This window comes from Citricoccus parietis (genome assembly GCF_042433045.1).
GTDB classification, from domain to species: domain Bacteria; phylum Actinomycetota; class Actinomycetes; order Actinomycetales; family Micrococcaceae; genus Citricoccus; species Citricoccus parietis.
Genome location: NZ_JBHLWH010000001.1, coordinates 1 through 57671, shown reverse-complemented (window position 1 = coordinate 57671; position 57671 = coordinate 1). Strand labels below are relative to the sequence as shown.

48 protein-coding genes and 1 tRNA gene (1 of these 49 running past the window's edge) are annotated in these 57671 nt (G+C 68.4%); 28 read left to right on the top strand and 21 right to left on the bottom strand.

Annotated elements, in window-relative coordinates:
* A protein-coding gene (locus ACFFIO_RS00245; RefSeq protein WP_378039728.1) for a glutamate synthase subunit beta crosses the window boundary here: on the top strand, nucleotides 1–512 show its 3' portion. Its footprint begins 979 nt before the window's first position; the window shows 512 of its 1491 coding nt (coding positions 980–1491); its start codon lies off the left edge, out of view; the stop codon is at nucleotides 510–512.
* Between the two features lie 53 nt (nucleotides 513–565).
* Nucleotides 566–2059: a pyruvate kinase gene (gene pyk, locus ACFFIO_RS00240; protein WP_378039727.1), complete on the top strand. Its 1494-nt coding sequence runs from the start codon at nucleotides 566–568 to the stop codon at nucleotides 2057–2059.
* A gap of 53 nt (nucleotides 2060–2112) precedes the next feature.
* On the opposite strand, the gene ACFFIO_RS00235 is transcribed toward pyk, so the two are convergent.
* A complete protein-coding gene (locus ACFFIO_RS00235; RefSeq protein ID WP_378039726.1) occupies nucleotides 2113–2730 on the bottom strand; it encodes an ANTAR domain-containing response regulator in 618 nt (205 codons plus the stop codon).
* 137 nt (nucleotides 2731–2867) lie between these two features.
* Between ACFFIO_RS00235 and ACFFIO_RS00230 the strand changes: the two genes are divergently transcribed.
* Nucleotides 2868–2952 (top strand) — tRNA-Leu (locus tag ACFFIO_RS00230).
* 36 nt (nucleotides 2953–2988) lie between these two features.
* On the opposite strand, the gene ACFFIO_RS00225 is transcribed toward ACFFIO_RS00230, so the two are convergent.
* Nucleotides 2989–3255, bottom strand: coding sequence for a hypothetical protein (locus tag ACFFIO_RS00225; protein ID WP_378039725.1), 267 nt, complete (start codon nucleotides 3253–3255; stop codon nucleotides 2989–2991).
* A gap of 112 nt (nucleotides 3256–3367) precedes the next feature.
* Nucleotides 3368–3796, bottom strand: a complete 429-nt coding sequence (locus tag ACFFIO_RS00220) for a tyrosine-type recombinase/integrase (protein ID WP_378039724.1) — start codon at nucleotides 3794–3796, stop codon at nucleotides 3368–3370.
* 288 nt (nucleotides 3797–4084) lie between these two features.
* Here ACFFIO_RS00220 and ACFFIO_RS00215 point away from each other — a divergent pair, with 288 nt between their 5' ends.
* Entirely contained in the window at nucleotides 4085–4267 is a 183-nt protein-coding gene (locus ACFFIO_RS00215; RefSeq protein ID WP_378039723.1) for a hypothetical protein, read from the top strand.
* A gap of 124 nt (nucleotides 4268–4391) precedes the next feature.
* On the opposite strand, the gene ACFFIO_RS00210 is transcribed toward ACFFIO_RS00215, so the two are convergent.
* Nucleotides 4392–4949 (bottom strand): DUF4190 domain-containing protein, encoded by a 558-nt coding sequence (locus ACFFIO_RS00210; protein ID WP_378039722.1) that lies wholly within the window; start codon nucleotides 4947–4949, stop codon nucleotides 4392–4394.
* 326 nt (nucleotides 4950–5275) lie between these two features.
* On the opposite strand from ACFFIO_RS00210, the gene ACFFIO_RS00205 reads away from it, so the two are divergent.
* Together ACFFIO_RS00205 and ACFFIO_RS00200 are read left to right on the top strand one after the other, a co-directional pair.
* Entirely contained in the window at nucleotides 5276–5449 is a 174-nt protein-coding gene (locus ACFFIO_RS00205; RefSeq protein ID WP_378039721.1) for a hypothetical protein, read from the top strand.
* A 310-nt stretch (nucleotides 5450–5759) separates the two neighbouring features.
* Nucleotides 5760–5900 (top strand): hypothetical protein, encoded by a 141-nt coding sequence (locus ACFFIO_RS00200; RefSeq protein ID WP_378039720.1) that lies wholly within the window; start codon nucleotides 5760–5762, stop codon nucleotides 5898–5900.
* Nucleotides 5901–6194: 294 nt separating this feature from the next.
* Here ACFFIO_RS00200 and ACFFIO_RS00195 read toward each other — a convergent pair whose 3' ends face one another.
* The gene (locus tag ACFFIO_RS00195) at nucleotides 6195–6779 is read right to left on the bottom strand and encodes a hotdog fold thioesterase (protein ID WP_378039719.1); all 585 of its coding nucleotides are present in this window, start codon (nucleotides 6777–6779) and stop codon (nucleotides 6195–6197) included.
* Here ACFFIO_RS00195 and polA point away from each other — a divergent pair.
* The 3 genes from polA (at nucleotide 6772) to rpsA (ending at nucleotide 12702) form a co-directional block, all read left to right on the top strand.
* Nucleotides 6772–9735, top strand: coding sequence for a DNA polymerase I (gene polA, locus ACFFIO_RS00190; RefSeq protein WP_446681835.1), 2964 nt, complete (start codon nucleotides 6772–6774; stop codon nucleotides 9733–9735). The two genes, ACFFIO_RS00195 and polA, sit on opposite strands and share 8 nt — an antisense overlap.
* Nucleotides 9719–11083, top strand: a complete 1365-nt coding sequence (locus ACFFIO_RS00185) for a GNAT family N-acetyltransferase (RefSeq protein WP_378039718.1) — start codon at nucleotides 9719–9721, stop codon at nucleotides 11081–11083. Before polA ends, ACFFIO_RS00185 begins: the two co-directional genes overlap by 17 nt.
* A gap of 161 nt (nucleotides 11084–11244) precedes the next feature.
* Nucleotides 11245–12702 carry a 30S ribosomal protein S1 gene (gene rpsA, locus ACFFIO_RS00180; RefSeq protein WP_188806625.1) on the top strand — a complete coding sequence of 486 codons (1458 nt, stop codon included), beginning with the start codon at nucleotides 11245–11247 and terminating at the stop codon, nucleotides 12700–12702.
* Nucleotides 12703–12812: 110 nt separating this feature from the next.
* Here rpsA and ACFFIO_RS00175 read toward each other — a convergent pair whose 3' ends face one another.
* Both ACFFIO_RS00175 and ACFFIO_RS00170 read right to left on the bottom strand, forming a co-directional pair.
* The gene (locus ACFFIO_RS00175) at nucleotides 12813–14087 is read right to left on the bottom strand and encodes a class I SAM-dependent methyltransferase (protein WP_378039717.1); all 1275 of its coding nucleotides are present in this window, start codon (nucleotides 14085–14087) and stop codon (nucleotides 12813–12815) included.
* The gene (locus ACFFIO_RS00170) at nucleotides 14084–14797 is read right to left on the bottom strand and encodes an IMPACT family protein (protein WP_378039716.1); all 714 of its coding nucleotides are present in this window, start codon (nucleotides 14795–14797) and stop codon (nucleotides 14084–14086) included. The genes ACFFIO_RS00175 and ACFFIO_RS00170 overlap by 4 nt, the downstream gene beginning before the upstream one ends.
* A 114-nt stretch (nucleotides 14798–14911) precedes the next feature.
* On the opposite strand from ACFFIO_RS00170, the gene coaE (ACFFIO_RS00165) reads away from it, so the two are divergent.
* Both coaE (ACFFIO_RS00165) and coaE (ACFFIO_RS00160) read left to right on the top strand, forming a co-directional pair.
* Nucleotides 14912–17290, top strand: coding sequence for a dephospho-CoA kinase (gene coaE, locus ACFFIO_RS00165; RefSeq protein ID WP_378039715.1), 2379 nt, complete (start codon nucleotides 14912–14914; stop codon nucleotides 17288–17290).
* Nucleotides 17291–17295: 5 nt separating this feature from the next.
* Nucleotides 17296–17976 carry a dephospho-CoA kinase gene (gene coaE / locus ACFFIO_RS00160; protein ID WP_378039714.1) on the top strand — a complete coding sequence of 227 codons (681 nt, stop codon included), beginning with the start codon at nucleotides 17296–17298 and terminating at the stop codon, nucleotides 17974–17976.
* Here coaE (ACFFIO_RS00160) and ACFFIO_RS00155 read toward each other — a convergent pair.
* From ACFFIO_RS00155 to ACFFIO_RS00140, 4 genes are all read right to left on the bottom strand, one after another.
* Nucleotides 17918–19030 carry an ABC transporter ATP-binding protein gene (locus ACFFIO_RS00155; RefSeq protein WP_378039713.1) on the bottom strand — a complete coding sequence of 371 codons (1113 nt, stop codon included), beginning with the start codon at nucleotides 19028–19030 and terminating at the stop codon, nucleotides 17918–17920. The genes coaE (ACFFIO_RS00160) and ACFFIO_RS00155 overlap by 59 nt on opposite strands.
* Nucleotides 19031–19145: 115 nt before the next feature.
* Nucleotides 19146–20468 (bottom strand): ABC transporter substrate-binding protein, encoded by a 1323-nt coding sequence (locus tag ACFFIO_RS00150; RefSeq protein ID WP_378039712.1) that lies wholly within the window; start codon nucleotides 20466–20468, stop codon nucleotides 19146–19148.
* An 89-nt stretch (nucleotides 20469–20557) separates the two neighbouring features.
* Nucleotides 20558–21412 carry a carbohydrate ABC transporter permease gene (locus tag ACFFIO_RS00145; protein ID WP_378039711.1) on the bottom strand — a complete coding sequence of 285 codons (855 nt, stop codon included), beginning with the start codon at nucleotides 21410–21412 and terminating at the stop codon, nucleotides 20558–20560.
* 10 nt (nucleotides 21413–21422) lie between these two features.
* The gene (locus ACFFIO_RS00140; protein ID WP_378039710.1) at nucleotides 21423–22403 is read right to left on the bottom strand and encodes a carbohydrate ABC transporter permease; all 981 of its coding nucleotides are present in this window, start codon (nucleotides 22401–22403) and stop codon (nucleotides 21423–21425) included.
* A 123-nt stretch (nucleotides 22404–22526) separates the two neighbouring features.
* Between ACFFIO_RS00140 and uvrB the strand changes: the two genes are divergently transcribed.
* Nucleotides 22527–24698, top strand: coding sequence for an excinuclease ABC subunit UvrB (uvrB, locus tag ACFFIO_RS00135; RefSeq protein WP_378039709.1), 2172 nt, complete (start codon nucleotides 22527–22529; stop codon nucleotides 24696–24698).
* A 267-nt stretch (nucleotides 24699–24965) separates the two neighbouring features.
* Complete coding sequence (locus tag ACFFIO_RS00130; RefSeq protein WP_378039708.1) at nucleotides 24966–26222, top strand: TerC family protein; 1257 nt, start codon at nucleotides 24966–24968, stop codon at nucleotides 26220–26222.
* Between the two features lie 133 nt (nucleotides 26223–26355).
* On the opposite strand, the gene ACFFIO_RS00125 is transcribed toward ACFFIO_RS00130, so the two are convergent.
* From ACFFIO_RS00125 to ACFFIO_RS00115, 3 genes are all read right to left on the bottom strand, one after another.
* On the bottom strand, nucleotides 26356–27825 hold the full coding sequence (locus ACFFIO_RS00125; RefSeq protein ID WP_378039707.1) for an alpha/beta fold hydrolase: 1470 nt from the start codon (nucleotides 27823–27825) through the stop codon (nucleotides 26356–26358).
* Nucleotides 27826–27887: 62 nt separating this feature from the next.
* A complete protein-coding gene (locus ACFFIO_RS00120; RefSeq protein WP_378039706.1) occupies nucleotides 27888–28436 on the bottom strand; it encodes a GNAT family N-acetyltransferase in 549 nt (182 codons plus the stop codon).
* 83 nt (nucleotides 28437–28519) lie between these two features.
* Nucleotides 28520–31174: a DEAD/DEAH box helicase gene (locus ACFFIO_RS00115; protein WP_378039705.1), complete on the bottom strand. Its 2655-nt coding sequence runs from the start codon at nucleotides 31172–31174 to the stop codon at nucleotides 28520–28522.
* A gap of 44 nt (nucleotides 31175–31218) precedes the next feature.
* Here ACFFIO_RS00115 and ACFFIO_RS00110 point away from each other — a divergent pair, with 44 nt between their 5' ends.
* Nucleotides 31219–32064 carry a methyltransferase domain-containing protein gene (locus ACFFIO_RS00110; RefSeq protein ID WP_378039704.1) on the top strand — a complete coding sequence of 282 codons (846 nt, stop codon included), beginning with the start codon at nucleotides 31219–31221 and terminating at the stop codon, nucleotides 32062–32064.
* A gap of 43 nt (nucleotides 32065–32107) precedes the next feature.
* Here the strand turns inward: ACFFIO_RS00110 and ACFFIO_RS00105 are convergent, their stop codons facing one another.
* Nucleotides 32108–32788: an MBL fold metallo-hydrolase gene (locus tag ACFFIO_RS00105; RefSeq protein WP_378039703.1), complete on the bottom strand. Its 681-nt coding sequence runs from the start codon at nucleotides 32786–32788 to the stop codon at nucleotides 32108–32110.
* A gap of 216 nt (nucleotides 32789–33004) precedes the next feature.
* Between ACFFIO_RS00105 and ACFFIO_RS00100 the strand changes: the two genes are divergently transcribed.
* From ACFFIO_RS00100 to secG, 13 genes are all read left to right on the top strand, one after another.
* The gene (locus ACFFIO_RS00100; protein WP_378039702.1) at nucleotides 33005–33460 is read left to right on the top strand and encodes a GntR family transcriptional regulator; all 456 of its coding nucleotides are present in this window, start codon (nucleotides 33005–33007) and stop codon (nucleotides 33458–33460) included.
* Between the two features lie 68 nt (nucleotides 33461–33528).
* Nucleotides 33529–36537: an excinuclease ABC subunit UvrA gene (uvrA, locus tag ACFFIO_RS00095; RefSeq protein ID WP_378039701.1), complete on the top strand. Its 3009-nt coding sequence runs from the start codon at nucleotides 33529–33531 to the stop codon at nucleotides 36535–36537.
* Nucleotides 36534–37217 carry an HAD hydrolase-like protein gene (locus ACFFIO_RS00090; RefSeq protein ID WP_378039700.1) on the top strand — a complete coding sequence of 228 codons (684 nt, stop codon included), beginning with the start codon at nucleotides 36534–36536 and terminating at the stop codon, nucleotides 37215–37217. The genes uvrA and ACFFIO_RS00090 overlap by 4 nt, the downstream gene beginning before the upstream one ends.
* 78 nt (nucleotides 37218–37295) lie before the next feature.
* Nucleotides 37296–38009: a lysophospholipid acyltransferase family protein gene (locus tag ACFFIO_RS00085; protein ID WP_378039699.1), complete on the top strand. Its 714-nt coding sequence runs from the start codon at nucleotides 37296–37298 to the stop codon at nucleotides 38007–38009.
* 6 nt (nucleotides 38010–38015) lie between these two features.
* Entirely contained in the window at nucleotides 38016–40127 is a 2112-nt protein-coding gene (gene uvrC, locus ACFFIO_RS00080; RefSeq protein WP_378039698.1) for an excinuclease ABC subunit UvrC, read from the top strand.
* Nucleotides 40128–40179: 52 nt separating this feature from the next.
* Complete coding sequence (rapZ, locus tag ACFFIO_RS00075; RefSeq protein ID WP_378039697.1) at nucleotides 40180–41073, top strand: RNase adapter RapZ; 894 nt, start codon at nucleotides 40180–40182, stop codon at nucleotides 41071–41073.
* A gap of 23 nt (nucleotides 41074–41096) precedes the next feature.
* Complete coding sequence (locus ACFFIO_RS00070; protein WP_378039696.1) at nucleotides 41097–42137, top strand: gluconeogenesis factor YvcK family protein; 1041 nt, start codon at nucleotides 41097–41099, stop codon at nucleotides 42135–42137.
* A 77-nt stretch (nucleotides 42138–42214) separates the two neighbouring features.
* Nucleotides 42215–43201 (top strand): DNA-binding protein WhiA, encoded by a 987-nt coding sequence (whiA, locus tag ACFFIO_RS00065; protein WP_378039695.1) that lies wholly within the window; start codon nucleotides 42215–42217, stop codon nucleotides 43199–43201.
* A 224-nt stretch (nucleotides 43202–43425) separates the two neighbouring features.
* Nucleotides 43426–44049 carry a superoxide dismutase gene (locus ACFFIO_RS00060; RefSeq protein ID WP_188806641.1) on the top strand — a complete coding sequence of 208 codons (624 nt, stop codon included), beginning with the start codon at nucleotides 43426–43428 and terminating at the stop codon, nucleotides 44047–44049.
* Between the two features lie 107 nt (nucleotides 44050–44156).
* Nucleotides 44157–45170, top strand: a complete 1014-nt coding sequence (gap, locus tag ACFFIO_RS00055) for a type I glyceraldehyde-3-phosphate dehydrogenase (protein WP_378039694.1) — start codon at nucleotides 44157–44159, stop codon at nucleotides 45168–45170.
* A gap of 53 nt (nucleotides 45171–45223) precedes the next feature.
* The gene (locus ACFFIO_RS00050) at nucleotides 45224–46558 is read left to right on the top strand and encodes a phosphoglycerate kinase (protein ID WP_378039693.1); all 1335 of its coding nucleotides are present in this window, start codon (nucleotides 45224–45226) and stop codon (nucleotides 46556–46558) included.
* Nucleotides 46559–46560: 2 nt separating this feature from the next.
* The gene (gene tpiA / locus ACFFIO_RS00045; RefSeq protein WP_378039692.1) at nucleotides 46561–47376 is read left to right on the top strand and encodes a triose-phosphate isomerase; all 816 of its coding nucleotides are present in this window, start codon (nucleotides 46561–46563) and stop codon (nucleotides 47374–47376) included.
* A gap of 82 nt (nucleotides 47377–47458) precedes the next feature.
* Nucleotides 47459–47710, top strand: coding sequence for a preprotein translocase subunit SecG (gene secG, locus ACFFIO_RS00040; protein WP_115931235.1), 252 nt, complete (start codon nucleotides 47459–47461; stop codon nucleotides 47708–47710).
* Nucleotides 47711–47791: 81 nt separating this feature from the next.
* Here the strand turns inward: secG and pgl are convergent, their stop codons facing one another.
* The 6 genes from pgl to tkt form a co-directional block, all read right to left on the bottom strand.
* Entirely contained in the window at nucleotides 47792–48640 is an 849-nt protein-coding gene (gene pgl / locus ACFFIO_RS00035) for a 6-phosphogluconolactonase (protein WP_378039691.1), read from the bottom strand.
* Nucleotides 48630–49571, bottom strand: a complete 942-nt coding sequence (locus tag ACFFIO_RS00030) for a glucose-6-phosphate dehydrogenase assembly protein OpcA (protein ID WP_378039690.1) — start codon at nucleotides 49569–49571, stop codon at nucleotides 48630–48632. The genes pgl and ACFFIO_RS00030 overlap by 11 nt, the downstream gene beginning before the upstream one ends.
* Nucleotides 49571–51175 carry a glucose-6-phosphate dehydrogenase gene (gene zwf / locus ACFFIO_RS00025; protein ID WP_378039689.1) on the bottom strand — a complete coding sequence of 535 codons (1605 nt, stop codon included), beginning with the start codon at nucleotides 51173–51175 and terminating at the stop codon, nucleotides 49571–49573. Before zwf ends, ACFFIO_RS00030 begins: the two co-directional genes overlap by 1 nt.
* Nucleotides 51165–52850, bottom strand: coding sequence for a phosphoglucose isomerase-related protein (locus ACFFIO_RS00020; RefSeq protein WP_378039688.1), 1686 nt, complete (start codon nucleotides 52848–52850; stop codon nucleotides 51165–51167). The genes zwf and ACFFIO_RS00020 overlap by 11 nt, the downstream gene beginning before the upstream one ends.
* Nucleotides 52851–52923: 73 nt before the next feature.
* Complete coding sequence (tal, locus tag ACFFIO_RS00015) at nucleotides 52924–54045, bottom strand: transaldolase (RefSeq protein ID WP_378039687.1); 1122 nt, start codon at nucleotides 54043–54045, stop codon at nucleotides 52924–52926.
* Between the two features lie 60 nt (nucleotides 54046–54105).
* A complete protein-coding gene (gene tkt / locus ACFFIO_RS00010; protein ID WP_378039776.1) occupies nucleotides 54106–56241 on the bottom strand; it encodes a transketolase in 2136 nt (711 codons plus the stop codon).
* 253 nt (nucleotides 56242–56494) lie between these two features.
* On the opposite strand from tkt, the gene ACFFIO_RS00005 reads away from it, so the two are divergent.
* Nucleotides 56495–57484: a heme o synthase gene (locus tag ACFFIO_RS00005; protein WP_378039686.1), complete on the top strand. Its 990-nt coding sequence runs from the start codon at nucleotides 56495–56497 to the stop codon at nucleotides 57482–57484.
* The last annotated feature ends 187 nt before the right edge of the window (nucleotides 57485–57671 follow it).

Below are 57671 nucleotides of genomic sequence, written 5' to 3'. Positions count from 1 at the left end.
CGGACGACCAGCCGTGGCCGACCGTGCCGCGGGTCTACGAGGTGACCTCCGCGGACGCCGAGGGCGGCACGCGCGAGTACCTGGCCTCCACGGTCGAGTTCCTGGGCGAGGTGGGCGCCGACGGCGTGGAGCGGGTCCGGGCCGTGCGCGTGGCCGAGACTGAGTACCTGCCGGACGGCCGCCGCGTACCCAAGCCCGGCACCGAACGGGAGATCCCCGCGGACCTGGTGCTGCTGGCACTGGGGTTCACCGGGGTGGAGGATGCCGGACTGACCTCCGGAGAGGGTCACGCCGGCGTCGTGCTCGAACGGGGACTGGTCAAGCGGGACCACCGCTACGAGACCGACACTCCGGGGGTCTTCGTGGCCGGCGATGCCGGGCGCGGTGCCTCGCTCGTGGTGTGGGCCATCGCCGAGGGACGGGCCTGCGCGAAGGCCGTGGACGAGTCGCTCGAGACCTGGACCCGGCTGCCGTCCCCGGTGGAGCCGACGGATCGAGCCATGTCGGTCTGAGAGTTGCCACGGTTGTTCACCTCAACGTCAGTTCGGCTCGTTAGGCTGGGAACATGAGACACGCGAAGATCGTCGCCACGTTCGGCCCGGCCAATGAGGGATACCAGAACACCAAGGACCTGATCGCCGCGGGGGTCGATGTCGCGCGCATGAACATGAGTCACGGCAGCTGGGACGTCCACGAGCAGACCTACGCGGACATCCGGAAGGCGGCCCGGGACCTGGACCGTCCGGTGGCGATCTTCGCGGACCTGCAGGGTCCCAAGATCCGGCTCGGACGGTTCGCCGACGGACCGCACGAGCTGAGGGTGGGCGACCGGTTCACCATCACCACGCAGGAGGTCGAGGGCACCGCGGAACGCTGCGGCACCACCTTCAAGGGGTTGCCCGACGACGTCAAGGCCGGGGACGCCCTGCTGATCGACGACGGCAAGGTCGCCCTGCGTGCCGTAGAGGTGACCGGGACCGACGTCGTGACCGAGGTGGTGGTCCCGGGAACGGTGTCCAACAACAAGGGCATCAACCTGCCCGGTGTGGCCGTGAATGTCCCCGCCCTGTCCGAGAAGGACGAGGACGACCTGCGCTGGGCCCTGGACCTGGGCGTGGACATGATCGCCCTGTCCTTCGTCCGCTCCGCCGAGGACGTCCAGCGGGTGCACGAGATCATGGATGAGAAGGGCCGACGGGTCCCGGTGATCGCCAAGATCGAGAAGCCCCAGGCCGTGGAGGCGCTGCACGGGATCGTGGACGCGTTCGACGCCATCATGGTGGCCCGCGGTGACCTCGGCGTGGAGCTGCCTCTCGAGGATGTCCCGCTGGTGCAGAAGAGGGCGATCGAGCTGGCCCGCCGCTGGGCCAAGCCCGTCATCGTGGCCACCCAGGTGCTGGAGTCCATGATCGACAGCCCCCGGCCCACCCGCGCCGAGGCCTCCGACTGCGCCAACGCCGTGCTGGACGGGGCCGATGCCGTCATGCTCTCGGGGGAGACCTCGGTGGGCAAGTATCCGGTGGTCACCGTCGAGACGATGGCACGGATCATCGAGTCCACCGAGATCCACGGACTCGACCGCATCCGTCCGCTGGGCTCCAGGCCGAAGACCCGCGGCGGGGCCATCACCCGGGCCGCCGTGGAGATCGCCGACCAGTTGGACGTCCGCTACCTGGCCGCCTTCACCCAATCGGGCGACTCCGCCCGGAGGCTCTCCCGGCTGCGTCCCCAGCAGATGATCTACGCGTTCACGCACGTGGAGCACACGCACAACATCCTGTGCCTGTCCTGGGGCGTGCTGCCGAAGATGGTGCCCTTCGCCGACTCCACGGATGAGATGACGGCGCAGGTGGACCGTTCACTGCTGAAGGAGGGCATCGCCGGGGTCAACGACCTGGTGGTCATCGCCGCCGGTTCCCCTCCCGGGAAGACCGGGTCCACCAACATCGTCAAGGTGCACCGCATCGGCGACCTGGACGATTCCGGGGGACTCGTGGAGGGCTACCCACGGCCGAACGCCGAGCGGGTCGGGATGTGGCCGGCGCGTTCGCCCCTGTGACGGTGGGCGTGAGCCTGCATATGACCTGCGTGTGACCGAGCGTGAGCGCGAGGTCAGCCCATCTGGTCGATGACCGTCTGGGCGACCTCGCGCATGCTCAGCCGCCGGTCCATGGAGCTCTTCTGGATCCACCGGAAGGCCTCCGGCTCGGACAGGTTGAGGGTGGTCGTCAACAGTGACTTGGCGCGGTCCACGAGCTTGCGGGTGGCGAACTGCTCGGCGAGGTCGGAGACCTCCTCCTCAAGCGCCCTGAGCTCGTCGAAGCGGGCCACCGCCAACTCGATCGCGGGCACGAGGTCGTTCTCGTTGAACGGCTTGACCACGTAGGCCATGGCCCCGGCCTCTCGGGCCCGCTCCACCAGCTCCCGCTGACTGAAGGCCGTCAGGAGCACCACGGGGGCGATCTTGGCCTGGGCGATGTGCTCGGCGGCGGTGATGCCGTCCATCACGGGCATCTTGACGTCCATCAGGACCACGTCCGGCTCCAGCTCGGTGGCCAGTTCCAGGGCCTTCTGGCCGTTGTCCGCCTCGCCGACCACGTCATAGCCCTGCCCGGTGAGGATCTCCACGATGTCCACCCGGATGAGGGTCTCGTCCTCGGCAACGACGACGCGCAGTCTCGCGGGCTCCGCCTCGGGGCGGCTGGTCGATTCGCTCTGTTCGGTCGGCATGAAGACTCCTTGCGCTCGGTCAACGAACAGCGTATCGGTTCCACGTCGGGCCACGACGCACAGCGTGTTCGTGACGTGTATCCTTGTAGGGTTGTCAGGCCGGTTCCGGCCGGCACCAACCTTGTAGCAGTACGCAAGCCCGAATGGCGGAATTGGCAGACGCGCCGCACTCAAAATGCGGTATCGAAAGATGTGTGGGTTCAAGTCCCACTTCGGGCACCAGCAGCCCCGATCCCTTATTTGTTAAGGGATCGAGGCTTATTCGTTCCCGGGTTCGGGCATCTCCAACATCTCGGCTTCGGCCGGTCCGGGGACACTCTTCTGTAGGACCGTCTCCACGCGATCGACGGCGTCGGCCATCAGCTCCAGCATCACGTGACTGTAGGTGTCCATCGAGAGCTTGATCGCGGAGTGCCCGAGGATCTCCATCACGACCCGTGCGGGCGCCCCGAACTGCACGCGCTCAGCGAGCTGGACTTTCCGGTGGTCCTTGAGTGCCCGGACCAGGGTGGCGGGCAGCTTCACGGTGCGGTGGTCGGACTGCTCTGTCTTGATGTCCTTGAACCGGGCTGGAACGCCAACGCGGGGCCGTGCCCACTGGCGTTCGATCTGGATGCTGCCGGTCTTGAGATTGACCTTATCCCAGCACAGGCCGAGGGCCTCGCTCTGGGGGAGGCCGCGGACGAGGACCCAGCGTGCCCTGTTCCGTATCCCTGCGGCCTCCTGGAGGATCCTGGCGGCCTCGGCGCCCGCGAGTGGCTCTACGCGCGCTGGACGTCCTGGGGGCGTCTACGCCGCTGCAGGGGTTGATGCCGAGCAGTCCGTGCTGCACGGCGTCCTTCAGTACCAGGGAGAGCACCCGGTGGGCTTTGAGGCCCATGGAGGGTGCCCGGCCGGCCTCCCGTATCTCGGCATGCAGCAGCTCGATGTGCTCCGCGGTGAGCTTGTCCAGGCGGTAGTGGCCCAGGACCGGGACGATCCAGTTCCGGTTGATGGACTCGTAGTCTCCGATGGTGGAGTCGTCCACGTGGGCCTTGGCTCGCCCGTCCAACCAATGCTGCATCAATTGCTCGAGCGTAGGCGGCCGCCCCTCCGGAAGGGTTCCGGCTTCAGCCTTCTGTCGGAGGTCTTGGGCCTTGCGGCGGGCTTCGCCGGCGGTGGCACCGTAGACGTTGCGGCACCGGGCTACCCGTTGGCCTTGAGTGTTGACGGTGACCTTGACGACGAACCGGCCGTCGGCTGCTTCTTGGGGACGGTGCCCTCGCCGTTGCCGCGGCGTGTTCGGTCTTTGCCAATGCTGTTGTGCTCGTGTGGGTGTCGGTGTTCACCCTGAGGTGTCTGCGGGACGTAAGGGATGGTGCTGGAGAAGCTCCAGCTGCTGGAGGATGGTTCGCTCGTGGTGACTGAGGCCGGCGAAGCGATCCGCGAGGACCATGGGGATGACCCAGAGCTCGGCGACACAGTCCCTGGCCCAGGGCAAGGCTTCCGCCAGATGCTCGAGGCTGATGAGCCGCCGCGCGGCCTCCTGGCGGACTGAGATCTCGACGGCCGGCGGTTGGCACCCCAGATGCTCGCTTCACCGGATCCGGTGAAGGCGGTGTAGCTGGGGTCCGCGGCGCTGTGGTGTGCGCTCGCGGGCCCCGCCGTGGTGGTGCGGTTGATCAGTCCATCGTGGACCCGGAGCAGGTGACGATACTGGTACCGGTCTGGGTGGTGACGGATTCGCCGTTGACGATGATCTCGCAGGTGAGTTCCTGGTCCTCGGCCATGGGGTCGCCGGTGATGGTGAGGCTGGCAGCGTCGAAGCCGGTCACGGTGGCGGACTCGGTCCACTCTCCTTCGAAGTCAGCAGTGGACTGGCCCTCGATGGTGCCGTAGGAAGCTGAGGCGGCGCCGGTGGAGACGGTGGCCTTGTACTCGATGGTGTGCTCAGTGTTCATCTGCTGGTCGACTTCGTTGATGAAGGCACCTGCGATCACGGTGGCGATGATGCTGACGATGACAGCGACGGCACCGAGGATGAGGCCAGCGATGGCCATGCCCTTGGCGCGGTTCTTCAGGACGAGCCCGATGATGCCGAGGACGACGGCCGCGACGCCGATGATGATCCCGACCACGGGGATCAGGGACAGCAGGATGGCGATGATGCCGACGACGAGGGCGGCGATGCCGACGCCGTTGGTGCGCTTCGTCGGTGGCATGGTCTGTGCGGGAGGCATGGGCGCGGTGGGTTGTTCGTAACTCAAGTGGGTTCCCTCTTCTGTTGGTGCGAGCTCTGACGATGACGGGTCAGTTCTGCTCTTGGTTTCCTTCGCCGAGTTCGTCGAAGTACTTATCGGCGCGGTCGGCCGCGATTTTCATGTCTGGGTGCGCGGCGTGGTCGAAGTCCCTGCCGGCCGGCACGCCGCCGGCCCGGCCGGTCTTCTGTTCTTCGATAGCAACTGGGTAGTCCCCTTGCTCCTAGCCAGAAGTCGACTCTGTTGCCTTACGGATTAAACCCATCACGGCTGCCTTCAGCCGTACGACGGCGCTCTTGGTCTTCCTGATGCAGGTCAAGACTCCACTGCCGGCCGGCCAGGCCTACATCTTGGGCTTCTCCACAGGGCAGGCGTATCGGGACGGGATCGCATTGCGGGACTACGAGCGGGCGAGCAAGATTCGCATCCGGCACGGGATGCCGCAGACCCTGCGGGACCGCCCCTCGGGGCGGCATCGGTGACCGAAGTTGTCGAAGTGCAGGACACCTGGATCTCAGGGAGGGGATCGCCCGGGCATTTACGTGTACCACCTGGTGGACTTCCTGACCGGTGAGCGGATCCTGCCGATACAACCGGTGTCCGTTCGCGGCTGGGCGCGCCGCCCGGAACCGACGGCATTCTCGGTCGACGTCCAAGTCTGGCTCCAGCCTCGGCGAATCGAGGACTGCACGGACGAGGGCAACCCGAACGCTGGCCAGCAGCAAAGCATCCCTTCCTGACGGGACGCAATCGTGGAGGCATGGGCAGGCAGACGACGACGGCAACCTCACGATGGAGGCCATCGACGAAATCAACACGGCCATCAAGTACCGGCCAAAGCACTCGTTCGAGACCGCCACCGATGATGCCGGCGGCCCGGTCACGCCAGCCAAATGTGTCACCGAACACAGAGCCGCCTCCGCCGCATCATGAGGGGCTCTTCGTGTGGGGGACATCTAGCTTTGGCAGATGCGGATCAATAGCCGTAGAACTGCTGGCGTGTCCTTGCTTTGTGTATGAGGCCTTTGATCTGATTCATGAGGTCCGAAGCCGGCGTCACCTCCCGGTGAGTTACTTCCTCCGTAGCTGCTCGCCTCCCGATGGTGATCGTGACGCGATCTTGCCGACCGTCACCCTCGAGTATCTGATCGTTGATGAGTCGCAGAGGTAAGACCCAGCCATGGAAGTCACCCGTGTACTCGATCCTTACCGTGTCCCCGCGGCCACTCAGCGCCGGCTCGGATCCAGGATCATGTTCGTGATCTTGGCCGTGGACAATCGTTTCCCCTGCTCATCGGTCATGACGATCTCATGCGTGGTCAGCGTCCCGCCCAGGTGGATCGGCGTGCAGGTCCCCGTGACCAGGCCGCCCGTGGCACCGCGATGATGGGTGGCGCTGATCTCGATCCCCACCACCGGTTTCTGGCCCTGCGTGTGCAGCACGGCGCCGATCGATCCCAGGGTCTCGGCGAGGACCAGGTGGGCGCCGCCGTGCAGCAGCCCCGCGTTCTGCTCGTTGCCCGCCACCGGCATGGTGGCCACCATCCGAGCCACGGTCATCTCCTGGAACACGATGCCCATCTTCGCCGCCAGCGGGCTGATGCCCAGCACGCCCAGCTTGTCGTGGAGCTCCTCCGGGATCCCGGAGTCGAGCATCATCTGCCGTCGTTCCTCGGGACTGAGATCCGGGGTGGTGCCCGGCACGAAGGCATAGGGCGCCGGCCCCGTGGTCGGTGTTGAGGCAGATGGTGTGGCGGGCGCAGTGCCCGGCGATGTGGCGGGGGCTGCTGTCTGGGCATCGTTCATGACCATTAGGCTGGCACCCGTGACTGATTCGAGCAATCCCGTACCCGATTCCGCCGTCCCCGCCGCGCCACCGGCCGCCGACCAGCGCCTGCTGGTCATCGATGGCCACTCCATGGCCTTCCGGGCCTTCTACGCGTTGCCGGTGGACAACTTCGCCACGGACACCGGTCAGCACACCAATGCCGTCTACGGCTTCACCACCATGCTGCTGACCATGATCCGCCAGCAGAAGCCCACGCACGTGGCGGTGGCGTTCGACCTGGACACCCCCACGTTCCGCTCGGAGGAGTACACGGAATACAAAGCCGGCCGCTCGAAGACGCCCGAGGAGTTCCACGGGCAGATCAACCTGATCATCAAGGTCATGGAGGCCATGAACATCCCCACCGTCTCGGTGGACGGGTTCGAGGCGGATGACATCGTGGCCACCTTCGCCGCGCAGGCCGAGGCCGCCGGCTGGGACACCCGCGTGGTCTCGGGGGACCGGGACGCCTTCCAGCTCATCACGGAGCAGACGACGGTGCTCTATCCGAAGAAGGGCGTCTCGGACATCCCGCCCATGGACGCCGCCGCCATCATCGAGAAGTACGGCGTGGCCCCGGAGCGCTACCCGGACCTGGCCGCCCTCGTCGGCGAGACCGCGGACAACCTGCCTGGCGTCCCCGGCGTCGGCCCCAAGACCGCCGCCAAGTGGATCAACCTCTACGGCACCGTCGAGGACGTGCTCGAGCACGCCGACGAGATCAAGGGCAAAGCCGGCCAGTCCCTCCGGGACCACGCGGACGACGTCCGGCGCAACCGTCGCCTGAACCACCTGCTGCGGGACATGGAGCTGCCCGTGGCCCTCGAAGCCACCGAGCTCACCCACCCGGACCACGAGCAGGTCGAGGAGCTCTTCGACGCGCTCCAGTTCAACACCGTGCGCCAGCGCCTCTTCGACACCCTGGCTGAGCGCCTCGGGGGCGAGCCGGAGAGCGCCCCGGTCGAGGCCACCCCGGAGTTCACGGTCCTCACCCCGGATGCCGCCGGCGCGGCCGCGCTGGAGTCCTTCCTCTCCGAGCACGCCGCCAACCTGATGGGTGTGCACGTCGTCCTGGACGGCCCGGCCATCCTGCCCAAGCGCAAGATCCCGGCCCCCGGCGACTACGGCGTGGCGATCGGCGCCGCCCTGGTGGCAGAGGTCAGCGGCGGTGCCGGCACTGCGGGCACGAACACCGGGCAGGCCGCGAAGGCTGCCGTCTATGTTGACCTCTGGCTCCCCTCTGGGAGCACCTCCCCTGAGGACACCACGCCCGACGCCGGCCCCGGCCGGGTGCTTGCGGCCTACCTCGCGGAGGCGGGCCACCCGAAGGCGATCTACGACCTCAAGGCCGTCGCCAAGTCGCTCTCCGCGGCCGGGCACCGGACCGCACTCGGGACGGATCTGGTGCTGGCCGGCGTCGTGGACGATGTCCTGCTCTCCGCCTATCTGATCCAGCCGGACCGCCGCAGCTACGGCCTGGACGCCCTGGTGCAGACCTATCTGCAGTCCACCCTGGAGATGGAGGACGACCCGACCCAGGCCGGGGACCAGCTGGAACTGGATCTGGACAGCGCGGTCGAGGCGGGGGCCTCCTCGGAGGGGGCCGCCCTCCAGGCCCGGGCCGCCGCCTCAGTTCGGGCGGGATGGATGGTGCGCCGGCTCTCCGAGGTCTTCTCGCCGGCCCTGATCGAGCGTGGCGCCCAGCAGCTGCTGCTGGACCTGGAGATCCCGCTGGCCGAGGTCATGGTGGACATGGAGCTGGCCGGCATCGCCGTGGACCGCCCGGTCCTGGACGGGCTGTTCGCCGACTTCACCGAGCGCATGGAGGCGGCCCAGGAGTCGGCGTGGGCCTCGGTCTCCGAGGTGACCGGCGGGGAGAAGGTCAACCTCGGCTCCCCGAAGCAGCTGCAGGCCCTGCTGTTCGAGAAGCTGGACATGCCGAAGACCCGCAAGACCAAGACGGGCTACTCCACGGACGTCGACTCCCTCAACGACCTGCTGAACCAGACCCAGCATCCCTTCCTCGAGAACCTGATGCTCCACCGGGACGCCACGAAGCTGCGGCAGACGGTGGAGGGGCTGCGGGACACCGTGGCGGAGGACGGGCGCATCCACACCACCTACTCGCAGACGGCCGCCGCCACCGGACGGCTGTCCAGCCTGCACCCGAACCTGCAGAACATCCCGGTGCGCACCGAGGCAGGCCGGAAGATCCGCGACGTATTCGTGGTGGGGGAGGGCTACGGCACCCTGCTGACCGCGGACTACTCCCAGATCGAAATGCGGATCATGGCGCACCTCTCCGAGGACGAGGCCCTGATCCAGGCCTTCCGGGACGGTGAGGACCTGCACCGGTTCGTCGGAGCGCAGGTGTTCGGCGTGGACCCGGCAGACGTCTCCGGTGAGATGCGGGCCAAGGTCAAGGCCATGAGCTACGGACTCGCCTACGGGTTGAGCTCCTTCGGGCTGTCCAAGCAGCTGCAGATCCCCGTGGATGAGGCACGGGGACTGATGAAGGGCTACTTCGATCGCTTCGGTGCCGTGCGCGACTACCTGAAGGACGTGGTGTCCCAGGCCCGCCAGGACGGGTTCACGGCCACGATCAAGGGCCGGCGCCGTTACCTTCCGGACCTCAACAGTGACAACCGCCAGTTGCGGGACATGGCCGAGCGGGCCGCCCTCAACGCCCCGATCCAGGGTTCCGCCGCGGACATCATCAAGCAGGCCATGCTGGACGTGCAACTGGCCATCAACGAGCAGGGCCTGCGTTCCCGGATGCTGCTTCAGGTGCATGACGAGCTCATCCTCGAGGTCCCGGACGACGAGCTGGAGGCGGCCACCGCCCTGCTGGAGGACAAGATGGGCCATGCGGCGCAGCTCACGGTACCCCTGGACGTGAATGTGGGCGTGGGGCGAAGCTGGCATGATGCAGCCCACTGATCGGCCTGACGGGCACACGGACGGGTTCACGGACGAACGTACCGCCGAGATCCTGCCCGGCCTGGACCTGCTCCGTTTCCGGTCCTCCGGCCGGCCAGCCGCAGAGGACCCCCGCGGTGCCCGCATGATCGCCGCGGTCGAGCGGGGCTTCTACGAGGCGGTCCCCACCGGGGCGGCGCTGGACCAGGTCCTGGACCTGGACGCACAGGACCAGCGCACCTATGTGGGCGTCTATGAGGCCGGGGCGGCACCGGAGACCACGGAGCCGGTCGGCACCTTCGCCTCCTTCAGCAAGAACCTCCAGACCGGGCCCGGCCGGGAGATCGAGGGCTTCCTCATCTCGGACGTGACCGTGCGCTCCACCCATCGCCGCCGGGGCATCCTGAGGGCCATGATGCGCGCCGAACTGGACCGAGCCGCCGCTGCCGGGATCCCCGTGGCCGCGCTGAGCGCCTCGGAGGCCACGATCTACCGGCGGTTCGGGTTCGGGGTGGCCACCACCCGACGCACGGTGGAGGTGGACACCGGCGGTGAGGTCGCCCTCGCCGGGCCGGTTTCCGGGTCCATGAGGATGGTCGAGCCGAAGGACCTGCGGGACCTGGGGCCGGCCCTCTACGACCGTGCACACCGCCAGAGCCCCGGCGCCGTGGGCCGCACGGCCGCCTACTCGGTGATCGAGACGGACACCTGGATGTCCAAGAACGATGGCAAGGGCACCGGGGTGCTCGCGGCCGTGCATCACGACGACGGCGGCACCCCCCGCGGGTACGTCACCTACACGTTCACCGGCTGGGACCAGAAGGTCCCGACCGTCAAGGTCGGGGTGCTTGTGGCGAGCACCGCCGCCAGTTACCGGGCGATCTGGGACTACCTCATCCACCTGGACCTCATCCGGAAGGTCGAGTGGGGCTTCGCCTCGGACGACCGGCTGCTCGAGAACCTGCTGGTGGACCCGCGCCGGGTCAAGACCACCGGGCATGCGGACCAGCTGTGGCTGCGCATCCTCGACGTTCCGGCCTGTCTGACGGGCCGGCCGTACCACCGGGACGGCGAGTTGGTCCTGGAGGTCACGGACCCCCTCGGCTATGCCGCCGGGATCTGGCGGCTGACCGTGGAGGGCGGCACGGCCGGCGTCGTGCGGGTGGGGGACGCCAAGACGGAACTCGAGACGGTGACGGCGGACCTCTCCCTGGACATCGCCGAACTCTCCAGCGTGTACCTCGGCGGGGTGTCGGCGGAGATGCTGCGGCAAGCCGGGAGGATCACGGAGCTCCGGCGGGGTGCCGCGGCGGAACTGACCGCCCTGCTGGCCCAAGACCGGCCGGTGTTCTGCATGACGGGTTTCTGACGGACTGCCTTTGACCCAGACTTGCCAATGTCGTTAGACTGAACGAGCACTTTCTGTGCGCTACCAATATTCATATCAACCCACTATCCGGGTTGTCGCGTTCCCCTCGTGTGTCCGCGTCGCCCGGCCGAGTGAACAATCCACATCGGAGCCCCTACTACATGACCATTACCTCCACCGCCCCGCAGGTTGCCATCAATGACATTGGCACTGCTGAGGACTTCCTCGCCGCCGTTGACGCCACCATCAAGTACTTCAACGACGGCGATCTGGTCGAAGGCACCGTCGTCAAGGTCGACCGCGACGAAGTGCTGCTCGACATCGGCTACAAGACCGAAGGCGTCATCCCGTCCCGGGAACTTTCCATCAAGCATGACGTGGACCCGGACGAAGTTGTTGCCGTCGGCGACAGCGTGGAGGCCCTTGTCCTCACCAAGGAGGACAAGGAAGGCCGCCTGATCCTCTCCAAGAAGCGTGCTCAGTACGAGCGTGCCTGGGGCTCCATCGAGAAGATCAAGGAAGAGGACGGCGTCGTCACCGGCACCGTCATCGAGGTCGTCAAGGGCGGCCTCATCGTGGACATCGGCCTGCGCGGCTTCCTGCCCGCCTCCCTGGTCGAGATGCGCCGCGTCCGCGATCTGGCCCCGTACATCGGCCAGGAGCTGGAAGCCAAGATCATCGAGCTGGACAAGAACCGCAACAACGTGGTCCTGTCCCGCCGTGCGTGGCTCGAGCAGACCCAGTCCGAGGTCCGCTCCAACTTCCTGCACAAGCTGGAGAAGGGCCAGGTCCGCACCGGCACCGTCTCCTCGATCGTCAACTTCGGTGCCTTCGTGGACCTGGGTGGCGTCGACGGCCTGGTGCACGTCTCCGAGCTGTCCTGGAAGCACATCGACCACCCGTCCGAGGTTGTCGAGGTCGGCCAGGAAGTCACCGTCGAGGTGCTCGAGGTGGACATGGACCGCGAGCGTGTCTCCCTGTCCCTGAAGGCCACCCAGGAAGATCCCTGGCAGCTCTTCGCCCGCACCCACGCCCTCGGGCAGGTCGTGCCGGGCAAGGTCACCAAGCTGGTTCCGTTCGGTGCGTTCGTGCGCGTCGAAGACGGCATCGAGGGCCTGGTGCACATCTCCGAGCTGGCCTCCCGCCACATCGACACCGCCGAGCAGGTCGTGTCCGTCAACGACGAGCTGTTCGTCAAGGTCATCGACATCGACCTCGAGCGTCGCCGCATCTCGTTGTCCCTCAAGCAGGCCAACGAGGGCGTCGATCCGGAGGGCACCGAGTTCGACCCGGCGCTCTACGGCATGGCTGCCGAGTACGACGACGAGGGCAACTACAAGTACCCCGAGGGCTTCGATCCCGAGACCAACGAATGGCTCGAGGGCTTCGAGACCCAGCGCGCCGCTTGGGAGCAGCAGTACGCTGACGCCCAGGCCCGCTGGGAGGCTCACAAGGAGCAGGTGTCCCGCCACCTCAACGAGGATGCCGAGGTCGCGGCCGACGTCGAGTCCGGCGCCGCCTCCTACTCCTCTGACGACAACAACCAGGTTGCCGATCAGGGCACCCTGGCCTCCGACGAGGCTCTTGCCGCCCTGCGCGAGAAGCTCACCGGCAACTGATCTGCTGATCAGTCACGGGTCGGCCATGGGCTGACCCGCCGACCTGACAGGCCCCGCACCCTCCGGTGCGGGGCCTGTCTGCGTCTTGGGGGCGGAGCCGGGGTGCGGATTCAGCGGCGGGTGCTGACGGTCACCGTGAACGTCCGATTGCGGGCGAGCTGCCGGGTGGGGCCGACGAGGCGCTCGAGCTCAGCCCGGTACATCAGGTGCGAGTTCCACACGCACCACAGCTCCCCGCCGGGACGCAGAACCCGTGCCGAGGCGGCCATCAGGCGCACCGCGACCCGCGTGTCCACCGTGTTGCCCGCGTGGAACGGCGGATTGAGGACGAGGAGGTCCTCGCTGGCACCGGGGAAGGTGGACAGGGCGTCATCCCGGCGGACCTCGATCCGGTCCTGGACCCCGTTGAGTGAGGCCGTGAGCCGGGTGGACGCACACGCGTCCGCGGACTGGTCGGTGGCGATGACGCTCACACCCTCCATCCCGTCCAAGGCCTCCATCCCGGCCGGCTGAGAGGCCAAGTACACCGCGATCGTGCCGTTGCCGCAGCCCACGTCCACGGCCCGCTTCCGTCCGGCCCACTCGAGCCCACCCCGCTGGAGCTCCGACTCCAACGACCGGAGCAGGAAGGCCGTCCCCGGATCGAGGTTCGTCCCCCCGAAGGTGGCCCCGTGGGCGGCCAAGGTGACCGGGCCCAGGCCGGGCATCTCGTGTTCGGCGGTCCGAGGGAACGGGGCGGGGCGTCCGCGCCGCGGGCCGCGTGCGGTGATGACCCGGGACTTGGACCGGCCCCGGCCGGGCACCACCGAGCCGAAATGGCGCTCGAGGACGGTGTTCTGGCGCGGGGTCATGTGCTTGTCCCGGCCGCCCGCGAGGAGTAAGACGTCCTCGTGTGCGTGTGCGGCGATCAGGTGCGCCCACTGCTCCAGGGCGTCCAGGGACCGGGGCAGTTGCAGCAGGATCATGCGCGCACCGGCCACCAGGTCGGGGTCGATGCCGTGACGGCTCAGCGGGCCGGCGTCCTCCAGCGCACCGGAGCCGCGGAACGTCGTCACATTGGCGTCGAGTGAGCGCTCCTGGCCCAGAGCGTCCTGGCCGATCCGGACGGCATGTCCCGCGGTCAGCAGGGGCAGGGTGAGTGCGCCGTGACGGTCCTCGAGGACGCCGACCGGAGGGACGCCGCTGTCATCCCGCGATGCGGCATCCCACCAGGCCTGCGCCGTGTCCAGCAGCAGCAGATCCGCGGCGTCGTGGGCCTGGAGTTCAGGGGACTCGGGATAGGGCCACCGGGAGAGGGCGGCGAAGTCGAAGCCGGTGGTCAACGAGGTCCGGTGGACCGGCGGGGTCTGGCCTCGGGGGACGGAGTTCAGGGCAGGAGAATTCACGGCAGGTCCACCCACTCGGTGCCCAGCGTGCGCACGTGTCCTGCCCCTGCGGTGACGGATGCCAACCGCTCGGTGAACGCGGCGCCGGACCGGCCGTCGTCGGGCAGGGCCACCACCAGCGTGGCGGATCCGGAGCCGTAGCGTGTCTCCTGGACGTGGAAGCCCGCGGCCCGCAGCTCGTTCTCCCACCGCCCGGCCTCGGCGTGCGGAGCGTCGACGCCGGCCAGCACCATGCGCTGCCGCGTCACCGTCTCGGTCTGGTCCAGGGTCGCGGAGACGGCGTCCGAGTAGGCGCGAACCAGGCCTCCAGCACCGAGCTTCACTCCACCGAAATAGCGGACGACGGCGACGCCCACGTCGGACAGGTCCCTCGCCGCGGTGCCCTCGGGCCGTGGCCGGGTCTCGCGCTGGGACAGGGCCTCCAGCATGGGGACGCCCGCCGTCCCGGCGGGTTCGCCGTCATCCGAGGAGCGCATGACGTCACGGTCCGGGCCGAGGATGAACGCGCTGCACACGTGCCGGGCCTCGTGGTGCTGCTTCCGGAGGGACGCGATGAACGTGCGGGCCTCATCTTCAGTGGTGACGCGCAGGGCATGGCCGATGAAGCGGGAGCGCTTGATCTCCAGTTCGTGGACGACCGGGGTGCTGATCGTGATCGACGGGAGCACCGCATAGCATGATGCCCGGGATCCGGGCTGCTCCACAGACATGCCGTCCACTCTACTGCCGAGTACCCATCCGGCCGTGATGAGGTAGTTTGTTTGCGAGCGTGAACCCGCCCCGGCACGACCGCCGGTGACGGCTCGATCGGAGGGGGACTCCACATGCTGACCCGATTGCACAACCGACTCGGTCTGCGCACCGGCCCGGCCATCTTCTTCATCTCAGCGTTGATCATCGTCGTCTTCACCCTGGCCATGGCGATCTTCCCGGGACCGGTCCAGGGCGCCTTCGGCGTGGTCTCCACCTACCTGCGCTATGACGTCGGCTGGTTCTACACCCTTGGCACCACGTTGCTGGTGGTCTTCGCGGTGGGACTGGCCCTGAGCCGGTTCGGCCGCATCAAGCTCGGGGACGACGACTCCGAACCCGAGTTCTCCGGAATGGCGTGGTTCGGCATGCTCTTCGCCGCCGGCATCGGCGCCACCCTGATGTTCTGGGGCGTGGCCGAGCCGATGAACCACTACGCCAACCCGCCGCTGTACGGCACCGAGCCCTTCTCGGACCAGGCCGCCACGCAGGCCCTCGCCATCTCCAACTTCCACTTCGGCATCCACATGTGGGCCCTGCTGGTGGTCCCCGGGCTGTGCTTCGGCTACTTCACCTACAAGCGCAAGCTGCCGCCGCGCGTGTCCTCGGCCCTGCAACCCCTGCTCGGGGACCGGATCCACGGCCCCTGGGGCAAGCTCGTGGACATCATCTCCGTGCTGTCCACCGTGTTCGGCCTGGCGGTCTCCGTGGGCCTGGGCGCCATGCAGATCAACAGCGGCATGAACTACGTCATGGGCGTCCCCATCAGCGGGTGGCTGCAGGCGGGCATTGTCGCCATCATCACGGGCATCGCCCTGGCCTCGGCCCTGGCCGGTCTGGACAAGGGCATCAAGCGGCTGTCCTACCTGAACATCGTGCTGGCGATCGTGCTGTTGGTCTATGTGCTCATGTGGGGCGCCACCATGGACACCGTGCGCGGCATCGTCGAGTCGGCGGGGGCGTACCTGTCCCACCTTCCGGCGCTGTCCTTCTTCAACGACACCTTCGGCGGCGGTGAGTGGTCGGGTGACTGGACCGTCTTCTACTACGCCTGGACCGTGACGTGGTCGCCCTTCGTCGGGCTGTTCATCGCCCGGATCTCCCGCGGCCGCTCGATCCGTGCCTTCGTCACCGCCTGCCTCGGCCTGCCGACGGCCTTCGTGGTCATCTGGTTCGGTATCTACGGCCTGAGCGCCTTCAGCATCGACCGTGCCGAGGGGACCGCGGGGTCCTTGACGGAGACGATCGTCACCGACGGGAACGTGGAGGCGGCACTCTTCCAGCTGCTGCAGTCCTACCCGCTGTACCTGGTCACCGCCGTCCTGGCCCTCATCGTCATCGTCATCTTCTTCGTGACGTCACTCGACTCCGGGGCCCTGGTCCTGGACTCCATGGCCTCCGGGCACGAGGACGAGGGCCCGAAGCGCCAGCGCGTGTTCTGGGCCGTGTCCGTGGGCCTGGTCTGCGCCGTCATCCTGGTGACCTCGGGGGAGAACGGCCTGAACGCGCTCCAGGAGGTCATCATCGTCATCGGTGCCCCGGTGATGGCGCTGTCCCTGTTCCAGGCCTGGCTGCTGCTCCAGGCCCTGCGCGAGGACGCCGGAACCGCCCGGCCACTGCGCACCCGGCAGTGGAAGCAGGTGCTGCCGATCGAGGAGTACCACCGCCGCGCCCACGAGGACGAGCACGACTTGGACGAGTACGTGATCCGGCCGGAGTACGAGGTGGGCACCGAACCCGAGTACGAGGCACTCCAGCCGAACACCTACCACCGGCAACAGGCGCTGGAGAGCCGTGGGCTGTTGACGGTCGGCCTGACCGGTGGCATCGCCTCCGGGAAGTCGCTCGTGGCCCGTGACCTCGCGGAGTGGGGCGCCGTGGTCATCGACGCCGACGAGCTGGCCCGCGCGGCCGTCGCGCCGGGGTCCGAGGCCCTGGCAGAAATCCGTGAGGGATTCGGTCCGGAGGTGATCGCCGATAACGGTGAGTTGGATCGTCAGGCCCTGGCACAGCTCGTCTTCGGCAACACCGTGGCCCGGGAGAGCCTCAATGACATCGTCCACCCGAGGGTGCGGGAGGAGATCCAGCGGATCGCCCGCGAGGCCGGCCCCGAGGCGGTGGTGGTGGTCGACCTGCCGTTGCTGGTGGAGACGGCCTCTGCGGGCGAGTTCGACGTGGTGCTCACCGTGGAGACCCCTGCGGAGGCGAGGGTCAACCGGCTCGTGCACGAGCGCGGGATGTCCATGCAGCAGGCCTGGGCGCGGGTGGATGCCCAGGCCACGGACGCCGAGCGCCGGGAGATCGCCGACCAGATCATCGTCAACGATGCGAGCCTCAACGACCTCTCCGAGGCCACGCGGCGTTTCTGGGACGAGTATGTGCAGCCGGTCCTCGATGAGCACCACGCCACCACCGCTGCGGGCAGCGCCACTCCTGAGGGCGGATCCCAGTGAGCGAGGTGAACGAGACCGAAGACGGAATGGTCAGGCCCCGGCTGCACATCGGACTGACCGGCGGCATCGCCAGCGGCAAGTCCACGGTGGCCGCGGAGCTGTCCGCCCTCGGCGCCATCGTGGTGGACGCAGACGCCCTCTCCCGCGCCGTCGTGGCGCCCGGCAGTGAAGGCCTGCGCCGCGTGCGTGAGGCCCTCGGCCCCACAGCGATCGCTGCGGACGGCTCCATGGACCGCGCCGCCGTCGCGAAGCTGGTGTTCGCCGATCCAGAGGCCAGGGCGCTGCTGAACGGGATCATCCACCCCCTGGTGCGGGCCGAGGGCCGGCGGCTCGTCATCGAGGCCGGCCCGGACGCCGTCGTGGTCCAGGACGTGCCGCTGCTGGTGGAGTCCGGGCAGGCGGGCTCCTACGACCTCGTGCTGGTCGTGGAGGCGGACCCAGAGGAGCGGGTGGTGCGGATGATCCGGGACCGGGGGATGACCGAGGATGATGCGCGGGCCCGTATCGCTGCCCAGGCCACGGACGAGCAGCGCCGCGCCGCGGCGGACGTGCTCATGGTCAACGACGCCGGCCTGGAGGACCTGCGCCGCACGACGCGCCGGGTGTGGGACGAGTATGTGGTGCCGTTCAAACCGACCGGAGATTCAGACCCGTCTCGGCGTGGAAGAGATACGCCTCGTCGATGACCGGTTCGACGGCCAGGGTCTCACCGGGTTCCACCCGGTGCCCGCGGGGCAATCGCACGCAGACGCGGCCGCCCCGCACCGTGACTCCCTCGGTTGGACGCGCGGGCAGCCCGTAGGCGAACTGGTCAGCACCGAGGTCCTCCACGAGCGCCACGGTGATCTGGAGGGCGCCAGGGTGGGACTCCAGGCTGACCGTACGCCAGGCCTCCGGGCGCAGGCCGACGGTGAGGACAGGACCTGCGTCCGAGGCACCGGCGGGCAGAGCGATCCGGTGCCCGGTGCCGCCGAGGTGGGCCGCGCCGTCACGCACCGGGACGCCGTCCACGAGGGTGATGGCAGGGGTTCCGATGAACTCGGCCACGAAGGTGTTGCGGGGCCTTGAGTACAACTGCTGCGGGGTGCCGACCTGCTGCAGGAGGCCCGCGTTCAGCACGCAGACCCGGTCACCGAGGGTCATGGCCTCGGTCTGGTCATGCGTGACGAACACGGTGGTGGTGCCCAATCGTCGCTGTAGCTCTGCGATCTGCGCCCGGGTGGACACCCGCAGCTGGGCGTCCAGGTTGGACAGGGGCTCGTCCATGCAGAACACCTGTGGTTGGCGGACGATGGCCCGGCCCATGGCCACCCGCTGGCGCTGGCCACCGGACATCGCCGCCGGCCTCCGTTCCATGAGGTCGTCGAGCTGGAGGATCCGGGAGGCCTCCTCCACAAGTTCCGTGATGCGTCCACGGGGCACCTTACGGTTCTGCAGCGCGAAGGCCATGTTCTGCCGTGCGGTCATGTTCGGGTAGAGGGCATAGGACTGGAAGACCATGGCCACATCCCGCTGGGAGGCCTTCTGTCCGGTGACGTCCCGGCCGTCCATCAGCAGCCGGCCGTCGTCAATGGGTTCGAGGCCGGCGAGCATGCGCAGGGTGGTCGACTTCCCACAGCCGGAGGGTCCCACGAGCACCAGGAATTCACCGTCGTGGATCTCCAGGTCCAGGCCGACCACCGAGGGGTGGGGGTTGCCCGGGTACTGGCGGGTGAGGTTCTCGAACGTGATGCTGGCCATCTGAAGGGGCTCCTGGAGAGGGGGGTCGGGGGGTGGACGGCCGGTCCCATCCCCGCGCAGGGGACGGGACCGGCGGCTCGGGCTGGCGCTGCCGGCGGCTGCCGGGTGCGACTGTCTACTGCTGGTCGAGCTTGGGCTTGATGTCCCGGTCGATGATCTCCTGGGTCTCCTCCTCGAGGCGCGTGAAGACCTCGGTGACGTCAGCGCCGCCGGTGGTGATCTCGTCCAGGGCGCCACCGATCCGGGCCCCGCCGCCCTGTACGAGGACGCGGGCGGCATCCTGCGGCTGGGTGTTCTCGTTGAGCTGTTCGATGGCCGTCATCGCGTTCGGGTTCTCCTCCAGGAAGGCCACCTCATCCGGGTGCTCCAGGGCGGACTTGCGCACGGGCATGTACCCGGTGGCCTGGCTGAACTTCACGGTGTTGTCGGTGTTGGTGAGGAAGTCGATGAATCGCACGGCGTTGGCCTGGCGCTCCTCGGAGATCCCGGACGGGATCGCGAGACCCGCACCACCAGTGGCGGCACCCGGCGTGGGACCCGGCAGGTAGGCCGTGGTGAAGTCCATGGCCGCTGTCTCCTTGAGGCCCCCGAGGGAGCCGGTGGACTCGAGCAGGGCCCCGGCGGAGCCGACGCCGAAGGTGTTCACGGCGTCGTTGCTGATCTCGATATAGCCCTCCTGGACCATCTCCTGGAGGAACTCGCCGGCCTCGATCGACTCGGGCTGGGTGAAGGTGGCGGTCCAGTCCTCGGAGTAGGCCCCGCCGAAGGTCCAGATCATGCCCTGGAAGTACCAGTCGAGGTAGTTCGAGCCGTCCGGGATCACGAGCACCGGATCATCCCCGGTGACCTCCTTCAGCGCCGGGGCGGCCTCGGCGAAGTCCTGCCAGGTCTCGAAGCCCTCCGCCGGCAGACCGGCCTCCTCGAAGATCTGGTCATTGACGTACATCAGGTTGGTGGAGCGGGCGTAGGGCATGGCCCAGTGCTCATCGTTGAACTCGTAGTCGTCGCGCAGGGTGTCCACCAGGTCGTCGGACTCCACGTCCTGGGACTCCCAGAGCGGACCCATCTCGGCGAAGTTGTCGTTCAGCGCGAAGTTGAACCAGTTCACGTCCGAGGCCACCACCACGTCCGGGAGGTCGCCGCCGGCCAGGGCTGCGTTGAATTTCTGGGCCACCTCCTCGTAGTTCGCTCCGGCGTCCACGAGTTCCACCGGGGTGTCCGGGTTCTCCTCGTTCCATTCCGCGATGATCTCCTCCTCGATGTCCTTGGAGGAGCCCGGGTGGTTGGACCAGAAGACGATCTTCTCGGCGGAGCCGGTGTCCGCGGCCTCCGAGGTGGTGGCGCCGCCGGTGCCGGCACAGGCGGTCAGGGCGAGGGCGGCAATGCTCAAGGTGGCCGCGCCGGACATGAGGCGTCGGGTGGAGAGACGGGTCATCATGGGGATCCTTTGTTGGTGTTGGTGTTGGTGTTGGTGATGAGTGATGTCACTGATGTAGGGGACGGGAGATAGGGGATGGATGGTCTGGATCAGCCCTTCACCGCGCCAGCGGTGAGGCCCTTGATCATCTGCTTCTGCAGGATCAGGAAGACGATGAGTATGGGGATCATCGTGAGAATGGTGCCGGCCATGACCGGGCCCCAGTTGGTGCTGCCCTCGTTGTTCTGCAACAAGGTCAGGCCAACCGGGAGCGGGGCGACGGATGCCGTGTCCGCCATCAGGAAGGGCCACAGGTACTGGTTCCACTCCGTGACGATCGTGATGAGGGTGAATGCCACCACGGTGGGCCAGGACATCGGCAACAGGATCCGGAAGAGCAACCGGAAGGGCCCCGTGCCGTCGAGGTGCGCCGACTCCACGATCTCGCGGGGCAGGGAGGCGAAGTGGTTGCGCATCAGGAAGGTCCCGAAGGCCACTCCGGCCAGGGGGATGATGATGCCGGCAAAGGTGTTGCGCCAGTTGAGTTCGGCCACCAGCGCATAGTTCGAGATCACCGTCACCTGGTTGGGCACCATCAGGGAGGCGACCACGAAGAGGAAGACGATGCGGCGGCCAGGGTAGTGGAGGAACACCAGGGCGAAGGCGGTGATGATGCCCAGCACCACCTGGACCACGGTGAGGACGGTGGTGATCAGCAGGGAGTTCAGGAAGTACCGGATGAAGGGGACGTCGTCGATGACGGTGGCGTAGTTCTCCGCCGTGAACGGATCCGGGATCCACTGCACCGGCTCCGTGTAGATGTCCGGCCGCTCTTTGAGGGAGGTCAGCAGGATGAACGCGATGGGCACCAACACGATGGCCGCAATGACCACCATGGATGCGTATCCGAACAGGGTGCCGGGCGTGACGGAGGGCTTGGAGGCGAAGAGGGTGGAGCGGGCCATGTCTGGGTCCTCAGTCCTTCTGATCCTGGAAGCGCACCTGGATCACGGTGATGACCAGCAGGATGACGAACATGATGGTGGCCACGGTGGCGCCATAGCCGGCGCGGGAGTTGACGAAGGTCTCCTGGTAGATCTGATAGACCATGGTGGTGGTTCCGTTACCCATGGGTCCGCCGCGCGTCATCACGTTGATGATGTCGAAGACCTGGACCGAACTGAGCAGCACCGTGACGGACAGGAAGAAGGTCGTGGGCCTCAGCTGGGGCAGCACGATCCGGAAGAAGTGGCGGAACGGCCCGGTCCCGTCGATCTGGGCCGCCTCGTCCAGCTCGATCCTGCGTCCCTGCAGCGCGGCCAGGTAGATGACGAAGACATATCCCACGTTCTTCCAGATGTAGGTGCTGGTGACCATGAACAGCGCCCAGTCCGGATCCTGGTAGAAGTTCGGGCTGTCCAGGCCCACGCGCGCAAGCAGGTCCTGGATCATGCCGAAGCGGGGATCGAAGACGAACTGGAATGCCACTCCGATGGCGGCACCGGAGATGACGTACGGGGCGAAGACCAGGGAACGAACCAAGCCGCGGCCGCGGAGGTTCTGGTCCAGTACCAGGGCCATGACGAGGCCGATCACCATGGAACCGGCCACGGTGGCGACCGTGAAGACCAGGGTGATGCCCAGTATCTTCCACGAGTCCGGCCGCCCCGCCCACTCCACGTAGTTGTCGAAGCCGATGTACTGGGCTGTGGGGGAGGAGATGTTCCAGTTGGTGAAGGACAGCCGGATATTGTCCAGCAGCGGTCGGTAGGTGAACACCACCAGCAGGATGAGGTTCGGCGCCAGCAGCAACACGGCCAGCCAGAGGTCTCGGCGTTGCCATCGGCCGCGTCGAGGTGCCGCAGGAGTGCGGGAGGTCGACGGGATCGCCGGCGTGGCCACGGTCAGGGGGACCGCGCCGGGCACGGGGGCACCAGGGCGAACAACAGAAGGCATGCGCTGACCGTAGGGAGCCGCCGTAAACGATTTTGCGTTCCCGGGTGACGGGGTTGGGGGCCAAAGGTGAACAACAGGACTTGGGGACCTGGGCACATCCGGTCCCCGGCGTAGGCTGGGTCCATGAGTCTGGCGCAGAAGATCAACCGGCAGGTGGCCCCGTTCGAGGTCATCTCGGAGTACCAGCCCTCGGGCGACCAGCCGAAGGCGATCGCCGAGCTCGCCGAGCGGGTGCAGGCCGGAGAGAAGGACATCGTCCTGCTCGGCGCCACCGGTACCGGCAAGTCGGCCACCACGGCCTGGCTGGTCGAGAAGGTGCAGCGTCCCACGCTCATCATGGTGCAGAACAAGACGCTCGCGGCGCAGCTGGCCAACGAATTCCGGGAGCTGCTCCCGAACAACGCGGTCGAGTACTTCGTCTCCTACTACGACTACTACCAGCCGGAGGCGTACGTTCCGCAGTCGGACACCTTCATCGAGAAGGACTCCTCGATCAACGAGGAGGTCGAACGTCTGCGTCACTCCGCCACCAATGCCCTGCTGACCCGCCGTGACGTGGTGGTGGTCGCCACCGTGTCATGCATCTACGGCCTGGGTACCCCGGAGGAGTACATCGAGCAGATGGTCACCCTGCGCCGGGGCGCGGAGATGGACCGGGACACGCTGCTGCGCCAGTTCGTGGCCATGCAGTACGTGCGCAATGACCAGGACTTCCACCGCGGGACCTTCCGGGTCCGCGGGGACACGGTCGAGATCATCCCGATGTACGAGGAACTGGCCATCCGGATCGAGTTCTTCGGGGACGAGATCGAGGCCATCCAGACGCTCCACCCCCTGACCGGGCACGTGGTCCGCGAGGAGGAGGAGATGTACATCTTCCCGGCCTCGCACTACGTGGCCGGGGACGAGCGGATGCACCGGGCCATCGGCACCATCGAGGACGAGCTGCGGGACCGCCTGCAGGAGTTCGAGTCCCAGAACAAGCTGCTCGAGGCCCAGCGGCTGCGGATGCGCACCACCTATGACCTCGAGATGATGCAGGAGATGGGGTACTGCAACGGCATCGAGAACTACTCGCGGCACATCGACGGCCGCGACGCCGGTTCCGCCCCGCACTGCCTGATCGACTACTTCCCGGACGACTTCCTTCTGGTGGTGGACGAGTCCCACGTGACCATCCCGCAGATCGGGGCCATGTACGAGGGGGACATGTCCCGCAAGCGCACCCTGGTGGAGCACGGGTTCCGGTTGCCGTCCGCCATGGACAACCGGCCCCTGAAGTGGGACGAGTTCCTGGAACGCATCGGCCAGACCGTCTACCTCTCCGCCACGCCCGGCAAGTACGAGCTGCGCCAGGCCGACGGCGTGGTGGAGCAGATCATCCGGCCCACGGGGCTGGTGGACCCGGAGCTGGTGGTCAAACCGACCCAGGGCCAGATCGACGACCTGCTCGAGGAGATCCGCGTCCGCAGCGAACGTAACGAGCGGGTGCTGGTGACCACGCTGACCAAGCGCATGGCCGAGGATCTCACCGAGTACCTGCTCGAGCACGGGGTCAAGGTGGAGTACCTGCACTCGGACGTGGACACCCTGCGTCGCGTGGAGCTGCTGCGGGACCTGCGCAAGGGCGTCTTCGACGTCCTGGTGGGCATCAACCTACTGCGTGAAGGACTGGACCTGCCCGAGGTCTCCCTCGTGTCCATCCTGGATGCGGACAAGGAGGGCTTCCTGCGCTCCTCCACGTCACTGATTCAGACCATCGGCCGCGCGGCCCGCAACGTGGACGGACAGGTCCACATGTATGCCGACCGGATCACCGACTCCATGCGGCAGGCCATCGACGAGACCAACCGGCGCCGCGAGGTGCAGGAGGCCTACAACAGGGAACACGGCATCGACCCGACGCCGCTGCGCAAGAAGATCGCGGACATCACCGACCAGCTCGCCCGGGAGGACGCCGACTCCGCGGACTTCCTCGCCGGCATGGGCGGGGTCAAGAGCGGCTTCGACTACGGGATGGGCAAGCGTGGCTACACCGCCACGATCACCGACGAGCAACGTGCCGCAGCCGCCCACGCCACCGAGGGCGACTCGGCTGGTGGCTCCGGCGGTGCGGGTACCCCGGACTTCGCGAAGCTGCCGGCCAAGGACCTGTCCGAGTTGATCGAGCAGATGAGTGCACAGATGCACCAGGCGGCCGTGGACCTGCAGTTCGAGCTGGCCGCGCGCATCCGTGACGAGGTGTCTGAGCTGAAGAAGGAGCTGCGGCAGATGCAGCGCGAGGGCCACGCCTGACGGCCGCCACTCCTGACTACAGGCGTTGGCGGGGTACACTGGTCCACGGCGTAGGGGAGTATCCCTAACACTGCGATCGTCAACACGCTGGATCTGTCCACGGGGAGAGCCGGCCGGACGCAGTGGCCTGCCGGGACCGTAACCCATAGGGAGCGGCCCCTGGCAGGCGGAGAGACTTGCGGCACCCACCTGAATGTGTGCAACGTTTCCGACTCCCTTACTGGCGGGAGCGGGTCGCGCACCGCCCTCCTCACGGAAAGTGACCGCATGGTTATCAACGGCTGGACCTGGGCTATCACGATCGCTGTCATCGTGGCCCTGCTGCTCTTCGACTATTTCTTCCACGTGCGCAAAGCACACATCCCCACCATCAAGGAGTCGGCCCTCTGGTCGTCCATCTACGTGGGGATTGCCTTGGTGTTCGGCCTGGTGTTCTTCGCCTTGGGCGACTCCCAGCATGCCGTCGAGTATTACGCGGGCTACATCACCGAGAAGGCGCTGAGCGTCGACAACCTGTTCGTCTTCCTGGTCATCATGGCGTCGTTCAAGGTGCCCCGCGAGGACCAGCAGAAGGTCCTGCTGTTCGGCATCACCTTCGCGCTGATCTCCCGGACCGTCTTCATCTTCCTCGGCGCCGCCATCATCGAACTGTGGTCGGACGTGTTCTACCTGTTCGGCCTGGCCCTGCTGCTGATCGCCGGCGGCCAGCTGAAGGGCGCGCTGTCCAAGGACGAGGAGAAGGACGAGGCAGACAATGTGATGGTCCGCCTGGCCAAGCGCGTTATACCGGCCTCGGACAAGTACGACGGCGACAAGCTGTTCACGATCGAGAACGGCAAGAAGGTCATGACCCCGATGCTGTTGGTCATGGTGGCCATCGGTGCCACGGACGTCCTCTTCGCCTTCGACTCCATCCCGGCCATCTACGGCCTGACCCAGGAGCCGTACATCGTCTTCACTGCCGTCGCGTTCTCGCTGATGGGTCTGCGCCAGCTGTACTTCCTCATCGACGGCCTGCTGGACCGGCTCGTCTACCTCACCTACGGGCTGGTCGCGATCCTCGGCTTCATCGGCGTCAAGCTCATCCTGCACGCCCTGCACGAGAACAACCTGCCGTTCATCAACGGCGGAGAAAACGTCGCGGTCCAGGAGATCCCGACCACGACGTCCCTGCTCGTGATCGTGGTCATCCTGGTGATCACGGTGCTGGCCTCGCTGTACAGCCCGAAGGGCCGGGCGCTGATCGCCCTGCAGAACGCCGAGAAGTTCGCCTACCGGTACACGAAGCTGGACGAGTCGGCCTCCACGGAGGAGCGCCACGAGGCTGCCGAGAAGATGGACCGGTGGACCAGTGCGGCGGAGCAGGTCTCGCCGAAGTGGCGTGGCGAGCTCGTCGAGCACAAGGACAAGTACTCGCGGGTGATCCGGACCGCCCACGAGACGCGGCTGGCCGATGCCATGGCCGCCGGCCGTGAGGCCCCGGTGTCCCAGCACATCGTCGACCGGGAAGGCCCGACGATCTAGGTTTGCCCGTCCTGCCACCTTTCGCGGAAAGCTGTGGTCAATATCGAAGCCCCGGTCCGGAACAATCCGGGCCGGGGCTTTCGTGCGCCCTGAGCCAGTCAAGAGGCGCATGCCGGGAACCGCTGCCTATCGCCTAGGGGCCGGTCATCTCCAGCAGCCGGCGGAGGATGCCCGGACCGTCGTCCCCGATGCCGTCATGGTGGAACGCGTCCGTCTCCCAAACCGTCAGGCCCTGGACCCGGGAAGCCGTCTCCAGGGAGAGGTCCCGGTCCACGTAGACATCGTGGGTGTAGACGGCGGCGGCCGTCGGGACGGTGTTGGCGGCCAAGGCCTTCGGGTCGTACAGGGGGCCCCAGTCGGTGCGGCGCGCCAACTCCTCGGTCACGGACTGCAGTGGCCTGAGGGCGGGGTCCAGATCCGCATACCAGTCGAAGACCATCTCCCCGGTGAGCAGCGGGTGTGCGGTCCGATCCGGATCGAAGTCCGCGAGGTCGGAGAACGACCGCAGGACGCGTTGGGCGGCCCACGCCGTGGCCGTGGCGTCCTCCGGCGGTGGAGCCAGCTGTGCCGCCGGTGGCGATCCCGGCTGCGCGTGCGAGACCTGAGCCGGCTGGGCGTAGATGGACTCGTGCATCACCAGATAGAGCGGATTCGTGGCCCGGGAGACCTGCTGGTACAGGCCGTGGAGGAAGGTGTCGGTGAGGGTGTGCGTGAGGGCTTCGGTGAAGGTCCCCGCGGCGGACGGCACCCGTTCGAACGCCTCCTGGAGCAGGTAGTGAAGCTGGTCCATCCGGGTGTTGCCCCCGAGGAACATCCCCAGCATCTGGACGCGCCCCACCGTGACGGGCGACCCGTCCGGGAGTACCACCGACAGCGCGGCTCCCGTCTCGCCGGCACGAACGGCATCGTAGACGCGGCCCAGGATCTGACGGTCCTCTGGAAAACGCCCGAAGTACTCCTCGTTGCGCGCACGCATGCGTTGGTAGGTGGCGCGGTACACCCGGTCAGCGGGGCCGTCCAGCGGCGCGAGCCCTCCGGTGATGAGGGCCCGGGACATCCCCTCGGGGTGCCAGGACAGGTAGCTCAGGGCACAGAACCCGCCGAAGCTCTGCCCGAAGACCGTCCACGGCTCCGCACCGAGCATCAGCCGGATCAGCTCGGCATCCTGCACGATGGAGGGTGCCCGGAAGTGCACCAGGTAGTCCGCCTGCTCCTCGGGAGTGCCGATCAGGGGCAGTGTGTTGCGGTTGGCGGGGGTGGACAGGCCGGTGCCGCGCTGGTCCAGCATCAGGATCCGGAACCGCTGGGATGCCTCCTTCATCCACCCGCCCAGCTGGGCCTGGCGCACGCCCTTACCACCGGGCCCGCCCTGCAGGAACAACAGCCATGGCAGGCCGTCCTGTGCGCCGGCTGCCCCATCCTCTGCCGAACTGTCCAGGGGCGCTGCGCTGTCCGGGTCGGTGCCGGAGACGTACTCGCGGGCGTACACCCGGATCCGCGCCCCCTCCGGCCGGGCATGGTCCAGCGGCAACTCGAACCAGTGGTCGGTGATGCGGGTCCCGTCCAGCAGCCGAGCCTCCGCGCCGGCGCGGTGGGTACACACACCTGAGGCGAGCACCTCGGCCGGCCGCGCAAAGGTGCGGGGATCACCCGCGACGCCGGCTGTCACCGGTGGCCGTCCGAGGTGACTGGGTGGGCGCCGGCGGCGGCCTCCTCGAGTGCGGCGCCCGTGAGCCGGAACGTCGTCCACTCGTCCTGGGAGATGGCGCCGAGAGAGCGGTAGAAACCGATCGACGGCTCGTTCCAGTCCAAGACGGTCCATTCCAAACGCGCATAGCCGCGCTCGGCCGCGATCCCGGCCAGGTGCAACAGCAGTCTCTTGCCGTGCCCGCGTCCCCGCATGGCCGGGTCCACGTAGAGGTCTTCGAGCCAGATCCCGTGGGTGCCCTCCCACGTGGAGTAGCTCAGGAACCACAGCGCCATGCCCACCACGGTGGGGTCGGACGCCGGAAGCGTGTCCTCGATGACGTGGCAGAAGACCGCCGGCTGGTCGCCGAAGAGGCTCGCCTCCAGGGCGGACTCCGTGGTCTTCACGGCGTCCGGCTCCTTCTCATAGATCGCGAGGTCCCTGATGAGCCGGAGGATATGCGGGACGTCTGCTGGGACGGCCGGACGGACAGTGCCGGGAACGGTTCCGGGGATGGTGGCGCTCACGCGTCGGGTCTCCTTCTCACAGAGGTCAGGTCACGCTGTTGAGTTCACAGGTTCAGTTCAGCGGCTCAGCTCACCGGTGCAGCTCACACGGTCCAGCCGGGCTCTGGGGCACCCACGGACACCACGTGCACCACGGGGTGCGCGGCATCGTCCGAGGCGTCCAGGTCGACGAGGGCGTTGATGCCCCAGTCCAGGTGGCCCTCCGGGTCGACGAGGACCTGCCGGACCGTCCACCAACGGGAGCCGGAGACGCCGGCCGGGGCGCCGCCGTCGGGCCCTGGTTGGGGAGTGGTGTCCACGCGGAAGTACTGGGGCCCGCGGGCGGCGGGGCCGTCGTCGATGTCCTCGTAGTCCCCGAAGTAGCCGTCCAGGGCGTCCGCCCAGTCGTCGGCGGAGAACGCATCACCGGCGTCCTTGCCGAGCTCGGCGAGGGCGCCGTCCTGCTCATCGCCGAACAGCCGCACCCGGCGGAACAGGGCGTTGCGGACCATCACGGTGAAGACCGGCTTGTTGGCGGTGAGCCGTGGGGGCTCCGGCGGGGCCAACTGCTCGTGGTCCTTCTTCAACTCCTCGATGTCCCCGGCCAGCAGGTCCTCCCACTCCTCGATGAGCGAGGAGTCGGTCTGCTTGACGATCTCGTCCAGCCAGGCCACCAGGATGTCGAGTTCCTCGTCCCGGTCGTCCTGCGGGATGGTCTGCTTGAGCGCCTTGACGGCATCGGTCAGGTAGCGCAGCAGCACCCCCTCGGAGCGGGACAGCCCGTAGAAGTTCACGTAGTCACCGAAGCCCATGGCGCGTTCGTACATGTCCCGGACCACGGACTTCGGGGTCAGCTCGAAGTCATGGAGCCAGGGGGCTGAGGCGCTGTACAGCTCGAACTGCTGCTCGAGCAGTTCGGCCAGCGGCATCGGGTACGTGACCTCATCGAGGGCGTTCATGCGGTCCGTGTAGTCCATGCCCTCGGCCTTCATGGCCGCCACGGCCTCACCGCGGGCCTTCTTGACCTGGGCCGAGAGCACCTGCCGGGGAGGCTCGAGGGTCGACTCCACGATGGAGACCATGTCCAGGGCGTAGCCCGGGTCGGCCGGATCGAGCAGGTCGAAGGCGGCCAGGGCGAAGGGGGAGAGGGGCTGGTTGAGGGCGAAGTTCGGCTGCAGCTCGACGGTGAGGTCCACGGTGCGGCCCTCGGCGTCCGGCTCGGGCAGCTTCTCCACCACGCCGGTGGCCAGCAGCTCGCGGAAGATGCCCAAGGAGCGGCGCACGTGGGCGGCCTGCTTGGCCGGGGTCTCGTGGCTGTTGCGCAGCATCCGGCGGACCGCGACGACCGGATCACCCGGGCGGTCGAGGATGTTCAGCAGCATCGAGTGGCTGATGCGCATCTGGCTGGTCATGGCCTCGGGCTCGGCCGAGATGAGCTTCTCGAAGGTGGCCTTGCCCCAGGAGACGAAGCCCTTCGGCGGCGTCTTCTTCGGGGAGGACTTCGTGGACTGCTTCATGCGCTTGCTGCGCTCGGCCTCGTCCTTGATGTTCGCGAACTTGGCGGCCGCCTTCTGCTGGGCCTTGGCGTTCTCGATGACGTGCTCGGGGGCCTGTACCACCACGAGTCCCGAGGTGTCATAGCCGGCGCGGCCGGCCCGTCCGGCGATCTGGTGGAACTCGCGGGCGTGCAGGATGCGGGTGCGCTGACCGTCGTACTTGCTGAGGGCCGTGATGAGCACGGTGCGGATCGGCACGTTGATACCGACGCCGAGGGTGTCCGTGCCGCAGATGACCTTCAGGAGCCCCTCCTGGGCCAGGCGTTCCACGAGCCGGCGGTACTTGGGCAGCATCCCGGCATGGTGGACCCCGATGCCGGCCCGGACCAGCCGGTTGAGGGTCTTGCCGAAGCCGGAGGAGAACCTGAAGCCGGCGATCCGCTCCGCGATGGCGTCCTTCTCCTCGCGGGTCGCCACGGACACGGAGGACAGGGACTGCGCCCGTTCGACGGCGTCCAGCTGGGAGAAGTGGACCACGTAGACCGGTGCCTGACGGGTCTCCACCAGCTCCGCGACCTTGTCCTGCACCTGCTCCTCGGACCACTCATAGGACAGGGGGATGGGCCGCTCCGCGTGCGCGACGGTGGTGGTGGTCCGGCCCGTCCGTGCGGTCAGGTCCTCCTCGAACCGGGTGATGTCCCCGAGCGTGGCGCTCATCAGCAGGAACTGCGCCTGCGGCAGCTCTAGCAGGGGCACCTGCCACGCCCAACCGCGCTGGGGATCCGCGTAGAAGTGGAACTCGTCCATGACCACAGGCCCCACGTCCAGGCCGGACCCCTCCCGCAGGGCCTGGTTCGCGAGGATCTCGGCCGTGCAGCAGATGATCGGGGCATTCCCGTTGACGGAGGAGTCACCGGTCACCATGCCGACGTGGTCTGCGCCGAAGATCTCCACCAGGGCGAAGAACTTCTCCGAGACCAGGGCCTTGATCGGGGCCGTGTAGTAGGTCCGCTGGCCGGTGGCCAGTGCCTGGAAGTGGGCGGCGATGGCCACCATGGACTTACCGGAGCCGGTGGGGGTGGCCAGGATGACGTTGTTGCCCTGCACGAGTTCCATGACGGCCTCGTCCTGCGCGGGATACAGGGCGATGTCCCGGGACCGGGACCACTCGAGGAAGCCCTCGTACACGGCATCGGGGGAGAGGCGTTCCGGCGCGGTCGCGGGGCCGCCGGCGGGGGAGGGAATCAAGTCGGAGAGCAACATTACGTCCAGCTTACGTCTCGCCGGGGACGCGCTAGCGTGGGAGCATGCAGGAGTTCACCTGGGATCCCCAGCAGTACACCGTCTTCGCCGACCGCCGGGCCCGGCCGTTCCGCGACCTCACGGCGCGGGTCCGGGCCACCGACCCGAAGGTCGTGGTGGATCTGGGCTGTGGCCCCGGCAATATGACGCGGACCCTGGCCGAGCGCTGGCCCGGCGCCCGCGTGATCGGTCTGGACTCCTCAGCGGACATGGTGGCCTCCGCCCAGCAGTTGGCCGCGGAGTCGGGAGCGCCCGGCAACCTGGAGTTCGCCCAGGTGGATGCCGCGCGCTGGGCGCCGGACGACGAGGTGGACGTGATCGTGTCCAACGCCATGCTGCAGTGGATCCCCGATCATCGGCAGCTGGTGCGGGGGTGGCTCGAGGCCCTGAAGCCCGGAGCCTGGTTCGCCGTGCAGGTCCCCGGCAATTTCGCCGCCCCCTCGCATGCGACCATCGCGGAGATGTCCCGCCGCCCCGAGTTCGAGGACGCCCTGGAGGGCGTGGTGGCACGGGAGTCGGTCTACACCACGGACGAGTACCTGGAGACCCTGATCGGAGCGGGTTTCGAGGCGGACATCTGGGAGACCACCTACAGTCAGCCCCTCAGTGGACCCGATCCGGTGTACGACTGGGTCCGCGGCGCGGCCCTGCGTCCCTCGCTGCAGCGGCTGGAGGCCGCCGACCGGCGTGATGGCACCAATCTCCAGGAGCGGTACATCGAGGAGTACCGGCGGATCATGCGCGAGTCCTACCCGACCTACACCACGCCCGAGGGGGTGCGGCTGACGGACTACCCGTTCCGCCGCATCTTCATCGTCGGTGTGAAGAACGACCTCTCGCCCAGCATCTGAGCTGAACTCCGGGGGGTGACGTCAGGTCACCGCCGTCTCGGGCCTACCAGCCGCGTACGCGCCAGTCCCCGAGGTGAGGGCGTTCCGTGCCGAGGGTGGTCGCGTCGCCGTGGCCGGGATGGACGATCATGTCATCCGGATACTGCTCGAACAACCGCTCCACCACGTCAGTGAACAGCGAGTCGAAGCGGTCCGGGTCCTGCTGCGTGTTCCCCACGCCCCCGGGGAACAGGCTGTCGCCCGAGAAGCAGAGCGGCGGCCCGTCCTCCGGCTCGTAGACCAGCGCCACGGAGCCCGGGGTGTGCCCACGGAGCCCGACGACGGCCATCGAGATCCCGTCGAACGTCGCCGTATCGCCGTGGTTCAGCAGGACCTTCGCGGGCACGCCCGTCTCCCGCTCGATGGCGTCGGCATCGTCCACGCCGGCCGCGGTCGGAACCCCCGTGGCCTCCACGACCTCGGCCAGGGCCCGAATATGGTCCCAGTGCTGGTGGGTCGTGATGATCACGGCCAGCTTGAGCTCACAGGGGGTGTCGTCCTTCGCTGATTGCAGCAGCTCACCGACGGCGACGGCGTCGTCCGCGGCATCGATCAGCACCTGCGTCCCGGACGTCTTCGAGGTGAGGACGTACACGTTGTTCGCCATGTCGGAGACCGACCGCTGGCGGACCGTCACCCGGGGCAGATCGTGCAGCAACCGGATGGGGGAGGTGGATGAAGGCATGAGCAATAGTCTAAGGACGTTGACCGCCACCGGGGCAAGCCCAAACCGGGAGTCAAGTCTCGATCCCCGCAGCTCCGTCCCCTCTGGACCGCCTCGGGTCTTGGCGCGGATCGCCCCGCATCTCGGCGCTCCGCGCTCCGATAGGGTGTCTGGACACACAGGCACGGGACAGGGCTCGAAACACGGCACGGACCAGGCAGGGACACGGGGGGACACATGGCGGCACGGGGCGCATCAGGCCAACCGGAGGATCCATCGGCGGGCACACCGCCGGCGAAGTCCCCCGCCACTCCGGTCCCCGCGTGGCTGGTCAACGCCCTGTCCATCAATACCGGCTCCACCGTCCCGCCCTACGAACAGGTGCGGACCGGACTGCTCGACCTCATCCACCACAACCGGCTTCCGGTCGGCAGCAAGCTGCCCACGGTGCGCGCACTCGCCTCGGCTCTGGGCGTGGCCGCGAACACCGTGGCCCGCGCGTACAAGGAACTGGAACAGGCCGCCGTCGTGACCGCCCGGCCCCGGCTGGGGACCGTGGTGGCGCAGGGCAATGACACGGCGGAGTCCCAACTCGCCGCCGCGGCGGTCGTCTATGCCGAGGTCGCGCGTACCCTCGGCTACGGCCCGCGTGAGGCGACGCGGCAACTCGAGGCCGTCTTCCCGGCCTCCTGACGGAGAATTCGCTCAGGGCCGACGATTCGAAGAGGTGTTCGAAGCCTCTCTGCCATACAGTGGATTCCGTGCCGAAATCCCTCACGACTCCCGACTCCGATACGCTTTCCGCCACGTCCGCGTCCTCCACGTCCCGCAACTCCCGTGGTCTCGCCTCCGGCCCCGCAAGTGGGGCGCACCGCCATGATCCCGATCGGATCGTGGTCAAGGGCGCCCGCGAGCACAACCTGAAGAACGTGGACCTGGACATCCCGCGCGATGCGCTGGTCGTCTTCACCGGGCTCTCCGGCTCGGGCAAGTCCTCCCTCGCCTTCGACACGATCTTCGCGGAGGGCCAGCGCCGCTACGTGGAATCGCTGTCCTCCTATGCGCGCATGTTCCTCGGCCGGGTGGACAAGCCCTCCGTGGACTTCATCGAGGGTCTGTCCCCGGCAGTCTCGATCGACCAGAAGTCCACGAACCGCAACCCGCGCTCCACGGTCGGGACCATCACCGAGGTCTACGACTACATGCGCCTGCTGTGGGCACGTATCGGCATCCCGCACTGCCCCGAGTGCGGCGAGCCGGCCAGCAGGCAGTCGCCACAGCAGATCGTGGATCAGCTCAGCGAGCTGCCCGCCAAGACCCGTTTTCAGGTGCTCGCCCCCGTGGCCCGGGGACGCAAGGGCGAATTCGTGGACGTCTTCACCGACCTCGCCACCCAGGGCTTCTCCCGGGCGATCGTGGACGGTGAAGTCATCCAGCTGTCCGACCCACCGAAGCTGAAGAAGCAGGTCAAGCACACCATCGCCGTGGTGGTGGACCGCCTGGCCATGAAGGACGGCATCCGCCAGCGGCTCACCGACTCGGTGGAGACCGCCCTGAACCTGGCGGACGGCCTCGTGGTCATCGACTTCGTGGACGTGGACGCCGCCGTGGACCCGGCCAAGGCCAACGCGGGCGAGTGGGATGCCTTCGATGCGGAGGGGACGCCCAAGTTCCGCTCGTTCTCGGAGAAGCTGTCCTGCCCCAACGGCCACCAGCTGACCATCGACGAGATCGAGCCCCGCTCGTTCTCCTTCAACAATCCCTTCGGCGCGTGCACGGTCTGCACCGGTATCGGCACCAAGCTGGAGGTGGACGAGGACCTCGTGGTCCCGGACCAGGACAAGACCCTCCTGGAGGGGGCCATCGCCCCCTGGTCGATCGGCAAGTCGACGTCTGAGTACTGGCAGCGGCTGCTCTCCGGCCTGGCCAGCGAGGTCGGCTTCGGCATGGACGTGCCCTGGAAGGACCTGCCGGCCGCTGCCCGCAAGGCCGTCCTGCACGGCAAGGACTTCAAGGTCGAGGTGTCCTACCGGAACCGCTTCGGCCGCGAACGCCGGTACACCACCGGCTTCGAGGGGGTCATCGACTACATCCACCGTAAGCACCTCGAGACCGAGTCGGACCATGCCCGGGACCGCTACGAGTCCTACATGCGGGAGATCCCCTGTGCGGCGTGCAACGGCACCCGCCTGAATCCGACCTCACTGTCCGTGACCGTCGGCGGGAAGTCCATCTCCGAGACCACGGTCCTGCCGATGCAGGACGCCATCGACTTCTTCGAGCAGCTGGAGCTGTCCGAGCGGGACGTGCAGATCGCGGACCAGGTCCTCAAGGAGATCCTGGCCCGCCTGCACTTCATGCTGGACGTGGGCCTCAACTACCTGAACCTGGAGCGGCCGGCCGGAACGCTGTCCGGCGGCGAGGCCCAGCGCATCCGCCTGGCCACCCAGATCGGTTCCGGGCTCGTCGGGGTGCTCTACGTCCTGGACGAGCCGTCCATCGGCCTGCACCAGCGGGACAACCGGCGGCTGATCGAGACGCTGCTGCGGCTCCGGGACCTCGGCAACACCCTGATCGTGGTGGAGCATGACGAGGACACGATCGCTGAGGCCGACTGGATCGTGGACATCGGCCCCCGGGCCGGTGAGCACGGCGGCGAGGTGGTCCACTCCGGCTCCCTCGAGGGCCTGAAGGCGAACGAACGCTCGCTGACCGGTGACTACCTGGCCGGGCGACGCGAGATCGCCCTGCCGGAGCAGCGCCGCCCCCTGGACAAGAACCGGAAGATCACCGTGGTCGGGGCGCGGGAGAACAACCTGCAGGACGTCACCATCGACTTCCCGCTCGGTGTGCTGACCGCCGTGACCGGCGTGTCCGGCTCCGGGAAGTCCACGCTCGTGAACGAGATCCTGTACAAGGTCCTCGCCAACCAGCTCAACCACGCCAAGCACGTCCCGGGCCGGCACAAACGGGTCAACGGGTTGGACCAGCTGGACAAGGTCGTGCACGTGGACCAGAGTCCGATCGGCCGCACTCCGCGCTCCAACCCCGCCACATACACCGGCGTGTTCGACACGATCCGGAAGCTCTTCGCGGACACCCAGGAGGCCAAGGTCCGCGGCTACCAGCCCGGACGCTTCTCCTTCAACATCAAGGGCGGCCGCTGCGAGGCGTGCTCCGGTGACGGCACCCTGAAGATCGAGATGAACTTCCTGCCGGACGTCTACGTCCCCTGCGAGGTCTGCCACGGCGCCAGGTACAACCGGGAGACCCTCGAAGTGCACTACAAGGGCAAGAACATCGCCGAGGTGCTCCAGATGCCGATCGACGAGGCGGCGGACTTCTTCTCCGCCTACACCAAGATCTCGCGCTACCTCAACACCCTGGTGGACGTCGGGCTCGGGTACGTCAAACTGGGTCAGCCCGCCACCACCCTCTCCGGCGGCGAGGCACAGCGCGTCAAGCTCGCGGCGGAGCTCCAGAAGCGCTCGAACGGCCGGACCATCTACGTGCTGGACGAGCCCACCACCGGCCTGCACTTCGAGGACATCCGCAAGCTGCTGGGCGTGCTGCAGTCCCTCGTGGAGAAGGGCAACACGGTGATCACGATCGAGCACAACCTGGACGTCATCAAATCGGCCGACCATGTGATCGACCTCGGCCCGGAGGGCGGGTCCGGAGGCGGCAGCATCGTCGCCACCGGGACCCCGGAGCAGGTCGCCCGGAACGCGGCCAGCCACACCGGCCAGTTCCTCGCGGAGATCCTGTGACCGCTCCCGTCACCGCGATCCTGTTCGACCTGGACGGAACCCTGGTGGACCCCGCGGGGGCCATCACCGGGGGCATCGCCACCGCCCTGGAGCGCCACGGCCTTCCCGTGCCGAGCCCGGACCGGCTCGCGTCCCTCGTGGGGCCGCCGTTGCAGGAGAGCCTGGCCTCCCTCGAGGGCGTCACGGCGGAGAACATGCCCTCGGTGATCCGCGACTACCGGGCCGGCTACCTGAGCCACGGGATGGCGGCCAGCACCGTCTACCCCGGTGTCCGCGACGCCCTCGAAGACCTGGAGGCAGACCACCGGCTGGTCGTCGCCACCTCCAAGCCCCGCTCACTCGCGCGCCAGCTGTTGCGCGTCCAGGGCCTGGACCACCTCTTCGCGGCGGTCTGCGGGTCGAACGACGACGAGACCGCGCCGCTGCCGCCGCACGGCACCAAGGTGCAGGCGATGGCCGAGGCGCTGGCCGCCGTCGGGCATCCGGAGCGGGCCGTGATGGTGGGGGACCGGCACTTCGACCTGGCCGGTGCCACCCACCACGGGATCCCGGGGGTCGGAGTGCTCTGGGGCTTCGGCAGCCGGCACGAGCTGGAGGGAGCCGGGGCCACGGTCCTGTGTGAGGACGCGGGTGACCTGCCCGCGCACTGCCGAGCACTGCTGACCGCGGCCCGGACCTGACCCGGGCACTATGATGGACCGGGTCCGCGGGAGCATCCGGGACACTCAGCTCTGTCGATTCCACTGGAGAGGACGGCCATGGCGACCAATGAAGCCGTGCGCACGGGGATCCGTGCCCTGGTCAAGGTCACCTGCCGGCCGACCATCACCGGCCTGGAGAACGTGCCGGAGTCAGGCGGGTTCATCGTGGCCAGCAACCACCTGTCCTTCTTCGACTCCGTGATCCTGCAGGCGGTCATGCCGCGCATGGTGCACTTCTTCGCGAAGGCCGAGTACTTCACCCAGCCCGGCGTCAAGGGCAAGGTGATGAAGGGCTTCTTCGACTCCGTGGGATCGATTCCCGTCGAGCGGGGTGAGATGGCCGCCTCCGTGGCAGCCCTGGAGTTGCTCGTGGGCCACGTGGAGGCCGGCTCGGGCGTCGGCATCTACCCCGAGGGCACCCGCAGCCGGGACGGCCGCCTCTACAAGGGCCGCACCGGCGTCGGCTGGCTGGCACTGGCCACGGGGGTGCCAGTGGTGCCGGTCGGTCTGCGGGGGACCGAACGCCTCCAGCCGCCCGGTTCGAACCGGTTCACGCCGCACCGCTTCTCCCTGACCGTCGGCCAGCCGCTGCAATTCGAGCATCTCGGCACCAAGCACCCGCTGCCGCCCCGGCGGCAGGCGACCGCGCAGATCATGGACGCCATCGCGGCCCTCTCGGGCCAGGAACGCGCGGCCACCTACAACGAACCGGTCTCGGGCAACACCTCCGGCGGCCACGCCGGACAGAACCCGACGCCCGCCCAGGACTGAGGCGCCATGGCTGATCCGGCCAGCTACCGCCCGAGGACCGGTGAGGTGCCCACCTCGCCGGGGGTGTACCGCTTCCGCGACCCGGACGGGCGCGTCATCTACGTGGGCAAGGCCAAGAACCTGCGGTCCCGCCTCGCGTCCTACTTCCAGGACCCCAACGGGCTGCATCCCAAGACCCGGGCGATGGTGTTCACCGCTGCCTCGATGGAGTGGACCGTGGTCGGCTCCGAGCTGGAGGCCCTGCAGCTCGAGTACACCTGGATCAAGCAGTACACGCCGCGATTCAACATCATGTACCGGGATGACAAGTCCTACCCGTACCTCGCCGTGACGATGAACGAGAAGTACCCGCGGGTGCAGGTCATGCGCGGGGACAAGCGCAAGGGCGTGAAGTACTTCGGACCCTTCCACCCGGCCAAGGCCATCCGCGAGACCGTGGACCTGATGCTCCGCGTCTTCCCGGTCCGGACCTGTTCCTCTGGCGTCTTCCGCCGGGCCGAGCTCTCGGGCCGGCCCTGTCTGATGGGCTACATCGACAAGTGCGCCGCGCCGTGCGTGGACCGGATCAGCCAGGCGGGGCACCGGCAGCTCGCGCAGGACTTCTGCGACTTCATGGCCGGGGACGCCCAGAAGTACATCCGCCGCCTAGAAGCCCAGATGAAGGAGGCCGTGGCGGACCTGCGCTACGAGGACGCCGCGCGGCGCCGGGACGACATCGCGGCCTTGAAGCGGGTGTTCGAGCGCAATGCCGTGGTCCTCTCGGAGTCCACGGAGGCGGACATCTTCGCCTTCGCCGACGACGAGCTCGAGGCCGCCGTCCAGGTGTTCCACGTCCGGGACGGGCGCATCCGCGGTCAGCGCGGCTGGGTGGTCGAGAAGGTCGAGGACGTCTCGGGTGCCACCATGGTGGAACAGCTGCTCGAGCAGGTCTACGGCTCGCTCGAGGACACCAGCCGCATCCCGCGCGAGGTCCTGGTGCCCGAACTGCCGGAGAACGCCGACCAGGTGGCCGCCCTGCTGTCCGGCATGCGGGGCGCCCAGGTGAGCCTGCGGGTGCCGCAGCGCGGTGACAAGAGGTCCCTGATGGAGACCGTCAAGGAGAACGCCGTGCTCGCCCTGCGGGTGCACAAGACGCGCCGCTCCGGAGACCTGACCACTCGCTCCGCCGCCCTGCGTGAGCTCCAGGACGCCCTCGAACTGCCCGAGCCGCTGCTGCGGATCGAGTGCTATGACATCTCCCACGTCTCCGGGACCAACGTGGTCGGCTCCATGGTGGTGGTCGAGGACGGGATGCCGAAGAAGGCCGACTACCGCAAGTTCAGCGTGACAGGGGACGCCGCCCGGGATGACACCGCCGCCATGCGCAACGTCCTCACCCGCCGGTTCCGCCACTACCTGGAGGACCAGGAGCGCAGTGGCACGTTCGCCACCGGGGAGATCGCTCTCGAGACGGATCCGGCGGCTCCGGCGGCTCCGGCTGATCAGACGGTTCCCGGCGGAGCGGCCGAGGGCCCGGCCGGGGCACCCGCGGACGGCCCGTCCTCGCGCCGTTTCGCCTACCCGCCCTCCCTCGTGGTGGTCGACGGCGGCCCCCCACAGGTGGCCTCGGCCGTCCAGGCCCTGGCGGACCTGGGGATCACCGACCTGCCCGTGGTCGGCCTCGCCAAGCGGCTCGAGGAGCTGTGGCTGCCGGGTGAGGAATTCCCGCTCGTGCTCCCACGTGCCTCCCAGGGGCTCTACATGCTGCAGCGGATCCGCGACGAGTCCCACCGCTTCGCCATCACCTTCCACCGGGAGAAGCGTGGCAAGTCCATGATCTCCTCTGCCCTGGACGGCATCGAGGGCCTGGGCCCGGCCAAGCAGAAGGTCCTGCTCAAGCACTTCGGCTCGGTCAAGCGCATCCGTGCCGCCAGCGTGGATCAGCTGCAGGAAGCCAGGGGCATCGGCCCGGCCCTGGCGGCCACCGTCCATGCGGCGCTGCACCCCGAGACCGCGGCGCCCGGAAGCGGGTCCGCTGAAGCCGCTGAGACTGCCGAGACTGCCGAGACTGCCGATATGGCCCCGGCGGACCGGGTGACGCACGGCGTGAACCTGACCACCGGGGAGATCCTGGACTGAGTGGGAAGATCCTGGACTGAGGGGGGTGGACTGGACTGGGTAGTCTGGACGCATGAGCGACGGCCTGACCCCGGTGAAACCACCCACCTCTGAAGTCCTCATCGTCACCGGCATGTCGGGGGCGGGACGGACCACCGCCGCCCACGCGCTGGAGGACCACGGCTGGTACGTGGTGGAGAACATCCCACCACAGCTCTTCCTCACCCTGACGGACCTGGTGGGCCGTTCCCCGGAGGCGATCCCGCGGCTGGCCCTCGTGGTGGACGTGCGGTCCAAGGAGCTCTTCAAGGACATCCAGGAGGCCCTGGGGCAGTTGCGTGCCCAGGGCGTCGACTACCGGGTGCTCTTCCTGGATGCCAGTGACGAGCTGCTGGTGCGCCGTTTCGAGTCGGCCCGCCGCCCGCACCCGCTGCAGGGTTCCGGGCGCATCCCGGATGGGATCGCCGTCGAACGCCTGCTCCTGCGGGAGCTGAAGGAAGAGGCCGAGATCGTGGTGGACACCAGCACGAAGAACGTGCATTCGCTGGCGACCACCATCACGGAGCTGTTCACCGAGTCCGGACCCATCGTGCTGCGCCTGAACGTCATGAGCTTCGGCTTCAAGTACGGGCTCCCGCAGGACGCGAATTTCATGGCCGATGTCCGGTTCCTGCCGAACCCGCACTGGGTCCCCGAGCTGCGTCCCTTCACGGGCCGCGACACCGCGGTCTCGGATTTCGTGCTGCAGCAGCAGGGCGCCAGTGAGTTCGTGGACCACTATCTCGAGGCGCTGGTGCCCGTCCTGGACGGATACCGCCGGGAGAACAAGCACTACGCCACCTTCGCCATCGGCTGCACGGGCGGCAAGCACCGCTCGGTGGCCGTGGCCGAGGAGCTGGGCCATCGGCTGAGCCAGCAACCGAGGGTCACGGTCAACGTGCACCACCGGGACCTGGGCCGGGAATGAGTGGGATGGCGGGGATGCCGGGCATGAGCAGCCACTTCACGGGCCAGTTGCCCCTGGCGCCCAGTTCCGTTCCGGCTCCGGGCCAGCCCGCCGGGACGTACGATCCGACCCTCCGCGTCACCGCGCTCGGCGGCGGCCACGGGCTGTCGGCCACGCTGCGGGCCCTGCGGCTCATCGCCGGGGAGATCACGGCCGTGGTCACGGTGGCCGACGACGGCGGATCCTCGGGCCGCATCCGCCGGGAGATGGACGTGTTGCCGCCGGGTGACCTGCGGATGGCCCTGGCCGCCCTGTGTGATGACACGGACTGGGGGCGGACCTGGCGCGATGTCATGCAGCACCGGTTCACCTCCAAGGAGGGCACCGAGGCCACGCTGGACAACCACTCCCTGGGCAACCTGTTGATCGTGGCCCTGTGGGAGCTGCTCGGAGACCCGGTGGGCGGACTGCGCTGGGCCGGGGCCCTGTTGGGTGCCCGCGGCCAGGTGCTGCCCATGTCCACCGTGCCGCTGGCGATCTCCGGTGCCGTGCTGTCCGAGAACGAGAAGGGCGAGCTGGTCCGGCGGACCGTGACGGGCCAGTCCTCGCTGGCCGCCGCCGGGAAGAACACCAGGGTCTCCCACATCCGGCTCGAACCGGAGAATGCTCCCGCCTGTGAGGAGTCCATGGAGGCCATCGAGCTCTCCGACTGGATCGTCCTCGGGCCGGGCTCCTGGTACACCTCCGTCCTGCCGCATCTGCTGCTTCCCGAGCTGCGTGAGGCCCTGGTCCGCACTCCGGCCCGGAAGGCGCTCGTGATGAATCTCACCACGGATACCGCGGAAACCTCCGGCATGAACGCGGCGGACCACCTGGAGGTCATCCACCACTACGCGCCCGATCTGCGGTTGGACGTCGTCATAGCAGACCAGGACGCGGTCCAGGACGCCCAGGGCTTCGTGGATGCGGCCGAGCGTCTGGGGGCCGTGGTCCTGTTTAGTAGGGTTGGTGCCGGTTCGGGGACCCCGATCCATGACCCACTGCGTCTGGCTTTGGCCTTTCAGGAGGCCTTCAAGGGCTCCTGATACGGTCATCGTCGTCCGTCACGCCCACCGGTATGGCGGCTCCACCAGTACAAGCGAGAGATGTGAGGCGAGACGCCATGGCGTTGACGGCGGCGGTGAAAGAGGAATTGGCCCATCATGGGATCAAGAGCTCTTCCGAACGGAAGGCCGAGGTCTCGGCCATGCTGCGCTTCGCCGGGGGACTGCACATCATCTCCGGCCGGATCGTCATCGAGGCCGAGCTGGACCAGGCCGCCACCGCCCGCCGGCTCCGGACCGCCATCGCCGAGGTCTACGGCCACGGCAGCGAGATCATCGTCGTGTCCGGCGGCAACCTGCGCAAGGGCAGCCGCTACGTCATCCGGGTGATCCGCGACGGCGAGTCCCTGGCCCGCCAGACCGGCCTGCTGGACGTCCGCGGCCGCCCCGTGCGTGGCCTGCCCCCCATGATCGTCAACGGTTCCGTCGCCGACGCCGAGGCCGTGTGGCGCGGAGCCTTCCTGGCCCACGGGTCCCTGACCGAGCCGGGCCGCTCTTCCTCGCTGGAGGTGACGTGCCCCGGCTCCGAGGCAGCACTGGCGCTGGTGGGGGCCGCCCGCCGGCTCGGCATCGCCGCCAAGGCCCGGGAGGTCCGCGGCGTGGACCGCGTGGTCATCCGTGACGGAGACGCCATCTCGGCCCTGCTGACCCGGATGGGGGCGCATGACACCGTGCTGGTGTGGGAGGAGCGCCGCACCCGCAAGGAGGTCCGGGCCACCGCCAACCGGCTGGCCAACTTCGACGACGCGAACCTGCGGCGTTCGGCCCAGGCCGCCGTCGCCGCCGGGGCACGGGTGGAACGCGCTCTGGACATCCTCGGCGACGAGGTCCCGGACCACCTCAAGTACGCCGGGCAGCTGCGCGTGGATCACAAGCAGGCGTCCCTGGACGAGCTCGGCCGGCTGGCCGACCCGCCCATGACCAAGGACGCCATCGCCGGCCGGATCCGCCGACTGCTCGCCATGGCGGACAAGCGGGCCATCGAGGAGGGCCTGCCCGGGACCGATGCCGCCCTGCCGTCGGACACGGCCGAACACGACGCCTGACGACTCCTGAAGCCACGACCTGCGGGGTGCTGTGATGACCCCACCGCAGCTGGCCTGCAGCTGGCCTGCAACTTTCCGGCGGCTGAACATTCCGGCTCTGAGCGGAACCGGTGGCCAACGCCCCCACAGGGGTGCTTAGGATGGGAAGCAAGGTCTCCTGACGGGGGCCAGACACCAGGGCCCGGCACCCCGGGCCCTGGATACATGTCCATCAAGGAGGAAACATGGCTGAATTCACCCTGCCGGAACTTGATTACGACTACAGCGCGCTGGAGCCGCACATCTCGGCGAAGATCATGGAGCTGCACCACTCCAAGCACCACGCCACCTATGTGAAGGGTGCCAACACCGCCCTCGAGAAGCTGGCCGCCGCCCGCGAGGCCGGCGATTTCGCCACCGTCAACCAGTTCTCCAAGGACCTGGCGTTCAACCTGGGTGGGCACACCAACCACTCCATCTTCTGGAAGAACCTGTCCCCGAACGGCGGGGACAAGCCCGAGGGCGAACTGGCCGCGGCGATCGACGAGTTCTTCGGCTCCTTCGACAAGTTCCAGGCCCACTTCACCGCCGCCGCGCTGGGCATCCAGGGCTCCGGCTGGGCCGTGCTGGCCTACGAGCCGATCGGTGGCAACCTGGTCATCGAGCAGTTCTACGATCAGCAGAACGGCGTCCCCGTGGCCACCATCCCGCTGTTCCAGCTGGACATGTGGGAGCACGCCTTCTACCTCGACTACCAGAACGTCAAGGCGGACTACGTCAAGGCCATCTGGAACATCGTGAACTGGGCGGACGTCTCGGCCCGCTTCGAGGCCGCCCGTGCCGGCGCCTCCAAGCTCATCACCCCCTGAACCAGGTGACCCGTTGACGGGCCGGCCGGCCACTGCGGTCGGCCGGCCCGCTTCGTGTCTTCAGACCACACTTCTCGTTCCTCTCCGTCCGATCGAAAGGCACCACCGTGAGTACTGCAACCAGGATCGCCATCAACGGATTCGGCCGCATCGGCCGCAACGCACTGCGTGTCATCGAGCAGGAGGGCCACGATCTCGAGCTGGTGGCCGTGAACGACCTCGCGGACGTCGAGGACCTGCTGTACCTCGTGAAGTACGACACGGTCCTGGGACGCTACCCGCACGGGATCGAGCTCGTGGACGGCAATCTGGTCGCCAACGGCAGGACCATCCGGGTCTTCTCCGAGAAGGACCCGTCGAAGTTGCCCTGGGACGAGCTCGGCGTGGACATCGTCGTCGAGTGCACCGGTCACTTCACCCAGGCCGAGGATGCCCGCAAGCACCTGGAGGCCGGCGCCCGCAAGGTCGTGCTCTCGGCCCCCGGCAAGGGCGTGGACGGCACCTTCGTGATGGGCGTCAACGACTCCTCCTACGACCCGGCCATGGACATCATCTCGGCCGCCTCCTGCACCACGAACTGCCTGGCCCCCATGGCCAAGGTCCTGCACGACTCCTTCGGGATCGTGGACGGCATCATGACCACCATCCACGCGTACACCGGTGACCAGAACCTGCATGACGGGCCGCACCCCAAGGACCGCCGCCGCGCCCGGGCGGCCGCCCAGAACATGGTCCCCACCTCCACCGGCGCCGCCAAGGCCATCGGCGAGGTGATCCCCTCGCTGAAGGGCAAGCTGGACGGTTTCGCCATGCGGGTGCCCACGATCACCGGCTCCGCCACGGACCTCACCGTCGAACTGGAGCGGGAGGCCTCGATCGACGAGGTCAACGCCGCCTTCCAGGCCGCAGCACAGACCCCCGAGCTGGAGGGCCGCCTGGTCTACAACGTGGACCCCATCACCTCCTCGGACATCATCACCTCGCCGGCGGCCTGCACCTTCGACGCCCCCTTGACCAAGTCGATCGGCAGGACCGTCAAGATCATCGGCTGGTATGACAATGAGTGGGGGTACACCTGCCAGTTGATGGACCTGACCTCCATGGTCGCCTCTAAGCTGTAGTCCGGGTTCGAACCCCGCCCACCCCCGTTCCACCACCCCGGAAGGCCCTGTGCATGACCGCCAAGACCCTTGACGACCTGCTGGAGGCAGGAGTGGCAGGACGCCACGTCCTCGTCCGCTCCGACCTCAACGTCCCGTTGGAGGACGGCGCCGTGGCTGACGACGGCCGCATCCGCGCCTCGCTGCCGGTCATCACCGCGCTGGCCGACGCCGGCGCACGCGTGGTCGTCATGGCCCACCTCGGGCGCCCGAAGGGCGCGGCGGACCCGGCCTTCTCGCTCCGGCCCGCGGCCGAGCGGATGGCCGAGCTGGCCGGTCGTGAGGTGCGCCTGGCCGCTGACGTCACGGGCGCCTCGGCCCGTGAGGAGTCGGCGAACCTGCCCGACGGCGGCATCCTCTTCCTCGAGAACGTGCGGTTCGATCCGCGCGAGACCTCCAAGGATGAGGCCGAGCGTGCTGCGCTGGCCGCCGAGATGGCGGCCCTGACCGGTGGCAGCGACTCGTCCGTGTCAGCCCAGGCGAATCCGGCATCTCCGTCGACTCAGGGCGCCTATGTGGATGACGCCTTCGGCGCCGTGCACCGCCGGCACGCCTCGGTGTATGACATCGCCGGCCTGTTGCCGTCGTACCAGGGTGGCCTCGTCTCCCGGGAGCTGGATGTGCTGTCCCGCCTGACCGGCGAGCCGGATCGTCCCTACGTGGTGGTCCTCGGGGGCTCTAAGGTCTCGGACAAGCTGGCGGTGATCGACAACCTGATGGATCGCGCGGACACCCTGCTGATCGGGGGCGGGATGCTGTTCACCTTCCTCAAGGCCCAGGGCCACGAGGTCGGTGCCTCCCTGCTGGAGGAGGACCAGATCCCCGTCGTCACCGAATACCTGGAGCGCGCCGAGAAGGGCGGCTGCCGGATCGTCCTGCCCACGGACATCGTCATGGCCTCGGCGTTCGCCGCCGACGCCGAGCATGAGGTCCTGCCCGTGGAGGCCCTCACCTCCGGTGCGCATGGCGCCTCCGCCCTGGGCCTGGACATCGGCCCCGAGACGCGCGTGGCGTTCGGCGAGGAGATCCGCCGGGCCGAGACCGTGTTCTGGAACGGGCCGATGGGCGTCTTCGAGTTCGAGGCCTTCGCCCATGGCACCCGCACGGTGGCCCAGTCCCTGACCGAGTCCACCGGACTGACCGTGGTGGGTGGCGGTGACTCGGCGGCGGCTGTCCGGGCTCTGGGCTTCAACGACGACCAGTTCGGCCACATCTCCACCGGTGGTGGTGCCTCCCTGGAGTACCTCGAGGGCAAGTCCCTGCCGGGCATCGACGCCCTGGAGCGCTCGGGCACGGGCCACGGCATGAACCACAGTGCAGGTCCTGACGCGGCACAGGCAGGTGCCTGAGCATGACCTCGAAGACCAACGGCGTCTATGACCGCACCCCGCTCATCGCGGGCAACTGGAAGATGAACCTGGACCACCAGCAGGCCGTCACCCTCGTGCAGAAACTGACCTGGATCCTCACGGATGCGGACCACGACTTCGAGAAGGTCGAGGTGGCGGTGTTCCCGCCCTTCACGGACCTGCGCAGTGTCCAGACTCTCGTGGCCGGGGACCGGCTGCCCCTGGTGTATGGGGCCCAGGACGTCTCCGCCGAGGATTCCGGTGCGTTCACCGGCGAGATCTCGGCACAGTTCCTGTCCAAGCTGGGGTGCCGCTACGTCCTGGTCGGTCACTCCGAGCGGCGCACACTGCACGGCGAGGACGACGCCATGGCCAACCGCAAGCTCACCGCAGCGCTGCGGCACGGCCTCGGGCCCGTCCTGTGCGTGGGCGAGGGGCTGGACGTCCGGCAGGCCGGCCGCCACGTGGAGCACACTCTGGCCCAGCTCCGCGGAGCGCTCGAGGGCCTGTCCACCGAACAGGTCACCGACCTGGTGGTGGCCTACGAGCCCGTGTGGGCCATCGGCACCGGCGAGGTAGCTGGTCCGGACGACGCCCAGCAGATGTGCGCCGCCCTGCGCGCCGACGTCGCCTCCCGGTATGGTGAGGAGGCCGCCGCGGGTCTCCGCCTCTTGTATGGCGGATCCGTCAAGTCCTCGAACGCGGCCTCCATCCTGCGGGAGAAGGACGTGGACGGTCTCCTCGTGGGTGGCGCCAGCCTGGACGAGGCCGAGTTTGCTAGCATAGTCAGGTTCGAGCATCACCTGCTGACCGACTGATTCCGGCTGTTCGGCTCCGGCCGGACGGCGCAGAAGAACCCGAACGGGCCGGTGACGGCCTCCCGCCAATGGAAAGAGTGACGTGGACGTCCTGACCCTCATCCTGCAGATCGCCCTGGCCGCCATCAGTGTCCTGCTGGTCCTGCTGATCCTGCTGCACAAGGGCCGTGGCGGCGGTATGTCCGATATGTTCGGCGGCGGCGTGACCTCTTCGCTGGGTGCCTCCGGCGTGGCCGAGAAGAACCTGAACCGCATCACCGTCACCCTGGGCCTGACCTGGGGCGCGATCGTGGTGGCCCTCGGTCTGATCATGCGGTTCTCGCAGGACTTCTAGCCCGTCCTGGGCCGTGGGATCGGCAGGACCTGCGGTACAGAATCGGCAGCCCAGGTCAGCCCGGCCAGTCAGTCCACCAGATCAGCCCAGACCGGCTGCCGCCCCGTCCAGCCACCAGACGGTGGCATCCCGACCTGAGACCACCGATGCCGGCCACCGGGCCGCATCGGTGGTCTCGTCGTCTCGGGCGTGCCGGACCTCAGCCACGGCCTCGGCCTTGTCCGCACCGGCCACCACGAACCAGAGCCGCTCGGCCGTGTTGAGAGCCTCCACGGTCAGCGAGAGCCGCCTCGGCGGCGGCTTGGGGGAGTCCTCCACGGCAATCACCGTCGCTCCGCGGGTCAGGGGGCCGGGCAGGCCCGGGAACAGGCTGGCGACATGGGCGTCCGGTCCCACGCCCAGCATCACCACATCGAAGACCGGCAGGCGGCCGTCCGGCCCCCCGTCCACGCGCGCGTGGGCGGCGAGCTCTGACGCATAGGCCTCCGCCGCCGTCATGATCGACTCCATCACCTGCGTCACCTGCGTCTCCAACGGCACCGTACCCGCCCCTGCAGAGCTGTCAGCGGCGGGCATCCGGTGAATGTTCGCGGCGGGCATCCCGTGCAGGGTGACCAGCTCCTGCAGGAGGGCCTCCTCGGCCTGCTGCTCGTTGCGGTCATGGTCCCCGGCGGGCAGGAAACGCTCATCGCCCCACCACAGGTGCACCCGGGACCAATCGGGCATGCGGAGATCCGCCGGGACGCCAGGCCCCGCTGACACCAGGTCGGAGAGCGCCGCCAGGATCCCCGTGCCGGTCCCGCCCCCGGTCAGCACGGCCGAGGCCGCACCCCGGTCCCGGACGGCGTCGGCGAGGATTCGGAGCAGCTCATGGGCGGCGTCACGGCAGAGCGACTCGCGGTCGGAGAACAGGCGGGTCTCATCGGTCACTGGGCAACACTGCTTTCAGGTCGGTCAGGGGCAGGCCGTTGACCACCACATCACCGAAGACCTCGTCCGGGTCCAGCCGGCGCAGCTCCTCTGCCAGGCAGTCCTGGTCGCTGCGCCGTGGCAGGGAGATGTGCTGGATCGGCCGGCCCTGCTGGTACAGGGAGGCCACGTCACCGGCCTGCCTGGACAACACCACGTCGCCCTGCTGGCGCCGCAGCCGGACGGAGCGCATGCCCTGACCGGCCTTGGAGTGGGCCATGGTGACGGGGACTCCGAGGCAGCGGGTGAGCCAGGCGGCCAGCAGCATGGTCGAGGGGGAGTCCTCGGCCCCGTCCACGGTGACGGAGAGGATCTCGGCGGAGTCCAGCCCGTCCAGGATCGCGGCCAGCTGGATGCGCCATCCGGTCAGCCGGGTCCAGGACAGGTCGGTGTCCCCGGCCCGGTAGGTCTGGCGCAGGTGCATCAAGGCCCGCCGGGGCGAGGGGGCCGTGGCCGTGTCCGTGATGCGGCGGTGCGCGATCCGCCCCAGGGCCGAGTCGGCCGGGATCTCCGGGGCGGAGTGGGGCCACCAGACCACGATCGGGGCGTCCGGCAGCAGCAGGGCGCCGATGAGCGACTCGGACTCCTCCGCATTGGAGCCGGAGCCGTGGAGGATGACCACGTCCGAGGCTCCGGCGTCACCGCCCACCCGGATCTCCGCATCCAGCCGGGTGGGAGCTGCGGCGTCCCCGGCGGCCAGCACGATGATCCGGCAGGGGTGCTCTCGGCTGGCCAGGTTGGCGGCCAGGATGGCCTCCTCAGCATGGTCCGGCGAGGTGGAGATGATCAGCGTCAGCACCCGGCCGAGCGCGACGACGCCCCCGGCCTCGCGCAGGCGGTTCATCTCCTTGGCGATCTGGGATGTGGTGGTGTCCTGGACCTCGATGATCATCAGGGCCTCCTCCAGACGCGGCCGTCACGGGCCATGAGCTCGTCGGCGGTCTTCGGCCCCCAGCTGCCGGGGGCATAGGGCTCCGGCTGGCCGGCCAGGGACTCCCAGTACTCCTCGAACGGGTCGAGGATGGCCCAGGACAGCTCCACCTCGGCCTGGCGGGGGAACAGCGGCGGCTCACCGAGCAGCACGTCGAGGATCAGCCGTTCATAGGCCTCCGGGCTGTCCTCGGTGAAGGCGTGGCCGTAGCCGAAGTCCATGGTCACGTCCCGGACCTCCTGCTGGGTCCCGGGGACCTTGGAGGCGAAGCGGATGGTGACCCCCTCGTCCGGCTGCACGCGGATGACGATGGTGTTCTGGCCGAACTCGTCCTCACCGTGTCCGGGGAACAGCAGGTTCGGGGCACGCTTGAGCACCACGGCGATCTCGGTGACCCGGCGGCCCAGTCGCTTGCCGGCGCGCAGGTAGAACGGGACCCCGTCCCAGCGCCGGGTGCGGATGCCCAGCTTCAGGGCGGCGTAGGTCTCGGTGGTGGACTCCGGGTTGAAGCCCTCCTCCTCGAGGAAGCCGGTGACCTTCTCCCCGCCCTGCCAGCCACCGGTGTACTGGCCGCGCGCGGAGGCGGCGCCCAGGCCGGCGTCGTCCGTGGGGACCTCGACGGCGGCCAGGACCTTCTCCTTCTCGGTGCGCAGGTGATCCGCGTCGAAGGAGATGGGCTCTTCCATGGCGGTCAGGGCCAGCAGCTGCAGCAGGTGGTTCTGGATGACGTCGCGGGCGGCGCCCACCCCGTCGTAGTAGCCGGCGCGGCCGCCGATGCCGATGTCCTCGGCCATGGTGATCTGCACGTGGTCCACATGGTTGGAGTTCCACACGGGCTCGAACAGACGGTTGGCGAAGCGCAGCGCCAGGATGTTCTGGACGGTCTCCTTGCCGAGGTAGTGGTCGATCCGGAAGACGGCATCCGGGACGAACACCTGCTCGATCACGTCGTTGAGCTCCCGGGCGCTGGCCAGGTCGTGACCGAAGGGTTTCTCGATGACCACCCTGCGCCACGGGCGCCCGGAGGAACCGGCCCGGGCGGGGGAGGGCCGCGTACCGGCATCGTGGTGGCGGCCGGCCAGGCCGTGGTCGGCGAGCTGCTGGCTGACCTCCTCGAACCAGTCCGGCGGGATGGACAGGTAGAACACGGTGTTGCCGGCGGTGCCGCGGGAGATCTCGAGGTCGGCCAGCGTCCCGTGGAGGTCCTCGTAGGCCGCGGCGTCATCGAAGCCGCCGGAGACGAAGCGGAAGCCGCCGCGCAGCTGGTTCCAGACCGTGTCGTTCCAGCCGGTCCGGGCCGAGGACTCCACGGATGCGCGCACGTACGCCGTGAACTCCTCGTCGCTCCAGTCGCGCCGGCCGAAGCCGACCAGGGAGAAGCCGGGCGGGAGCAGCCCCCGGTTGGCGAGGTCGTAGATCGCCGGCAGCAGCTTCTTGCGGGCCAGGTCTCCGGTGACGCCGAACAGGACGAGGGCGGAGGGACCGGCGATCCGGGTCAGCCGGCGGTCCCGGGGGTCGCGCAGGGGATTGGCCGGGCGTGTTCCGGTCGACGGCTCAGGCACCATCGGATCCCTGCGTGCCGTGCGCTGCCCGGAGGAGTTGGCCGATGCCGTCTGTGCGCTCGGTCAGGTGCAGCCGCACCACGGGTCGGCCATGCTCGCGCAGCACGGAGGCGTCCCCGGCGGCCTGGGCGGCCAGCAGCTGACCGAAGGTGAAGGGACGGCCCGGGATGTCCAGGTCCAGGTCTGAATCGGCCGTGACCTGCAGGAATACTCCTTCGGGGGTGCCGCCCTTGTGGTACTGGCCGGTCGAGTGCAGGAACCGTGGGCCCCAGCCGAAGGTGACCGGCCGTCCGGACAGCGTGGCGAGGGCGGCGCGCAGGACCTCCAGCTCCGGATAGCCCACGCGGTCCAGGTACGCCTGGACGGCCAGGTAGCCGTGGGCCGGCACCAGCTGCGCGACGGCGGCCAGCACCTGCCCGAGGTCGTCCGGGCTCCCGGCCGGGCCGTTCACGACGTCGTCCGGCCCGGTGACCTCGACGGTCCCGATCACGGTGTCCGGACGCTTCGACTTGGGCGTGGCATCCAGCAGGCCGCGGGCCGCGGTCTTCGCCGCCTCGACGTCCGGCTGATCGAAGGGGTTGATGCCGAGGATGCGGCCGGCCACCGCCGTGGCGAACTCCCACAGGAGCAGCTGAGCCCCGAGGGAGCCGAAGACCTCCACCGCGTGCTCGGACCGGAGCGGCGGGACACTGTCGGCATCGGATGCGTCGTTCGCGTCTGGAGCCTCCCGATCCTCGGGGTCGGCCACCAGGCGGATCTGCAGCAGGTCGTCGGCGGCGGAGAGGGTCTCCGGGTCGCCGGCGTCCACGACCACGGGCAGCACACCGGTGCCGTCCTTGCCCGTGGACTCGGCGATGAGCTGCTCGGCCCAGCCGCCGAAGCCGACCAGCCCGGAGTCCTCGTCGGAGAAGACCAGTTTGTTGCGCAGCGGGTCCGTACCAGCCATGGCGGCGCCGAGCTGGAGGCCGGGGTTGCCCGGGTCGTCGGTGGCGAGGACCTCGCGGGTCTCCTCCGCATCGTCGAGCAGGGCGGCGATGTCCACGCCGGCCAGACCAGTGGGCACCAGGCCGAAGGCGGTCAGGGCGGAGTAACGCCCGCCGACGGTGGGATCGGCGGTGAAGACCCGCCGGTAGCCAGCCTCGCGGGCGGACTGCTCGAGCGGGGAGCCCGGGTCCGTCACCACGACGATCCGGGACGCGGCGTCGAGGCCGGCGTCGTTGAAGGCCTGCTCGAAGACCCGCCGCTGCGAGTCGGTCTCCACCGTGGAACCGGACTTGGAGGACACCACCAGGACGGTGTCCGCCACCCCGGCCGCCAGGACGTTGCCCACCATCTCGGGGTCGGTGGAGTCGAGCACGGTGAGCGGACATCCCACGGTGGCGGCGATCACCTCGGGGGCCAGGGAGGACCCGCCCATGCCGGCGAGGACCACGCGGCTGATGCCCTCGGCCGCCAGTTCGGCGCGCAGGCCCTCGATCTGCGGCACCAGTTCCCGCGAGTCCTCGAAGAGGTCCATCCACCCGAGGCGCTGCGATGCCTCCTCCTCCGCGGCGGGACCCCACAGGGTGTGGTCCTTGCCGTCCAGGCGACTGGCGACACGGTCGTCCACCAGGGCCGGGACGTGACGGTCGATCGCCGCGAGGGCGGCGCCGGTGGCCTGCAATCCGAGTGAACTCATGTCAGTCTCCTGGGTCGTGCGGGGAGGGATTCAGGGATTGGTCAAGCGGTGACCGAGCGGCAATCAGCTGCCGTCAGTGGGCTGCGGAGTCCTTGAGCGCGGCGCGCACGGTCTCCAGCAGCTCGTTCCAGCTGGTCACGAACTTCTCCACGCCCTCGGTCTCGAGGACGGCCACCACGTCGTTGTAGTCGACGCCGGCATGGGCGATCGCGTCCAGCACGCGGTCCGCTTCCTCGTAGCCCGCCGTGATGGTGTCGCCGGTGACCTCACCATGGTCGGCCAGGGCCTCCAGCGTCTTCTCCGGCATGGTGTTGACGGTTCCCGGGGCCACGAGGCCGGTCACGTAGAGCGTGTCCGGCAGCGCCGGGTCCTTTGTTCCGGTGGAGGCCCAGAGCGGACGCTGCGGGCGGGCACCGGCTGCCTCCAGGACGCGCCAGCGTTCCGTGTCCAAGGTCTCGGTGAAGATGCGGTAGGCGAGTCGTGCGTTGGCGAGGCCCGCCTGCCCCGTCAGCTCGCCGGCCCCCTCGGCCGTGGACTCGGCGAGGCGGCGGTCCACCTCGGTGTCCACACGGGAGACGAAGAAGCTGGCGACGGAGTGCAGGGTGGACAGGTCGATCCCGGCGGCATGCGCCTGCTCCAGGCCCAGCAGCCAGGCGTTGAGCACCTCGCGGTAGCGGGTCAGCGAGAAGATCAGGGTCACGTTGACGCTCAGTCCCTGGGCGAGGGTAGCCGTGATGGCCGGCAGGCCCTCTTCCGTGGCGGGGATCTTGATCAGCACGTTGGGCCGGTCCACGGCCTCGGCCAGCTTGCCGGCCTCGGCGACGGTCTTCTCGGCGTCCCGGGCAGACCGGGGATCCACCTCGATGGACACCCTGCCGTCCACCCCGTTGGAGGCCTGGTAGACGGGCGTGAAGAGGTCACAGGCGGCCTGGACGTCCCGGGTGGTGAGCTCGAAGACGGCCTGGTCCAGGTCCGCGCCGTCGGCGGACAACTGCGTCAACTGCTCGGCGTAGGCCTCCCCGTTCTTCAGTGCGGCGGCGAAGATCGAGGGATTGGTGGTCACGCCGGTGACGGTCCGCGTCTCGATCAGCTCGGCGAGGTTGCCCGTGGCGATCCGCTCACGGGACAGATCGTCGAGCCAGATGGACACACCGGCCTCGGCCAGTGCACGGGTGTTCGGGTTCTGTTCGGTCATCGTGTGCTCCGTACGTCTGGGGGGTGCTTTGCGTGGCGGTGGTGACCGGCCGGTGCCGGGTCAGCGGCCGAGCAGGTCCCGAGCGGCGGCGGCCACGGCTTCGGCCGTGATGCCGTACTCGCGGAACAGCGTCTGGAAATCTGCCGAGGCGCCGTAGTGCTCCAGTGAGACCTGGGCCCCGCGGACCCCGGTGTACTTGGCCCAGCCCTGCGCGATCCCGGCCTCCACGGAGACCCGGACGGCGCCGTTGTCCGGCAGCACGGAGGCGCGGTAGGACTCGTCCTGGGCGTCGAACCACTCGAGGCTGGGGGCGGACACCACCCGGGTCGGTACGCCTTCGGACTGCAGTTGGTCCCGTGCGGCCACCGCGAGCTGCACCTCGGAACCGGTCCCGATCAGGATCGCCTGGGGCTCGACGGCCGCGCCAGAGTCATCGGTGGCGTCCAGCAGCACGTAGGCGCCGCGGGCCGTTCCCTCCGCACCGGCGAAGCCCTGCTCGTCCCTCGGGAAGACCGGCAGGTTCTGGCGGGAGAGCACGATGCCGGCGGGGCCGTCGGTCTTCTCCAGGATGGTCTTCCAGGCCCAGGACACCTCATTGGCGTCTGCCGGTCGGACGACGGCCAGTCCCGGGATGGCACGCAGCGAGGCGAGTTGCTCCACCGGCTGGTGGGTGGGGCCGTCCTCGCCGAGGCCGATCGAGTCGTGGGTCCAGACATAGATGGCCGGGGTGCCCATCACCGCACCGATGCGGATCGCGGGACGCTGATAGTCGGAGAAGATCAGGAAGGTCCCCATGTAGGCCCGCAGCAGTGAGCCGAGCGAGATACCGTTCACGATCGAGCCGGCGGCGTGCTCGCGGATGCCGAAGTGCAGGGTGCGGCCGTAGGGGCCGCCCTTCCAGGTGGAGGTCTGCCGGGTGACGGGGATGAACGAGGGCTCGCCGTCCATGGTGGTGTTGTTGGAGCCCGCCAGGTCGGCGGACCCGCCCCACAGCTCCGGCATGACCGGGGCCAGTGCGGACAGGACCTTGCCGGAGGCGGCGCGGGTGGCCATCCCCTTGGCGCCGCCCGAGAAGCTCGCGTCGAAGTCCGCCTCGAAGGCGGGGAACGCCGCGGCGAAGCCCTCGGGTAGTTCGCCCGCCGTCAGGCGGTCGAACAGCCGGGCACGCTCCTCGTTGGCGCCGCGCCACGCGGCGTAGGACTCCTCCCAGGCGGCGCGGTAGGCCACCGAGCGTTCGCCGACGCTGCGAGCGTGGGCCAGCACGCCGTCGTCGACGGCGAAGTGCTGCTCCGGGTCAAAGCCCAGGACCGTCTTCAGGCCGGCCAGCTCTTCGCCGCCGAGCTTGGAGCCATGGATGGCACCCGTGTCCTGCTTGCCGGGGGAGGGCCAGCCGATCACGGTGCGGAGCTTGATGAGCGAGGGCTTGGAGGTCTGTGCCTTGGCCTCGGCCAGGGCCGCGTAAAGCTGCTCCGTGTCCTCGACGTAGTCCCCGGTGGCGAGCCAGTCGACGGTCTGGACATGCCAGCCGTAGGCCTCATACCGGGCGGCCACGTCCTCGCTGAACGCCACGTCCGTGTCGTCCTCGATGGAGATCTCGTTGTCGTCATAGATGACCACAAGGTTGCCGAGTTCCTGGTGGCCCGCCAAGGAGGAGGCCTCGGAGGTGACGCCCTCCTGGAGGTCGCCGTCGGAGGCGATGACGAAGATGTGGTGGTCGAAGGGGCTCGTCCCGAGGGCGGCGTCCGGGTCCAGCAGTCCGCGCAGCCGGCGCTGGGCGAAGGCGAAGCCGACGGCGGAGGCCAGACCCTGGCCCAGGGGACCGGTGGTGATCTCCACGCCGTCCGTGTGCCCGTACTCGGGGTGGCCCGGAGTCTTGGAACCCCAGGTGCGCAGGGCCTGGAGGTCCTCGATTTCCAGCCCGGCGCCGGCGGCGAAGAGCTGCAGGTACAAGGTCAGGGAGGAGTGGCCCGCCGAGAGGATGAATCGGTCGCGTCCGGCCCAGGTGGCGTCCGCGGGGTCATGGTGCATGACGTTCTGGAACAGCTGCCAGGCGACTGGGGCGAGCGAGATGGCGGTGCCGGGGTGGCCGTGACCGGCCTTCTCCACGGCGTCTGCGGCCAGCACGCGCAGGGTGTCCACCGCCTTCCGGTCCACGGCGGAATACGTGTACTCGCGGGCGGGCTGAAGACGCTGCAGGGAGGAAGTCCCCCCGGTGGCGGATCCGGTGGATGATGCCGGGGCTGAAGTCACGAAAGCTGCTCCTGACGGGATGAAACTGGGGGCCGGTGCCGACCTGACGCCAGCTTATCCCGAATGGGGCCACGCCCTGCAGGGGGTGAACCGCCAGTGACCTGTCACGACCCGACATTGTGTGCAGGGAACGGTACACTGGAAGGGGTGTTTCCAGCACCGATGACCTCATCCCGCCCGCCTGCACCGTGAGAAGTAGATGCCCAGCACCCTTGATGCCCAGTCCGCCGCGAGCCCGGCGCCCTCCAGCGCCCGTCCGGTCAACCGGAAGATCGGGTTCAAGCGGAAAGCCGCAGCCTACGTCTCGCTGACGAAGCCGCGGGTGATGGAACTGCTCCTGGTCACCACGCTGCCGACGATGATCTTCGCGCAGCGCGGGTTCCCGGACGTGGTCACCATGATCGCCACCATGGTGGGCGGCGCACTGGCCGCCGGGTCCTCCGCGGCCTTCAACTGCTACATCGACCGGGACATCGACAAGCTGATGAACCGGACCAAGAAGCGCCCCCTGGTCACCGGTGAGGTCACTCCCCGCGAGGCACTCATCTTCGCCTGGTCCATCGGCGTGATGTCCATCGCCATCCTCCTCTGGGGCACCAACCTGCTGGCCGCCGGCCTCGGCGTCCTGGCCATCTTCTTCTACGTGGTCGTCTACAGCCTGATCTTGAAGCGCCGCACCGAACAGAACATCGTGTGGGGCGGTATTGCCGGCTGCTTCCCGGTCCTCATCGCCTGGGCCGCTGTCCGCGAGACCGTGGAGTGGCCGGCCATCGTGCTGTTCCTCATCATCTTCCTGTGGACCCCGCCCCACTACTGGCCCCTGTCCCTGAAGTACAAGCGCGACTACCAGGCCGCGGACGTGCCGATGCTCGGGGCCGTGGCCTCGGCGCGGGTGGTCTCCAGCCAGGTCGTGCTCTATGCCTGGGCCACCGTGGCCTGCTCGCTGCTGCTGGTGCCGCTGGGCTGGGCCGGGATCGTCTACACGGCCGTCGCCCTCGTGGCCGGTGGGTGGTTCGTCTACGAGTCCCACGTGCTCTACGCGGAGTCACAGAAGCCGGAGTACAACGACAAGAAGGCGATGAAGGTCTTCCACCTCTCCATCACCTATCTCACCCTCGTCTTCGTGGCCCTGGCCGTGGATCCCTTCGTGGGGAGCCCGCTCATGCCGGTCCCGGGCATCCCCTCCTGACATCCCGGATCTGAGGGCGTCAGCGGGCCGGCTGCCTGTTGAGGATCGCGGCCGTGAGCGAGCGAACCTCATTCGTGTGCTTTCTCGTCTTCGCTCTAGAAGCGCCCTGATCGGGCGACTGAAGCCATCTGTGAGTCTGGATCTGGCTGGTCTGGGACTGGCCGGTCAGGATGGATGTCGGTCGTAT

Bases quoted from the DNA above. Each gene is read 5' to 3' on its own strand.
- ACFFIO_RS00005 (WP_378039686.1), top strand. From the start codon at position 56,495: ATGCCCAGCACCCTTGATGCCCAGTCCGCCGCGAGCCCGGCGCCCTCC.
- ACFFIO_RS00215 (WP_378039723.1), top strand. From the start codon at position 4,085: ATGGTGCTGGAGAAGCTCCAGCTGCTGGAGGATGGTTCGCTCGTGGTG.
- ACFFIO_RS00205 (WP_378039721.1), top strand. From the start codon at position 5,276: ATGCAGGTCAAGACTCCACTGCCGGCCGGCCAGGCCTACATCTTGGGC.
- ACFFIO_RS00050 (WP_378039693.1), top strand. From the start codon at position 45,224: ATGACCGCCAAGACCCTTGACGACCTGCTGGAGGCAGGAGTGGCAGGA.
- ACFFIO_RS00210 (WP_378039722.1), bottom strand. From the start codon at position 4,949: ATGCCTCCCGCACAGACCATGCCACCGACGAAGCGCACCAACGGCGTC.
- ACFFIO_RS00195 (WP_378039719.1), bottom strand. From the start codon at position 6,779: ATGGTCATGAACGATGCCCAGACAGCAGCCCCCGCCACATCGCCGGGC.
- ACFFIO_RS00145 (WP_378039711.1), bottom strand. From the start codon at position 21,412: ATGGCCCGCTCCACCCTCTTCGCCTCCAAGCCCTCCGTCACGCCCGGC.
- whiA (WP_378039695.1), top strand. From the start codon at position 42,215: ATGGCGTTGACGGCGGCGGTGAAAGAGGAATTGGCCCATCATGGGATC.
- ACFFIO_RS00030 (WP_378039690.1), bottom strand. From the start codon at position 49,571: ATGATCATCGAGGTCCAGGACACCACCACATCCCAGATCGCCAAGGAG.
- uvrC (WP_378039698.1), top strand. From the start codon at position 38,016: ATGGCTGATCCGGCCAGCTACCGCCCGAGGACCGGTGAGGTGCCCACC.
- ACFFIO_RS00140 (WP_378039710.1), bottom strand. From the start codon at position 22,403: ATGCCTTCTGTTGTTCGCCCTGGTGCCCCCGTGCCCGGCGCGGTCCCC.
- ACFFIO_RS00155 (WP_378039713.1), bottom strand. From the start codon at position 19,030: ATGGCCAGCATCACGTTCGAGAACCTCACCCGCCAGTACCCGGGCAAC.
- ACFFIO_RS00100 (WP_378039702.1), top strand. From the start codon at position 33,005: ATGGCGGCACGGGGCGCATCAGGCCAACCGGAGGATCCATCGGCGGGC.
- uvrB (WP_378039709.1), top strand. From the start codon at position 22,527: ATGAGTCTGGCGCAGAAGATCAACCGGCAGGTGGCCCCGTTCGAGGTC.
- rapZ (WP_378039697.1), top strand. From the start codon at position 40,180: ATGAGCGACGGCCTGACCCCGGTGAAACCACCCACCTCTGAAGTCCTC.
- tal (WP_378039687.1), bottom strand. From the start codon at position 54,045: ATGACCGAACAGAACCCGAACACCCGTGCACTGGCCGAGGCCGGTGTG.
- ACFFIO_RS00060 (WP_188806641.1), top strand. From the start codon at position 43,426: ATGGCTGAATTCACCCTGCCGGAACTTGATTACGACTACAGCGCGCTG.
- ACFFIO_RS00105 (WP_378039703.1), bottom strand. From the start codon at position 32,788: ATGCCTTCATCCACCTCCCCCATCCGGTTGCTGCACGATCTGCCCCGG.
- tpiA (WP_378039692.1), top strand. From the start codon at position 46,561: ATGACCTCGAAGACCAACGGCGTCTATGACCGCACCCCGCTCATCGCG.
- ACFFIO_RS00200 (WP_378039720.1), top strand. From the start codon at position 5,760: ATGGAGGCCATCGACGAAATCAACACGGCCATCAAGTACCGGCCAAAG.
- ACFFIO_RS00070 (WP_378039696.1), top strand. From the start codon at position 41,097: ATGAGCAGCCACTTCACGGGCCAGTTGCCCCTGGCGCCCAGTTCCGTT.
- polA (WP_446681835.1), top strand. From the start codon at position 6,772: ATGACCATTAGGCTGGCACCCGTGACTGATTCGAGCAATCCCGTACCC.
- ACFFIO_RS00130 (WP_378039708.1), top strand. From the start codon at position 24,966: ATGGTTATCAACGGCTGGACCTGGGCTATCACGATCGCTGTCATCGTG.
- rpsA (WP_188806625.1), top strand. From the start codon at position 11,245: ATGACCATTACCTCCACCGCCCCGCAGGTTGCCATCAATGACATTGGC.
- ACFFIO_RS00235 (WP_378039726.1), bottom strand. From the start codon at position 2,730: ATGCCGACCGAACAGAGCGAATCGACCAGCCGCCCCGAGGCGGAGCCC.
- ACFFIO_RS00170 (WP_378039716.1), bottom strand. From the start codon at position 14,797: ATGTCTGTGGAGCAGCCCGGATCCCGGGCATCATGCTATGCGGTGCTC.
- ACFFIO_RS00150 (WP_378039712.1), bottom strand. From the start codon at position 20,468: ATGATGACCCGTCTCTCCACCCGACGCCTCATGTCCGGCGCGGCCACC.
- ACFFIO_RS00020 (WP_378039688.1), bottom strand. From the start codon at position 52,850: ATGAGTTCACTCGGATTGCAGGCCACCGGCGCCGCCCTCGCGGCGATC.
- ACFFIO_RS00085 (WP_378039699.1), top strand. From the start codon at position 37,296: ATGGCGACCAATGAAGCCGTGCGCACGGGGATCCGTGCCCTGGTCAAG.
- coaE (WP_378039715.1), top strand. From the start codon at position 14,912: ATGCTGACCCGATTGCACAACCGACTCGGTCTGCGCACCGGCCCGGCC.
- ACFFIO_RS00115 (WP_378039705.1), bottom strand. From the start codon at position 31,174: ATGTTGCTCTCCGACTTGATTCCCTCCCCCGCCGGCGGCCCCGCGACC.
- ACFFIO_RS00110 (WP_378039704.1), top strand. From the start codon at position 31,219: ATGCAGGAGTTCACCTGGGATCCCCAGCAGTACACCGTCTTCGCCGAC.
- pyk (WP_378039727.1), top strand. From the start codon at position 566: ATGAGACACGCGAAGATCGTCGCCACGTTCGGCCCGGCCAATGAGGGA.
- zwf (WP_378039689.1), bottom strand. From the start codon at position 51,175: ATGGTGCCTGAGCCGTCGACCGGAACACGCCCGGCCAATCCCCTGCGC.
- ACFFIO_RS00185 (WP_378039718.1), top strand. From the start codon at position 9,719: ATGATGCAGCCCACTGATCGGCCTGACGGGCACACGGACGGGTTCACG.